Below are 57,671 nucleotides of genomic sequence, written 5' to 3'. Positions count from 1 at the left end.
ATAGAAAGTCAACGAACTGGCTTTGGCATTCAAAACAGGAATTGTATCGGTTCTGGAAGCGTATTTCAATTGTTGCGCCGATTCATATAATTTAGAATAAAAATAATCTTCACCGTAGATTTCCTTTTCAGCCAATAAAGCATAATACGTTGCAAAACCTTCCTGAAGCCAATGATGTTTGCTAGTTTCAGCAGTAACTAAATTGCCAAACCATTGGTGCGCCAATTCATGTGCATTGACATTCGTATAACTTCTATCTTCATACCCTGTAAAATCAACTACATAACGAGTTGAGAATAAAGTTGCCGAAGTATTTTCCATTCCAGCATACAAAAAATCACGAACGGGAGCTTGTTTATAAATTTCCCAGGGATACTTCACTCCTATTGCCTTTTCTAAAAAATCAAATAGTTGCTTCGAATAACGATAGGTTGGTTCAAATTTAGCTGCGTCTTTGGATTCATAGTACATTTCTAAAGGAATTCCCGAATTTGATTTTTGTGTTTGTTTTTCAAATTTTCCAATGGAAAGCATCAATAAATACGAACTCATTGGTTTATGCATGTTGAATCTCCAGTACGTCATCGAATTGTTATTCACTTTACTTTTTAAAATTCCATTAGAAATTACTTGGTATTTAGAATCAACAACAACTTCTAAATTAAAAATGACTTTCTCTTTCACATCATCAAAACTTGGGAACCAATTGCTGGTATTTTTCCCTTGTCCCTGCGTCCAAATTTGTACATTATCTTTCTCTTCAGAACCCACAAAATAAAGCGTTTGCTTGGGTTTGGCAACATAATTAAAACTAATGTTATTTGTCCCTTTTTTGAAAGCAGAAATCAATAGAATTTGCTTTCCATTAGTAGTAAATTGAATTTCTTTCTGATTCAATTCTGCATCAGTAAAATCCATGTTTTGCGCATCGATTTTAATGGTATCTGTGGGTTTTAAAACATCAAACCAATAACTAACTGCTCCTCTAACAGATTTATCTTTAGGATTAATTGTTATTTGCCCATGAACCGATCTAAAATCGACAGATTGGGTTTGTTGGGCGAATGTTATTGTGGATAGTAAGAGGAAGAGGTATTTCATATTTATTTTTTAGCATTAATGGGATTAAAAGTGTCTTCCACCCAATTCTTAGGATTGTTTTCAATGTAATAATAAATAGTCTTAAATTCTTCGTAACTCCTTACTATGTGGTCGTGATAATTAGATTGCCAAATCGAACCTTCGAATTGATTGTTCAATTCATTTATTTTTAGCGTAACAATACCTTTAATTCCTCCAACAAATGAGGAAATTGACCTTGGTCTTCGTGATAATTTATTTGTTGTAATATGATTATCGTTAGTTCTTAAATTCAGGTTTTTTGTTATATCCGGTGTTTTATGTAGAGACGCATTGCTATGCGTCTCTGCGTTGTGGGTTTCCAATTTGGCATCGTATATTTCTGAATTGCTATTTGTCTCTAATTGTTGAGACGCATAGCAATGCGTCTCTGCGTTACCATCAAACATATCAACATGAGAAACATATAAATTCATTAATTCAATATCTGTATCATCAGAATGAATTGTCTTATCAGAATAACTAAATTGTGGGATTACATGTTTTTTTATTTCAACTAACAGATGAATATGATTTGGCATCACAATCCAATTATGAAAAATCCAATCTTGCCTGATTTTAATTGAATCTAAAATTTCTTCTTCAACAATAACACCATTTTGATTCAAAATCATCTTTCCATTTTCTATCATTCCAAAAACACAGGCTCTTTGACAAGTACAGATGGTCAAAAAATAAATAGCATTACTGGAATAATCCCAATTTTTCAATCGATTGGATTCTATTCTATATTTATTTTTGAATAATGTCATTTAAAATCAAAGTGTTTTATTAATTTGTAAGAAGATTAGAGCAATAAAAATAAGCATTTTATTGCAATAAATTCTAAAACAAAGAATTCAAAATTACTCTGATTTTTTTTACCGATTCTATTTGTAAGGACGTATGATGTAGAGACGCATAGCAATGCGTCTTTAACACAATAAAATATTTAGCACAAACAAATTATTAGTTTAAATTTACCCCCAGAAAAACCTCAAGAAAACCACATTGAAAAAGAAAGCCCTATTTAATTGGAGCAGCGGAAAAGATTCTGCGCTTGCCTTATACAAAACATTACAAAATTCTGAATTTGAAATTGCCTGTTTACTTACGAGTGTAAACCAACAGTTTCAGCGCATTTCGATGCACGGTGTTCGGGTAGAATTATTGGAACAACAAGCGAAAAGTATTGAATTACCGCTTGAAATCATGCAAATTCCCGAAATGCCTACGATGGAAGTCTATGAAAAAGTCATGCAGGAAACATTGGCAAAACTAAAAGATCAAGGCGTTACGCATTCTATTTTTGGAGATATATTTCTTGAAGATTTACGTAAATACCGGGAAGATAAATTAGCCGAAATAGGTTTCGAAGGCGTTTTCCCGCTTTGGAAAATTCCAACACAAGATTTGATTCAAGAATTTATAAGTCTGGGTTTCAAAACCATTGTGGTTTGTGTCAACGAACGATTTTTGGATAAAAGCTTCGTTGGTCGTGTGATTGATCAGGATTTCATCAACGATTTACCAGAAAATGTAGATGTTTGTGGCGAAAACGGTGAATTCCATACGTTCACTTTTGATGGTCCTATTTTCTCTAAACCGATTGATTTTGAAATTGGCGAAGTCGTTTATAGAAAATACGAAAAACCAAAAGATGAAGATTCCTCGAATACCGCTTGCGACACGAGTGCTTCCGATGCGTTTGATTTTGGGTTTTGGTATTGTGATTTATTAGCTAAATAGTTTTCAATAAAAAGCTCCGAAGTCATGAGACAACGGAGTTTTGTTTTTTTTGATAATCCTAAAGAACGTTCTAATCCAATACCGGTAAATTAAAATTATCGAAGACACTTTTTTCTTTCATAAGTAACTCAATGTCATTTGATTTTCTTGGTGCTTCTCCAGATAAATTAACAGGACCATTAGCCGTAATTAAAATATCGTCTTCGATTCGCACGGCAATTCCCCACCATTTTTTATCACAATCACTTCCATTAGGAATATAGATTCCGGGTTCTACTGTCAGCACCATATTTTCTTCAAAATTATTATACAAACCTGGATCATGAACATCTAATCCAATGTGATGTGAAGTCCCATGCGGAAAATACTTTCTAGATTCATCTGCCGTTTTAGTAATTCCTAATTTAATTAAACCATCACTGATTACCTTTCGTGCAGCAGTATCCGGAGCACCAAAGCCATTTCCTATTTTTGCAGTGGCAATACCTGCTTCCTGGGCATCATAGACTAAATCATAAATTAGCTTTTGTTCTGTAGAGAATTTTCCATTCGCTGGAATAGTTCGGGTTACATCGGCGCTGTAGCCATGATATTCAGCACCTAAATCCATCAGCACCAAATCATTTTCCACTTTCATTTTGCTATTTTCAATATAGTGCAAAACACAACCGTTATTACCGGCTCCCACGATTGACGGATAACCTTCATATTCACTGCCGTACTTTTTATAAACGAATTCATGTACGCCTTGTATTTCGGTTTCAGACATTCCGGGATGCATGGCTTTCATGATTTCACGTTGCCCCATTGCTGAAATTCGAACCGCTTTTGTCAATAAAACCATTTCCTCTTTGGATTTAATCTCGCGTAAACTGGCCATATAGGTTAAAATCGATTGGGTATCGATAGTCGCCTTTTTTGAAGTGATGCTTTTTTTAGGATTAATTTCATTTTGTACATTCGAATCCGTTTGTGACTTCACTTTTTCGTTGTAGCCAATTTGGGATTTAAAAGCTCCAATTAATTTATATAAATCGGCTTTGTCACGTTTTGAATTTCTGGTATCCTCTTCAAATTCCTTAAAAAGCACATTGTTAAAACTCATGTAGTCGATCCCGGAGTTCAGAAATTCTTTTCCATTTAGTGCCACCTCAAAACCTAAATCCTTTTTAGCCCCTTCCGTTCCCAAACGTATTCCGGTCCATTGCTCCACTTTTGGATTTTTTTCCTGAACGTAAATCATTTCATTATAGGTTTTTCCGTCTTTATCCGTTTGATTATTCGAAAAAATAACCAAAACACAATTGGGTTCTTTGTATCCAGTTAAGTAATAAAAATCAGGATCTTGATGGTACACATAATCCACATCATTGGCGCGGTTTCGAATGGGATTACCAAAAAATACCGCCACACTATTCTTAGGCATTTTAGCCCGTAACGCTTCTCTTCGTTCTTTATGAAATTGAGCCGACAAGTAATCGTTTGGATTTCCATTTTGAGCAAACGAAAAACAAACAAAAAATACTGTGAGGATAAAAGAAAGTCTAAAAGTCATCTATTTATAGATTAAGGATTTAAATGCTGTATGCAACGATTCTGCATCATTAATTAGGAGTAAATATAAATAATTTTGTGTTTATAATCCAATTTTTTCATTGTAGGATTGTTTAGGATTTTAGTATCAAAAATAGAAAAAGAACACACAAAAGTTTTTCAACTTCGGAGTACTCTATTTCAAAAGTGCCACATAATTCTAGAATTAACCCTAACCAAATCTTATGAAAAATGTTGTAAAATGCACTTATAATTTACTTTTTGTATTCTAATCCGGGACCATCACAGTTTTTCCAAGTACTTGACAAGGTATTGTTCTCGGCAATATAAAGCACCTCTTTTAGATTTCCATAACAGTTTCCTATAATCTCGCTGGCATTGGGATATGTCAATTCTAAATACATTCCGTCCGAATGAGTTGTAGCAGTGTAAGTTCCAGAAATAGTTGTTTTAATCGCATTTCTTTCTCTGGATTTTGTAAATGTTCCATTAGTGTTGAACAAATAAAATTCTTGCCATTCCATTGCTGCGCCTGTCGTTTCAGAATTAGAAAGAGTCCCCGACATTTTAACCAAAGTCCATTTTCCGTAATAACCAGTATTATCCGATGTTAAAGCGTCTTTTGAACAGGAATTAAAAATAGAAAGGAAAGCAACAAGAATAGTAAAATGTTTCATATATCAGTTTTTACAGCTACTATATAGATGATGCCAATTATAAAAGGTTGCGTAAAATTATAATTATTTGCTTTTTTTTAATGCTAAAATAAATTAGTCCGAATTAAGTAACAGGAACGATATATTGTCGTATTTTATAGGGTCAAACCCTCAATGACTATGTAGTTTGCCTCTAAAAACATATACGACATTATTTTAATCAAATTACTTAGTATCATTCACAGCTAACTTTTTTAGTATCTTTTTATCTTTCTTCATACATTTTTAACAACTGCGTCACCGTATTCCAATTTCTGATAGTTGCCGTAACATTCAGTTTTTTCTCGATATATTTTTGATCAAATCTTGTCTTTCCTGCACCAACAGCGTATTTAATAAAAATTCTGCTGCCATCAATACTGGCTTCATCCGGTTTAAATTGGCTAATTTTCAAATCATTGATACTATCGCTTCGCAAAGCGGTAGAAATAAAAGCCACATATAGTTTTTTAATGTCTATATCTTTTTCTTTCAAAAAAGGATTGTTCCTGAAACATGCTTCCAAGTCTTCTTTGGCAATAACCACAATGGGAACTTCATGTCCAAAAACTTTGAAAATTTCCTGTTTGATTAGAAATCCTACTTTTGCAGGATTTTCTTCATCTGTATCCACAAAAACATTTCCAGATTGAATGTAGGTTTGCACATTTTTGAAACCTATAGATTCCAAAGTCGTTTTCAGCGCCTCCATTTTTATCATGTTGTGACCGGAAACATTGATGCCACGAAGCAATGCGAGTTGAGTTGTCATTATTTATGCTTTTTGTTTTTGCGAAGATATTGTATTAAAGGGAAGCAGTTTTATTTTTTTATTCTGCTGGTGGTAATTCAAACATTACTATGTTAGAATCAATTTTGTTAACAGTAATTTTACTTGGAGGATCAGAACCTATTATAACATAGAAATCAGTTTCAATATTATTATAACCATTTGATTTAAGCAATTTAATAATTTGCTTTTTCACATTATATATTTCAGCATCTGCAATTCCATATACTCTAAATTTTATTTGAGTATTTCTATCAGGAAAATTTAATAAAAAAACATCAAAATCTTCTTTGGTCAAAATTCTTGGTTGTATTCCATTTATTATTGATTGTTCCATTATTACCTATAATTCCATTGTTTATACCGCTATTTATGTTTTTTTGCCCTATTACACCAGTATTTACTCCTGAATTTTTATTTACATGAAATGTATCCATTTTTACTGGTTTTACCTTCTCACGAATTATTTTTTCAATCAATTTAGGTTCTTCAATTTTTTTTATGTCAACTTGTTTTATGGTATCAGATACAGTTATTTCTTTAGGGTTTACTTCTAAACTTCCTATTTTAAAAGGAATTTTAAAATAGATTAAACCAATTGCAATAGATAAAAATTAATAGAAATATAATAAAAGTCATTTTTGGATGTTCTGAAATGACATCAAAAAAATTCCGCCCGACATTTTTTTCCTTATTATCCATGTATTTTACCCTATTTTCTAATTTAACTACAAATAACATTATATCAATACACTTTAAAAAAATAATTGAAAATCTAATATTTCGTTCCTCAAATAAGTAATCGGAATGATTTGTTGTCGCATGATAAAATTGATTAATTCGCAGTATCAATACTAGTTGTAACCAACTTTGAAAAAACAAAATACGGCATTATATAATGCTTATTACTTATATAAATTTTCCTACTCTATTTCCAAACAATGCCATTTCCAAATTTCCAAACAAAAAACTATCTTCGCTTTTTCATAATGGAAAGATTAAATAATTGAAGAATTTAAAGATTTACTTATATTGTAAATCCTTAACCTAAAAATCCAACAGTCTAAAAATCTAAATGTCAAACCTCCTTCAAACTCCCATAGAATACCTCAAAGGCGTTGGTCCCAATCGGGGCGAATTACTTCGCAAGGAATTGGGAATTCATAAGTATGTGGATTTGGTTAATTTTTTTCCAAATAGATACATTGACAGAACGCGGTATTACAAGATTAACGAACTGCAAAACAACATTGCCGAGGTTCAGATTATTGGTAAAATCATCAACATCAAAACCGTAGAATTTGGCAGAAACCAAAAACGATTAGTCGCTACTTTTGTTGATGATACGGGGCAAATGGAACTCGTTTGGTTTCAAGGTCACAAATGGATTCGGGAGAGTTTAAAGCTAAATGAAATCTGTGTGATTTTCGGGAAATGCACGTCTTTTGGAAATGCGTTCAATATGGCGCATCCAGAAATTGAACTCATGAGCGAGCACGAACAAAGTTTACGTTCTGCGATGCAACCCGTTTATCCTTCGACAGAAACCTTGACGAATCGCGGGATTTCGAACCGGGTGATTAATAAACTGATGCAGCAATTATTTCTGGAGACTCAGGCTTTATTCACGGAAACCTTACCGGATTATTTGATCAACGAATTGAAACTAATTCCTAAAAAAGCGGCTTTATTCAACATTCATTTTCCAAAAAGCGCCGAAGTTTTGGCGAAAGCCAAATTCCGATTAATCTTCGAAGAATTGTTCTTTATCCAATTGCAATTAATCACAAAAAATCTGATTCGGAAACATAAAATAAAAGGGCATCCGTTTACCACAGTGGGCGACTATTTTAATGATTTTTATCAAAATCACCTGCCTTTTGAACTCACCAACGCCCAAAAAAGAGTAATCAAAGAAATAAGAACGGATATGGGCAGCAACGCCCAAATGAACCGATTGTTACAAGGCGACGTAGGTTCCGGAAAAACAATTGTGGCTTTTATGAGTATGCTTTTGGCACTCGATAATGGCTTCCAAGCGTGTTTGATGGCACCCACGGAAATTCTGGCGAATCAGCATTATATTGGTTTATCCGAATTAGCAGAAACTCTAAATATAAATATCAGAATCCTAACGGGTTCCACCAAAATAGCGCAACGAAGAATTATTCATGAAGAACTGGAAAACGGAACGTTACATATTCTTATCGGAACGCATGCTTTACTGGAAGATAAAGTGAAATTTAAGAATTTAGGATTGGCTGTGATTGATGAGCAACACCGTTTTGGCGTAGAACAACGCTCTAAATTGTGGAAGAAATCCACCCCTGACCCCTCCAAGGGAGGGGAAATAATTCCGCCACATGTTTTGGTGATGACCGCCACGCCTATTCCCAGAACTTTGGCGATGAGTTTATATGGCGATTTAGACATTTCAGTAATTGATGAACTGCCTCCGGGACGAAAACCGATTCAGACCGTACATCGATTTGACAGCAACCGTTTGAAGGTTTGGAAATTCCTACGGGATGAAATCGCTTTGGGTCGCCAAATCTATATTGTGTATCCGTTGATTCAGGAATCGGAGAAAATGGATTTCAAGGATTTAATGGACGGTTACGAGAGTATTTCCCGTGATTTTCCGTTACCTCAGTATTCTATTTCCATTCTTCACGGAAAAATGAAACCTGCCGATAAAGATGCCGAAATGAAACGCTTTTCGGAAGGAAAAACGAATATTATGGTCGCCACAACCGTAATTGAAGTGGGTGTCAATGTTCCTAACGCCAGTGTAATGATTATTGAAAGTGCGGAACGTTTTGGATTATCGCAACTGCATCAATTGCGGGGTCGCGTGGGTCGTGGTGCAGAACAAAGTTATTGCATCCTGATGACAAGCCATAAATTGAGTTCCGACAGTAAAACCCGAATGGAAACGATGGTTCAAACAAACGATGGTTTCGAAATTGCCGAAGTCGATTTGAAGCTTCGGGGTCCGGGCGATTTAATGGGGACACGACAAAGTGGCGTCCTCAACCTTCAAATTGCTGATTTAGTAAGAGACAGAGATACTTTGGCATTAGCCAGAAATTATGCTTTAAAATTACTTAAGGAAGATTCGGGAATGCAAAAACCGGAACATGCTACCTTGAGAGCCGTTTTTATCGAAATGGCCAAAAAGAAAAACATCTGGAATTACATTAGTTAAATACTTAAAAATCAATTTATTGTGTTGTTTTTATTTTGTAAATTTGCTAATACTAACTGTAAAAATGTATTCCGATGTCTAGAAAGCCAAGTTTTACAAAATCTACAGAAGAGGACCAGCATTTTATTCTACTAAAAGAGGCGGTTAAGGAGCGCTTGGATTTAGAAGAAAAAAATTATCAAAACCAATTTAAAGTCCTTTTGTTACCTTCTCTTTATTTTCTATTTTGGTTTGTAGCCATGCAATACCAGTCCTATTCTTTCTTATACTATCTTTTTTATGGACTAATGGGAGTTCTTGTAACTTTAATTTTTGTAAATCTTATCCATGAAGCTTGTCATTACTCCTTATTCAAAAAGAAATGGAAAAATAAAGTTATCATGTATCTTTTTGATTGTATTGGAGCAAATAGCTTTATTTGGATTAACCGACACATTAGAATGCACCATAACTATCCCAACACTATTGGTTGGGATACGGATATTGAACAAGGAGGACCACTTAAACTTTTTCCTTCAGAAAATAATTTATTTATTCAAAAATACCAACATTATTGGGTGTTTTTTCTGTATCCATTATTTCTTTTAAATTGGTTACTCGTACGGGATTTTAGAGATTTCTATTCGGCTAAGCGATACATCAGAAAGTTTGTCAAAATTCCTCTTGTGGAGTATTTTAAATTGTGGTTTTTTAAATTATTATTTATCTCTTACGCCATTATAATTCCTATTTTAGTTTTTAATGTTAGTATCGGTCAAGCCTTATTAGGCTTTTTAATACAAATGATTTGCGGCAGTTTAGTAGGACTGGTCATATTACTCCCGTCACATGCTAATGTTGGCAATGAATTTCCTATACCAAATGCAAATTACCAACTTCCTACTACTTGGCTGAGACATCAATTTATAACTACAAATGATGTTCATTGTGAAAATTTTGTATCAAAACACGTAATGAATAATTTTAATTATCATTTGGCACATCATTTATTTCCAAATGTCAGTTCTACACAAATTATTAAAGTAACTGAAATCATCAAAGAATTTGCCATGGAATATAACTTCCCCTATAAAAGCTATTCCTTATTAAAAGCTTTCCAACTTCATTATCAACTGGTAAAAAAGAATGCGATTAAACCCGAAAGTTTTTTTGAAGAAACAATGTAATTAAACATGAAAAACGAATTCAAATTTGCCGACTTGCATTGCCACCCAACATTAAAAACCTATGGACATTCGTTTGAAGACAGCAGTTATGGCTTGAAAAGAAGAAATATTTGGTATCAGCAAGAAAATAGTTTTGTTCGAAAACTAATCAGTAACTATCTTGGTTTGACTAAATTTTCACAAGCTGATTTTACCACGTTGAAAAATGGAAATGTCAAAATTGTCACTGCTTCACTTTATCCTTTTGAAAAAGGCTTTTTTATAAATTCATTGGGCGGTGGTTTTGTTTCTGCTTTTTTGGCAAATATCATAACCGGAATCAGTTATTACAGAATCAGAAACATTCAGCAACATATCAATTATTTTGAAGACCTCGAAAAAGAGTATTACTTTTTACTGGAATCCATTCATCAGAATAATAAAATGGGACTGTTTTTTCCTAAAAAATCAGAAGATTTTAAATTAATTAGCCATGCAAACAAAACGGCTGTAATCCTCGCAATTGAAGGAGCTCACGTATTTAATTCAGGATTAAAAAAATATGGGAGAGAAACCGTGGAAAAAGAAGTTCTTGAGAATATATATAAAGTTAAAAATTGGAAAATTGCTCCTATCACTATCACTTTTGCCCATAATTTCAGTAATGATTTTTGCGGTCATGCCAGAAGTTTAGATGCTTTAGGTCCATTAGTCAATCAAAATGAAATGCTAAACGATGGTTTTACGGACTTGGGATTGAAGGCCGTAAAGGCATTATTAGACAACAAAAACGGTAAAGTTATTTATCCCGATTTAAAACACATGTGTTTACAGTCCCGTAGAGAATATTATCACTATTTAGACACCAACTTTAAAGGAAAAAACATTCCCATTATTGTAAGTCATGGAGCTGTGACCGGAACCTCATGGAATAATCCAGAATCAATTTCTGATGAATCCATTTTCTGTAATACAGAAATTAATTTCTATAATGAAGAACTAATTGCAATATCAAAAAGTAATGGCCTTTTTGCGATTCAACTTGATGGCAGGAGATTGGCTAAAAAAAGTGTTTTGAAAAAATTAAATTCCAAAAAAAACAAGGCATTTGCCTCAGCAAAAATTATATGGAAACATTTAGAACATATTGCAATCCTTTTAGATAAAAATGATTTGAATTCATGGAATAGTACCTGTATCGGAAGTGATTTTGATGGTACCATAAATCCTTTACCTGGTATTTACAATGCTTCCGACTTACCTCTATTGGCAAATAATTTATTGGAATTATCTACCCACTTTTTATCGCATTATGATTTCAAAAATGACTTTAATAAATTGACAAGTCCTGAAACAATAGTGAATCAATTTTGTTATGACAACTTGCATCATTTTTATTTAAATAAGTTCTAAAAAAATCAAAAATACTTTTGCTTGATCTGTTTTTTTAACACAATGCAGACATTTTTTTTGGACTACTAATAATTTCTAATAGCACTTTCTATAATTCATCCCGTATAATCAATGTTTTTTCGATTAACATTAGCTAATTTTTAACCTAATATTAATATTTGTATGTACAAACGTTAAATAAAAATTAACGTGCCTTTTTTTTAAAATTGAATACCCTAACTTTGTTGATTGCGTTAAAACGACACTTTAATAATGCTTTTACCCAATAAAACATGAAAATAAAATACCTTGTTTACACCTTATTGCTTGTCGGAATTGGTGGTTTTATAGCCTATCGAATTTCATCAAACAGTGCCAAAAATGAAGATTCAAAAGATAAAGGAATGAATAAAGTCATGACATTGAGTGGTATTGTCGTGGAGCCCCAAACTTTTGACAATAATTTATCTCTTTCCGGCTCTATCGAAGCAAACGAGCAAGTAGAAATTAGAAGCGAAGTTTCGGGTATTGTTGAAGGCATTTATTTCAATGAAGGAAGTAACGTAGCAAAAGGGCAAGTACTTTTTAAAGTAAATGATTTAGAATTAAGAGCACAATTGACTCAGGCCAAAACCAGAGAAGGTTTAGCCTCGGAAAACGAAAGAAGAGCGAAACTTTTGCTGCAAAAAGAAGCCATTAGCCAAGAAGAATATGATGTGGCAAGAGCTGATTTCAAATCGGCACAAGCACAAAGCCAATTGATAAAAGCACAAATCGCAAAAACATCGGTTAGAGCACCATTTTCAGGAAAAATTGGATTGCGTTCCATTTCTCCCGGAACCTATATCACTCCTACTGTTTTGGTAGCGAAACTGGTTAATATTGGCAAACTGAAAATCACTTTTTCGATTCCTGAAAAATATGCCAATCAAATTAAAATAAATTCTAATTTAAGTTTTAAAGTTGCCGGTTCCACCGAAAATTATACCGCAAAAATATATGCTATAGAACCTGAAGTGGAAATTGCCACAAGAACATTAAAAGTTCGTGCGATTGCCGAAAATAGAGACGGAAAATTATTACCGGGTACGTTTGCCAATGTTGAATTGCCTTTAGACATTATTAAAGATGCCATCGTAGTTCCCACTGAAGCCATAGTTCCTGTACAAAACGGCAAGAAGGTTTTTATTTCGAATAACGGAATGGCCAAAGAAATTATGGTAGAAACTGCTACCCGAACCGATGCTTCCATCTTGGTACTTTCCGGTTTGAAAGCGGGCGATACCGTTATAACAAGTGGTGTAATGTCATTGAAAAATGAAACTCCTGTGAAGGTGAAAGTAAAGTTATGAGTTATAAATGATGAGTTATAAATTTTTGTCCCTAAAATCAAAATTATAATTCAGAACCAACAATTTCATAATTCATAACTACTAATTTATAATTCAAAAAAATGAGTTTATCAACCACAAGTATAAGAAGACCCGTATTTACCATAGTCATCAATTTAGCCATTGTGTTATTTGGAATCATTGGTTATAGTTTTCTTGGCGTTCGTGAATTCCCGTCGATTGATCCTGCACAAGTTTCCATTCGAACCAATTATACGGGAGCCAATGCTGATATTATTGAATCCCAAATTACCGAACCACTTGAAAAAGCAATCAATTCCATTGATGGAATTCGAAATGTAACTTCTTCGAGTGCGCAAGGAAGCAGCAACATAACTATCGAGTTTAATTTAGATAAAGATCTGGAAGAAGCCGCTAATGATGTTCGTGACAAAGTTTCTCAAGCCGTAAGGAACTTGCCACAAGATATTGATGCGCCTCCCGTTGTTTCTAAGGCTGATGCCAATGGTGATGCCATTATTTCGATGACGGTTCAAAGTGATACCAGAAGCGCATTAGAGCTGAGTGATTATGCCGAAAATGTAATTTCCCAGCGATTGGAAACTATTCCGGGCGTAAGTGGTGTTCAAATTTGGGGCCAAAAAAGATACGCGATGCGTTTGTGGATTGATCCCGTGAAATTAGCTTCTTATGGGTGTACGGTTTCGGAAGTTAGAGAGGCGCTGAACAAACAAAATGTGGAATTGCCTTCGGGAAAACTGACAGGAAAAAACACAGAATTAACGGTTAAAACCGTTGGTAATCTTTCTACAGCAGAAGAATTCAATAATATCATTATTCGTTCAGACGGTGAAAAAGTTGTTCGCTTGAGTGATATTGGAACAGCAAGTTTGGGCCCTGAAAATACAGAAACTCAAATGACACAATCCGGAACTCCATTAGTTGGTGTGGCTATTGTACCGCTTCCTGGGGCCAATTATTTAGATATTTCGACAGCATTTTATAAAGAATTTGAAAAATTAAAAAAGGATTTACCCAAAGATATTCAATTAAATATAGCTATTGACACTACTGTTTTTGTAAAAAAATCAGTTATTGAAGTAGCCGAAACCCTAGGGATTTCAATTATTCTGGTAATTTTAATTATCTATTTGTTCTTTAGGGATTGGGCAATTGCCTTTAGACCGCTAATTGACATTCCAGTTTCGTTAATTGCTACTTTCTTTATCATGTGGCTTTTTGGATTTTCGATAAATGTATTGACTTTGTTGGCGATTGTTCTTGCCACAGGTCTTGTAGTCGATGATGGAATTGTAGTGACTGAGAATATTTTCAAAAAAGTAGAAGAAGGCATGTCGCCCATCGAAGCAGCAATAAAAGGTTCAAATGAAATCTTTTTTGCGGTAATTTCGATTTCGATAACTTTAGCAGCGGTATTTCTTCCTGTGATTTTCCTCGAAGGATTTGTCGGGCGATTGTTTAGGGAATTTGGCGTCGTCATTGGTGCTGCGGTATTGGTTTCTGCTTTTGTATCCTTGACATTAACACCTATGTTGAATGCCTATTTAATGAAAGGTGGCGAACAAAAAAAATCAAAATTCTACATTCGAACAGAACCTTATTTTCAAAAACTGAACAGCGGTTATGCCGATGCATTGAATAGTTTTATGAAAAGAAAATGGTTGAGTTTTCCTATTCTGATAGCTTGTTTTGGATTAATTTATTTGTTTTTCAATCTTTTGCAAAAAGAAACAGCACCTTACGATGATCGAAGTGGATTTGTAATGCGTATGTCTACACCCGAGGGTTCTTCTTATGAATATACCGATCGATTTATGCAGGAAGTTTCAAAACTGGTAGATGATTCTATTGCTGGAAAAAAAGTAAGTTTGGTTATCACTTCACCAGGTTTTGGGTCCTCTTCAGTGAATAGTGGTTTCATTCGTGTTTCCTTAGTTGAACCTAACGAAAGAAAGGATTCGCAAAAAGAAATTGCTCAGAAACTAACGAAATGGACCAAGCAATATCCTGATGCAAAAACTTCGGTTATTGAACAACCCACAATTGCTGTAAACAGACGCGGTGGTTTACCAATTCAATATATTATACAGGCCACAAATTTCAAAAAATTAGAAGAGAAGATTCCATTATTTATGGATGAAGTGGGTAAAAATCCAACTTTTGCCATAAGTGATGTGAATTTAAAATTCAATAAACCGGAAGTCAATGTAACTATCAACAGAGAGAAAGCAGAGAGTTTAGGAATATCAGTAATTGACATTGCGCAAACCTTACAACTTTCGTTAAGCGGTCAACGTTTTGGCTATTTTATGAGAAACGGAAAACAATATCAGGTGATTGGTCAATTTGATCAAAAAGACCGTTCAAAACCACTGGATTTGACCTCTATGTATGTGAAAAATAACAAAGGGGAATTGATTCAAATGGATAATGTGGTAACTATTGAAGAGAAAAGTAATCCTCCTCAATTGTATCATAATAACAGATATATGTCGGCAACAGTTTCTGCAGGTCTCGCTCCAGGCAAAAGTTTAAGTGATGGAATTGACGCGATGAATGAAATAAAAGCCAAAGTGCTTGATGATACTTTTACCACCGATTTAGGAGGAGAATCACGAGATTTTGTCGAAAGTAGTTCGAATACTTCATTCGCATTTGGACTGGCTTTGCTATTGATATTTTTAATTTTAGCTGCGCAATTTGAAAGCTTCATTGATCCGTTTATTATCATTTTAACGGTACCAATGGCAGTTGCCGGAGCATTATTCTCCTTATGGTTGTTTGACCAAACCTGGAATATCTTTAGCCAAATTGGTACGGTAATGCTTATTGGTTTAGTGACCAAGAACGGAATTCTGATAGTCGAATTTGCGAATCAACTGCGAGAACAGGGTAAATCGAGAATTGATGCCATATTAGAAGCTTCCGAAGCGCGGCTTCGACCTATTTTAATGACCAGTTTAGCCATTTCATTGGGTGCATTGCCTATCGCAATGTCGCTTGGAGCAGCTTCAACGAGTAGAATCGGGATGGGAGTTGTGATTGTAGGAGGAACTATTTTCTCTTTGGTTTTAACCTTATTCGTTATTCCAGCGATGTATTTAATGTGGTCGAAAGCCCGAAAACATTATCCTGAATTTGATCATATTGATGAATATGAAACCAGCATTAAAAAAGGCTTTTCTTCCAATGAAATAAAAAAGCTGGTTCCTGACGACCTTGGGCAAATAATAATTTCACCGGAAGAAAAAGAAAGTAAATAATTATGACACATTCTAAAATACTATTTCAAAGTCTAATACTACTATTATTTTGTATTGCAAAAACCAATGCACAAGAAGTTTTGACATTGGAAAGTGCTATAAAAATAGCATTGGAAAACAATTACGAAATAAAAATTGCGACAAATAATTTAGACATCGAAAAAACAAATGTGGCAATTGGAAATGCCGGTATGTTGCCAAAAGTCACTGCAACAATTGTGGACAATAATAGCGTTCAAAACAGTTCGCAAACGCGTCAAGACGGAACGGAAACAGAGCTAGACAATGCCAAGAACAACAGTTTGAGTTATGGTGTTGGCTTGGATTGGACTATTTTTGACGGACTGCGTATGTTTGCCAGACTAGACCAGCTAAAAGAATTACAAAAATTAGGAGAAGCACAATTAAAACTGACGGTAATCACTAAAATAAGTGATGTACATGCAGCCTATTACGATTTGGTACAACAACAACAGCAATTAGCTGCTTTAGATACCACGATTGTTATTTCGAATCAGCGATTGGCTTTGGCACAAAACAGGTTTACCATTGGAAAAGCGTCCAAATTAGAGGTTTTGAATGCCCAAGTAGATTTGAATACCGATCAGGTTGCGGTGCTGAGACAAAAAGAATTGTATGCCAATAGTAAGATTTTATTGAATCAAATATTGGCCAGAGATCTTAAATCTGATTTCAAAGTGATTGATTTTATTGCGGTTGACAACCAATTATTGCTTCCGGAACTTACCGCTTTAGCCGAAAAACAAAATCCGCAATTAGAAACGCAAATTATCAATAAAAAAGTAGCAGAATTAGAATTAAAACAAATCAAAGCGGGACGCTATCCTACCATAAGAGTAAATACAGGCTACAATTTTTCTGAAAGTCAATCCAGTCTTGGATTTGTATCACAATCCGCATCCAAAGGATTGAATTATGGTTTTAGTGCTTCTTTGAATGTATTTGATGGTTTTGCACAAAACCGAAACGAGAAAATCGCCAAAATTCAGATTGAGAATTCTAAAATGACAATCGAGCAGCAAAATTTGACATTGCATTCCCAGTTAGCGACTTCGTATCAAACGTATTTGACCAATTTGGAATTAATTGCTTTAGAAGAAAAAAACGAATCTATCGCCAAACAAAATCTAAATATTACGCTGGATAAATTTCGTATTGGAACCATAACGACCTTAGAATTCAGAACCGCACAATTGAATTATGTCAATGCAAAAGTGCGTTACAGCAACGCCCAGTTTCTTGGTAAATTATCCGAAATTGCACTTAGGGAATTAGCTGGCAATCTAAATTTTTAATATATTTTTGCTGAAAAATTTAGCCTAAAATGATTTCATACAATACAAAAGACTGGTTTACTTTTATCTTTCGTTTTCATAAAGCGGATACATTCAGAACATTGTTTCCAATCATGCTTGCCATAGGCGCCTATTCCGGAATTATAGGCTATTTAGAAGTCGAATATTGGAAATTAGCGGATAACAGTTATGTAAAAAACATTACTATTATGCATGGAATGTTAGGTTTCGTAATTTCGTTATTGCTCGTTTTTAGAACCAATACTGCCTATGATCGTTGGTGGGAAGGTCGAAAAATGTGGGGTGCTTTAGTCAATAACAGCCGTAATTTTGCTATTAAATTATCGGCAATATTACATGATGAAAAAGATCGTAATTACTTTCGTAAAATGATTCCGGGTTATGCTTCTATTTTGCACAAACATTTAAACGACAGTGATACCAGCAAGCAATTGTTTGATGATGTAGATTTGGAAATTGACCATCACAAGCACAAACCCAATCAAGTAGCCAAAATGTTGTTTCATAAAATCAATGATTTATATGATTCAAAGAAAATAACCGGAGATCAATTAATCATTTTAAATTCCGAAGTGCTGTCGTTTACCGAAATTTGTGGTGCTTGTGAGAGAATCAAAAATACGCCTATTCCCTACTCTTATAGCGCTTTCCTGAAAAAATTTATTTTCTTTTATGTAATGACTTTGCCTTTCGGATATTCCTTTAGCTTGGGTTATTATGTAGCTCCTGTTGTAGTATTCATTTTTTATGTTTTGGCAAGTTTAGAATTAATTGCCGAGGAAATCGAGGATCCTTTTGGAACCGATGAAAATGATTTACCTACCCATAAAATTGCTGAAAACATAAAAAAACATGTGGAGGAATTGATTTAAAATGGCGCCGAAAAATAGAATAAGGTTTTAAAACTTTGTTCCCTACTAACTTTGAACCTCGAGAAACATTGATTATATTTGCAATCTTATTAAAATTGACAGATGAAAATATCTTACAACTGGTTAAAACAATTCATTAAAATAGATTGGAAATCCGAAGAAACAGCAGCATTGCTAACAGATTTAGGTCTGGAAGTGGAAATTGTTGAAAAATACCAATCGGTAAAAGGCGGATTAGAAGGCATTGTTGTGGGACATGTTCTTACCTGTATTCCACATCCGGATGCTGACAGGCTAAAAATAACTACCGTAGATTTAGGCGATGGTGTTCCCGTACAAATTGTTTGTGGCGCCAGCAATGTCGCTGCGGGACAAAAAGTTCCAGTTGCCACAATCGGTACTACATTATATGATAAAGAAGGTATAGCATTTTCGATAAAAAAAGGAAAAATACGCGGACAGGAAAGTCACGGAATGATTTGTGCTGAAGATGAGTTAGGTCTTGGCGAAAGCCACGATGGGATTATGATACTGGACGATGCTTTAGTAGCGGGAACTTCTGCTGCAACAGTTTTCAAGATTGAGAACGACGAAGTTTTCGAAATTGGTTTAACACCTAATCGTGCCGATGCCATGAGCCATTTGGGAACTGCACGTGATTTGAGAGCGGGAATGTTACAAAGCGGGGTTAATGTTGAATTGATTACACCTTCCGTAAGTAATTTTAGAGTGGATAAAAGAATACTGAAGATTGATATCGATGTCAAAGAGGCAAAACTTGCTCCTAGATATTGTGGAGTTACTATTTCTGGAATTACAGTAAAACCTTCACCAGCTTGGTTGCAAAACCGATTGAAAGCCATTGGAATAAATCCAAAAAACAATATTATCGATGTTACCAATTATGTTTTACATGAATTAGGTCAACCGCTTCATGCTTTTGATGCTTCAAAAATCAATGGTAAAATAATTGTAAAAACACTTGCTGCAGGAACCAAATTCACAACTCTTGATGACGTTGAAAGAACCTTACACGAAGAAGATTTAATGATTTGTGATGAAAAAGGACCATTATGTATTGCAGGAGTTTTTGGCGGGAAAAAATCTGGAGTTTCAGAAAATACGAATTCAATTTTCTTAGAAAGTGCTTACTTTAATCCTGTAAGTATTCGTAAAACTGCTAAAAGACATCAATTGAATACCGATGCTTCTTTTCGATTTGAAAGAGGAATTGACCCAACGATTACTGAATATGCCTTAAAACGTGCTGCTTTATTGATTCAAGAAGTGTCAGGTGGAGAAATAACGTCGGATGTGATTGATGTGTATCCAAAGAAAATGGAAGACTTTTCAGTGTTTTTAAATTTCAGTAAAGTGGCTAAAATTATTGGTCAGGAATTATCAAAAGATACGATTAAGAAAATATTAGTTTCATTGGATATCAAAGTAAACAGCGTTTCGGATGCCGGATTGGGATTAACAATTCCAGCTTACCGCGTTGATGTACAAAGGGAAATAGATGTTATTGAGGAAATTTTGAGAGTTTATGGTTATAATAACATTAATTTCTCGAAAAAACTGAATGCTACGGTTTCTAATTCACCAAGAAACGAAGATTATAAAATACAAAATACGATTGCCACACAATTGAATTCACAAGGATTTCATGAAATGATGGCTAATTCATTGACTACGGCATCTTATGTACAACTTTCTGATGTATTGAATTCAGAACATAATGTCACAATGCTTAATCCATTAAGTGCTGATTTAGCAACGATGCGTCAGTCTTTATTGTTTTCTGGACTGGAAGCGGTGTCTTATAATATCAATCGTAAAAACGCCGATTTAAAATTATTCGAATTTGGAAAAACGTACCATAACTATCTTTCTGGTTACGAAGAAAAAAAGCATTTAAGCTTATTTCTTTCCGGGAACAGAAATCAGGAAAGCTGGACCAGCGCACAAAAACCTTCGGATTTCTTTTTATTCAAAGGATATGTAACTGGAATACTTTCAAGATTAGGTATACAAAAAACACAAAATTTACCGGTAACTTCGGATGTGTTTTCTGAAGGAATTGCAATTGGTTTTGGTCAAGATATATTGGTTGAATTAGGAGTGGTTAAAAAATCAATATTGAAACATTTTGGAATAAAACAAGAAGTGTTTTTTGCTGACTTTAACTGGGCTTTGATTCTAAAATTGATTGCTACCAAAATAAAATATACTGAAATTCCTAAATATCCTGAAGTTCGCAGGGATTTGGCTTTGCTAATCGATCAAAATGTTACGTATGACAGTATTTATACTATTGCACGCCAAACCGAGAAAGCGCTATTAAAAGATGTAAATCTATTTGATGTTTATGAGGGACAAAATCTTCCTGAAGGTAAAAAATCATACGCATTGAGCTTTACGATTCAAGACAATTCTAAAACGCTCACTGATGCTCAAATTGATAAAATCATGAGTAAACTGCAAAAGAATTTCGAAACCGAGCTTGGAGCCAGTTTAAGATAATCTCTTTTTATAAAATTAAAAATCCCAATTCTAGAATTCAGAATTGGGATTTTTTTACAAAAAAAGTCCTGCAATTAATTATGCAAGACTTTCTCAATTAACAAAATCAAACCTCTAATCAAAAAAATTATTGTTTTGGCAATACAACAGCATCAATCACATGAATCACACCATTTGATTGATTCACATCTGCAATTGTAACTTTAGCTTTGTTCCTATTTTCATCTGAAATATACAAATCTTTACTTTTCATCCACACCGTTAGTGTTCCGCCACTTACTGTTTTCATTGTTGCTTTTCCCTTTCCCATTTTGATAGCTTTTGCGATATCAGAGGCATTCATTTTTTCTGCTACTACATGATACGTAAGGATTATTTGTAACATTTTTAAATTTTCAGGTTTCAATAATGTTTCGACAGTTCCTTTAGGCAATTTATCAAACGCTGCATTTGTTGGGGCAAAAACGGTGAATGGACCTTTACTTTGTAAAGTTTCTACTAATTCTGCCGCTTTAACAGCTGCAACTAGCGTAGTGTGATCTTTAGAATTTACTGCATTCTCAACAAATCTATTTTTTTAAGTTATATAAAAGCATTTACGCACTAAGATTACTTTTGGTTTAAAAAAGACGAAATTATTTTATAAACAACTAGTTTTCAAATGGATAAATTTAATTTTAAATAGAAGTTGATACCGCAGAAATTTTAATTAGCCCCGATGGCAGCAAGTATCCTTTTTATTGCGAGTATTAAAGATGTGTTTTTACAAGATAGCTCTCGCAATAAAAAGATACTGCGTACAGCGGGAGGATTGTGTATTGGAAACTAAATGTTGTGCTCCAAAAAAACTAAAGCAAATCCGTTCTGTTTTAAGCAAAAAAAGCCCCGAAAATTGCGGGGCTTTCTATATTCAAAAAATTAAAGAAATTATTTTTTCTCTGATTTTTCCATTTTAGCTTTCAATGCAGCTAACATATCATTGTTATCACCTAAAGTTGCAGCTGGTGCATTTGTAGATGTTGAAGCTGATGAAGTATTTTCAGTAGCTGTTTTTACATTTTTCTCTTCTTCTTCACGGAAGATCGCAGTGTGAGATGCAACTACTCTTTTGAATTCTTTGTTGAATTCGATTACTTTGAAATCAGCTGAATCACCTTTTTTCAATTTCTTTCCGTCTTCTTTTTCAAGGTGACGTGTAGGAATGAAAGCAACGATATCATCTCCGAATTCTACAGTAGCTCCTTTGTCAACGATTTCAGAAATTTCACCTGTGTGGATAGTTCCAACTGCGAAAGAATCTTCGTATTGATCCCAAGGATTAGCAGTAGTTTGTTTGTGACCTAAAGATAATTTACGTCCTTCAACATCTAATTCTAATACTACTACGTCAAGTTTTTCACCAACGTTTACAAATTCAGATGGGTGTTTGATTTTCTTAGTCCAAGATAAGTCAGAGATGTAAATTAATCCATCAATTCCTTCTTCTAATTCTACGAAAATTCCAAAGTTTGTAAAGTTTCTAACGATACCTGTATGTTTAGAACCTACTGGGTATTTAGCAGTGATATCAGTCCAAGGATCTTGAGACAATTGTTTGATACCTAATGACATTTTACGGTCATCTCTATCTAAAGTTAAGATAACAGCTTCAACAACATCTCCTACTTTTACGAAATCTTGAGCAGAACGTAAATGAGTAGACCAAGACATTTCAGAAACGTGGATTAAACCTTCGACACCTTCAGCAACTTCGATGAAAGCACCGTAATCAGCGATTACAACTACTTTACCTTTTACTTTGTCTCCAATTGCTAATTTAGCATCTAGAGCATCCCAAGGGTGAGCGTTTAATTGTTTCAATCCTAATTGAATTCTTGTTTTCTCATCATCGAAATCAAGGATTACAACATTTAATTTTTGGTCTAATTCCAGCACTTCACTTGGGTGGTTAATTCTACTCCAAGAAAGGTCAGTAATGTGAATTAATCCATCAACACCACCTAAGTCAATAAACACACCATAAGAAGTAATGTTTTTAACAACACCTTCTAATACTTGTCCTTTTTGTAATTGACCGATGATTTCTTTTTTCTGGATTTCAATATCCGCTTCAATAAGCGCTTTATGAGAAACAACAACATTTTTGAATTCGTGGTTAATTTTTACCACTTTGAATTCCATCATTTTGTTTACATATACATCGTAGTCTCTAATTGGTTTAACATCAATTTGAGATCCTGGTAAGAAAGCTTCAATTCCGAAAACGTCAACGATCATACCACCTTTAGTTCTGCATTTTACAAAACCATTAACGATTTCTCCTGTTTCGTTAGCCGAAATAACTCTATCCCATGATTTGATAGTACGTGCTTTTCTGTGAGATAATACTAATTGACCTGTTTTATCCTCACGGATGTCAATTAATACTTCAACAGTATCACCTACTTTTAAGCTTGGGTTGTAACGGAATTCGTTCAATGAAATAACACCTTCCGATTTTGCGTTGATATCAACGATAACGTCTCTATCTGTAATTCTAACAACTACACCATCTACAACTTCTTCTTGATCAGTAGCGATAAATGTTTTTGAAACTAGTTCTTCGAATTCTAATAAGTTTTTCTCATCAACAGCATCAATACCTTCTTCGAAATTGTGCCAGTTAAAATTTGCTAAAAACTCTTCTTGTGATTTTACTTGTTCAGACATGCTGATTAAAAATTTGTATTCTGTATTCTCTCGAGTTTCTTAATGTGATAGAAAACAACAGAAGTTGTTTGTATAATTAGTTGAACCCTAAAGGAAACTCTTATTCACCAAAAGGATTGCAAAAATAACACATTTATCTTAAACTGCAAAATTTTACAAGCAAGATAATAGAGAACAGACAAAAAGATAATAAATTGAGAATCAGGAGCGAATTATTTGGCATTTCTGGAGACAAAGTTCCCGCTCTCACCTTTATCTCTCCGCTACGCTGCGAGGATATCGGCTCCATCGGGGCCTAAAGAGTATTAATTGTTTTTTTAACATAAAAAAAGTGACACATTTCTAAAAACGGATCGCGTCTAACTACAAAACATCTTTGTCAAAGTTTTGAACTTTGACAAAGAGTACTATCGTTTAATGACTGAATTTTTCTAATGCTTTTGCATCGTTTTTATATTTGAAAACAAAAGGAAAAATAATAGCCAGCACCAAAGCATAACTGGCAAAAGTTATCCAAATATTCTGCCATTCCTTACTTCCGTCTGCCAAAGTGAAATATTTTTGAATAATATAGCCACTGGTAAAACTTCCTATTAATGCTCCAAAACCATTCACCATCATCATAAATAATCCTTGAGCACTTCCTCTAATTTTTGAATTTGTTTGTGTTTCAACAAACAAAGAGCCTGAAATATTAAAGAAATCAAACGCCATTCCGTATACAATACAAGACATAATTATCATCCACAATCCATCAGATGGATTTCCAAAGGCAAACAATCCGAAACGTAAAACCCAAGCCAGCATACTGAATAACATCACATATTTAATTCCAAATTTTCTAAGAAAAAATGGAATAGCTAATATAAACAGTGTTTCTGAAACTTGTGAAATCGACATGATTATAGCAGGATATTTCACTGCAATCGTATTTTTATAAGCGTCAACATTGGCAAAATCATGAATATAGGTATCGCCATACGCATTGGTTAATTGCAAAGCAGCACCCAATAACATCGAGAAAATAAAGAAAACGGCAAATTTTCGTTTCTTAAACAATTCAAATGCATTCAATCCCAAAGCTTGCGTAAAAGAAGTGCTTTTTTCGCCCTTACACATCGGAGGACATTTTGGAAGTGTGAATGCGTAAATCCCTAATAAAAACGAAACAATTCCTGCTATATAAAATTGATTGGCTGAAGTCTCATTATGTGTTAAACTTACCACCCAAAGTGCAGCGATAAAGCCTATAGTTCCCCAGATTCTAATAGGAGGATAATCCTTTACGACATCCATTTCTTTTGCAATTAAAGCATTATAAGCAACCGTTATAGATAAGGAAATGGTTGGCATATAGAAAAACATATTCACTAGCATCACCCAAAAAAATGTAGTTGGATTATCTACTTGAGGCAAGTAAAATAAAGCAGCGGCTCCTAAAAAATGAAGCAATCCGTATAATTTTTCGGCATTGATAAATCGATCCGAAATAATTCCTGTTAAAGCCGGCATAAAAACAGAAGAAATACCCATTGTAGAAAATATGATTCCAAACTCGGTTCCAGACCAATGTTTGTTATTAAACCAATACGCTCCGATAGTAAGTAACCAAGAACCCCAAATAAAAAATTGAAGGAAGTTCATTAATACCAACCTGTTTTTAATTCCCATACAATGAATTGTTTTTTATTTTTAAAAATTAACAAGGCGTAAATCTAATATTAAAAAAGAGATCTACAAAAGATTAAAGTGTTTTAACAACTTCATCAACTAAATCTAAAACAACCTTAAATTGTTCTTCACGAGTAAGGTGAGAATTATCTATTTCAATAGCATCTTCAGCCATCACCAAAGGCGAATCTTTTCGGTGCGTATCAATATAATCGCGTTCTTCTACATTTTTTAATACTTCTTCATACGTAACTGAATCTCCTTTTTCCTGTAATTCATCAAAACGTCTTTGCGCTCGGGTGTCTGCACCTGCCGTCATAAAAATTTTAAGTTCTGCATCCGGAAAAACTACGGTTCCGATATCTCTACCATCCATAACAATTCCTTTGTCCTTACCCATTTCTTTTTGCTGCTCCACTAATTTGGCGCGAACTTCAGATACTTCAGCCACCTTGCTTACAAAATTCGAAACTTCAATAGTTCTTATTTCGGTTTCAACATTAATATCATTCAAATACATTTCAGCAAAACCAAAATCAGCATTAAATTTGAATTGTAATTTTATATTTGGTAAACTGTTAATTAATGTTTGTTTATCAAAAAAATCAGCATTTATGTATCCGTTTTGCATCGCAAAAAATGTAACAGCGCGATACATTGCTCCTGTATCCACATAAACATATCCCAAATGATTAGCGAGTTGCTTCGCTAAAGTACTTTTTCCAGTAGACGAGAAACCGTCTATTGCTATGGTAATTTTTTTATCCAAAATGATGTTATTGTAAGTTAATAGTTAAACCAAATAAACTCGTATTGCCTGCTAACGTATATCTGGAATACGAATAATTAAATTTTAATTTGTTGAATTTTAGTCCAAAACCAAGTGAAACTCCCGAAAAATTGCGTTGTTCCAAAAGTCGTAATTCTTCTGCTCTTCGAAAATTATATCCTAATCGAACATTAAACGATTTTTTAGGAAAAAGCTCCACTCCCATAATTACATGGCGCAAAGCATTATTTATAACCGATACTTTTTCCTCAGTGGAACTTCCATCTATTGAAGATTCAGCTCTTTCAGGATTAGAAAAAGCAATATTCCATTGTTGCAAATTTTCAAGTGTAAGATGCCAACGAATAGGTACATTTTCTAATTCTTGTGAAACACCTGCTATAATTTCTAACGGTAATTTTTCGTTTGTACCATTGTAAGTGGTAAATTGAGTTCCAATATTTCGTATTGCCAAGCCCCAATTGACATCATTTTTCTCATCAATAAAAAGAGCACCTATATCAATCGCACCACCAAAAGAACTATAACTTTCTAAGTTTGAAGAAATCAATTTTGCATTAACACCTATATGAATCGTTGTATTAGGAATAGTGTAGGCATAACCAAACGAAAGAGCTATTTCACTTCCTGTAAATGAGGCTGTAGGCTGACCATTTTCGTCATAGCCATCAAAATTACCATAATTTACATAATTGATACCAGCCTGAAAAGTTTGTAAATGCCTATCATAAGTGTATGCATAAGAAGCTGTTCCATAGGTTACTTCCTTGTAATAACTTCCATAATTCAAAGCCAAGTGGTTGTCCATTTCAGGATTCAATGTTGCTGGATTAAAATTGACCTGATTCACATCATCGTCATAAATTGTAACCGTTTTTCCTCCTAAAGCGGCTTGTCTTGGCGAAGTAACCAAGTTCAAAAACTGATAGGTATACTTTCCTCCTATTTGACTGTAAGACACAGAGCAAACTGAAAATAAAGAGAATAATAAAAGTTTTTTTAACATGCTTTAAATCGCTGTTTATCCATGGTAAAACGCAAATGCGAAGATAAAATTATAATATAATATATTACTGGTTTCGCCTCGAAGTTTCGAGAAAAATACTAAATAAAATAAAAAAATCCATCCCGAAATTTCATAACGAAACTTAAACTAATAAGTATCATCTTGAAATTTCCAGATGGATGTTTTTTGAATAAAAAAAATGATTCCCTACAGTACCTTTGCGTTCTTCACTTTCTGATCGGTCAAAGCAAATTTAAGCACTTCGCTCATTTCTTTAACATAATGAAAGGTCAGACCTTCAAGATATTCCGGTTTTATTTCATCAATATCACTTTTGTTTTCGTGACACAGGATTATTTCTTTTATATTAGCTCTCTTCGCAGCCAAAATCTTCTCTTTTATTCCGCCGACAGGTAAAACTTTTCCACGCAAAGTAATTTCTCCTGTCATCGCCAAGTTTTTCTTAACTCTCTTTTGGGTAAAGAGAGAAACCAGTGACGTCAACATTGCAATTCCGGCACTAGGACCATCTTTTGGAGTTGCCCCTTCCGGAACGTGTAAGTGGATATTGTATTTAGAAAGTATTTCAGAATCCAATCCTACAAGCTTCGCATTTGCCTTAATGTATTCTAAAGCAATTGTTGCAGATTCTTTCATTACTGTACCTAAGTTTCCAGTAATTGTCATCGTTCCTTTTCCTGGAGAAAGTAAAGATTCAATAAAAAGAATATCACCACCAACAGAAGTCCAAGCCAAACCAGTTACCACTCCGGCAACATCATTGTTCTCGTATTTATCTCTTTCTAATCTTGGAACACCAAGTGTTTTTATAATATCTTCGTCAGTGACTTTTTTGTTATACGCTTCTTCCATCGCAACAGATTTTGCTGCATGACGGATTACTTGAGCAATTTTAGCTTCTAAACCACGAACTCCAGATTCACGTGTATATCCTTCTACAATTTTTTCTAATTGTTTTTTTCCAATCGTTAAATCCTTGGTTGTTAGGCCATGTTCTTTCAATTGTCTTGGAAATAAATGCTGACGTGCAATTTCTACCTTTTCTTCAATCGTGTAACCAGACATTTTGATGATTTCCATTCTGTCTTTCAACGCAGGTTGAATCGCAGCCATATTATTAGACGTAGCGATAAACATTACTTTCGACAAATCATATCCCATTTCCAGGAAATTGTCATAAAATGAATTGTTTTGTTCCGGATCTAAAACTTCCAATAATGCCGAAGAGGGATCGCCTTGATTACTATTCGATAATTTATCGATTTCATCCAAAACAAATACAGGATTTGAAGTTCCTGCTTTTTTCAAACTTTGGATAATTCTTCCTGGCATTGCCCCAATATAAGTTTTTCTATGTCCACGAATCTCCGCTTCATCACGTAAACCACCTAATGAAATTCTAACATATTTTCTACCCAATGCTTCTGCGATAGATCTTCCAATGGAGGTTTTTCCAACTCCCGGAGGTCCTGTCAAACAAATTATGGGTGATTTCATATCATTTCGCAATTTTAAAACTGCCAAATGTTCTATCATTCTTTTCTTAACATCTTCAAGACCAAAGTGGTCTCTATCAAGGATTTTTTGTGCTCTTTTTAAATCAAAATTATCTTTAGAATATTCATTCCAAGGCAATTCTAAAAATAATTCCAGATAATTTCTTTGAATTCCAAAATCAGGCGCTTGTGGATTTATTCGGCGCATTTTGGATAATTCTTTTTCGAAGTGTTTCTTCGTTTTTTCGTCCCATTTTTTGGTCAAAGACTTCTGTAACATTTCGTCCATTTCCTCTTCCTGAGAAACACCACCCAATTCTTCTTGGATCGTTTTCATCTGTTGGTGAAGGAAATATTCTCGTTGTTGCTGGTCTAAATCGAAACGAACTTTTGATTGAATATCATTTTTTAATTCCAATTTTTGCAACTCAACATTCATATAACGCAAAGTCTCTAAAGCTCTTACTTTTAACTCATTAATAGCTAACAGGTCTTGCTTTTCTTTAACCGTTAAATTCATGTTAGACGTAACAAAATTGATTAAAAACGATTGGCTTTCAATATTTTTAATCGCAAAAGTAGCTTCACTGGGAATGTTTGGGCTTTCTTTGATAATTTGAATCGCTAATTCCTTGATAGAATCAAGAATTGCAATAAATTCCGTATCATGTTTTCCCGGTCTTTTTTCAGGAACTTCTTTAATTTTTGCAGTTATGTATGGAGTTTCAGCAATTACAGAATCAATTTCAAATCGCTTTTTTCCTTGAAGTATCACTGTAACATTACCATCAGGCATTTTTAAAACCCGTAAAATTCTGGCTACAGTTCCTATTTTATGAATATCATCAGTGGTTGGATCTTCATCTTGCTCATTTTTTTGAGCTACAACACCAATAATTTTGCCCGCAGCATTGGCATCATTAATTAATTTTATTGATTTATCACGTCCGGCAGTAATTGGTATTACAACACCTGGAAATAAAACCATGTTACGCAATGGCAAAATAGCCAATGAATCAGGCAATGCTTCATTATTCATTTCCTCCTCGTCTTCAGGAGTCAATAGTGGTATTAAATCTGCTTCCGAATCAAATTCCTGAAGTGACAGATTGTCAATAGTAAGTATTTTATGATTTGACATATATTATTTAAGTCTTTTTGTCATTAAAAATTTTTATTCGTCTAGCAAATGTAAGGTATCATAGTATTAAATTTAAATAAAATCGATGTATGACATAGATAAGATGCTTAACGTTAAAATAGTCAATCATTATGCCAAAGTGAAAGTAAAATCGATTATGTCTTCTTACAAATAAAGAAAAAATTCATAAATTATAATTAAGAAAATATCTGTTTTTCAAAGTGCAAAAAATAAAAAATTAGGAAGTACTATTTTGCATTCTATTAATTTAAGACACCTCTTTTTGGAACTCTCCTAAGTAATAGAACACCAGCAATAAAAAACACTCCAAGAAATACGATTGCTAATCGCGGACTTCCAGTAATTTGGTCAATAATACCATAGATTAACATCCCAAAGACTATCCCAATTTTTTCGGAAACATCATAAAAACTAAAAAAGGAAGCGGTATCCTCCGTTTCGGGTAATAATTTAGAATACGTTGAACGTGATAAGGCCTGAATTCCGCCCATCACCAATCCTACTAAACCAGCCATGATATAAAAATGTATAGGCAAAGTTATAAAAAATGCAAGGGCACAAAATACTACCCAAATACAGTTAATCACAATTAAAGTTGGAATATTTCCGAACTTCTCTGACGCTTTTGAGGTGAATATCGCACCAATAATGGCTACTATCTGAATTAATAAAATACAAATAATCAAACCTGTTGTACCTTCACTTTTAGATTCCCAAGCAATTTCTTGCGCCCCAAAATAAGTGGCTACAAGCATCACCGTTTGTACGGCCATACTCGAAACAAAAAAACTTCCTAAATATCGTCTTAGTGCAATGTTTTCTTTCAACAAAACCCAAACTTTTTTTAACTCTTTAAAACCATTAAAGACTACATGGTGTGTCACTTTACGATTGGCATTTTTATTGCCTTTTGGCAAAAAATAATAAGTGTACTGACTGAATAATATCCACCAAACTCCAACCATAACAAATGAATATCGCATGGCTTTCATGGCTGCTTCTCCATCTGTTCCTGTAATTCCAAAAAGTTTTGGTTTCATGATCATCGCTAAATTGATAATCAATAAAATAACACTTCCGATATATCCAAATGAATATCCTTTGGCGCTAATTTTATCTTGTTGCTCTACATAAGCTATGTCCGGTAAATAGGAATTATAAAAAACTAAACTTCCCCAATATCCAATCAAGCCAAGAAAATAAAATGCCAATCCAATGTATATATTATCAAGATTAAACCAATATAATCCCATACAGGACAGCGCTCCCAAGTAACAAAAGAATTTCATAAATGATTTTTTATTTCCCACATAATCTGCAATACCAGATAATAAAGGCGAAATAAAAGCTATCAATAAAAATGCTAAAGCGGTAACAAAGCTTATTAAAGCTGAATTTTTGAGATGCAAACCAAAAACATCAATGTAATGATCTCGCTCAGAAAATAAAGCTTCATAAAAAATTGGAAATACTGCAGATGCAATGGTAAGCGTATAAACTGAATTTGCCCAATCATAAAAAGCCCAAGCGTTTAATAATTTTTCACTCCCTTTTTGTAAATCTGCCATGGTTCTTTTTTTTATGCTACGAATTTATTTATTTTTTGTTTAGAATTAGCCAAAAATTAATAATTTGACTTTAATAAATCGTTAATGATTAACAATCAACTCTATATTAATACAGAAAAAAACAAAAATAGGCTACTCTCTTTTGAGAATAGCCTATTAAAATCTTCCTTAAATGTTCCAATTAATAAACATTAAAAATTTAAAGTATTATCTGTAAATAATCCCAACTTTAGCAGCTAATGCTTTTGCTTCCGGGATTAATGCTTTTAAATTTGCAATTCTGGTAGCATCAGATGGATGCGTACTTAAAAATTCCGGTGGCGATTGTCCTGCAGATTGCGCAGCCATTCTTTGCCAAAAGATTACGGAATCATCCGCATTATATCCTGCAATTGCCATAAGTGTAAGTCCTATTTTATCTGCTTCAGTTTCGTGACTTCTGCTAAATGGAAGCATAACTCCCACTTGTGAACCTAATCCGTAATATTGTTGCCACATTTGTTGTTTTTCGGTACTTTGACTTCCAGTTGCGACTGCAACTCCTACAGCTCCCAATTGTTGCAATTGAGCAGCACTCATTCGTTGTGCTCCGTGATTTGCTAATGCATGAGAAACTTCATGTCCCAATACGGTAGCTAAACCCGCATCATCTTTAGTTATTGGTAATATCCCCGAGTAAACAACAATTTTTCCACCAGGCATACACCAAGCATTAACTTCTTTGCTGTCAATTAATTTATATTCCCAACGGTAATCATTTAAATATTGTGATTGTCCCAAATAGGTTAAATATTTTTCTGCCGCTGCTTTAATTCTCATCCCAACTGCTTCTACTCTTCTTGCATCAGCTGTTCCTACAATAACTTTATTTTCCTTTAAAAAAGTTCCGTATTGTTGAAAAGATGATGGGAACAACTCACTGTTAGAAACAAAATTCAAGCTTTTTTTTCCTGTCAAAGGATTGGTTGCACAAGAGTATAATAATCCTATCGCAAAAATCCCTAGTAATAAGTTCTTTTTCATCATTTTAAGTTTAATTTTTATACAAAAATACAACTATTATGAATTTTTTATTTACATAATTAAATTTAAATGTATCAACTTTATTGTTATTCACCAGTTATGTGCAATGCTGTAAACTCCTTATCAATGATTAAATAATTATCATTTTCAAAAATTTTTTTATCAAATGAAACTTTCTCATTGTCAATTTCAATTATTTTAACTTTAAATGGCAAGCCAACTAGATTTATTTTATACTTGGAATAATTAGTGTCATATTTTCCTTCTTTATGCAACTGAATGATTAATTCTTTCTCTTTACCGGTTGTTTGAAATGACAAGAAGCTGTATCTTCCTTTTTTATAATCATAACCATCCTGAGCATCCTCATAAACTACTGATTTCTCTTTACCTTCTTTGTAATAGATGTCCAAGATTAACTCATCAAATTCAAGTTCGCCAACATATTGTTGAACAGGATATTTTGGAATTATGGCACCGGCTTTAACAAAAAGTGGAATTTGGTCAAATTTAGTATCAACCCAAATTTCTTTTCCTCCTTTAACTTCTTCATTGGTCCAATAGTTATACCACTGTCCACGAGGAACATACATTCTTCTTCCTAAAGAATTAGGTTCTAAAATAGGACAAACTAATATTTGGTTTCCAAAAACAAACTCATCATTTCTGTAATGCGTTTGAATATCTTCTTGGTCATAATAAACCAGTGGTTTCAACATAGGAATCCCTTCTTCAATGTATTGCCAAAACATAGTATACAAATAAGGCAATAATTGATAACGCAAGTTGACGAATTTTCTGGTGATATCAATCACTTCTCCATCAAACGCCCATGGTTCCTGATCGCCGTGATCACCAGAAGAGTGGGTTCTGCAAAAAGGATGAAAAACACCTAATTGAATCCAACGTGCATACAATTCCCCAGAAGGTTGTTCAGCAAATCCTCCAATATCTGATCCCGTGAAACCCATTCCGGAAATGGACATTCGTTGCACCTGAATGTTTGCAATCCACAAATGTTCCCATGTAGCAACATTATCACCTGTCCAAGAAGAGGTGTATCGTTGTGCTCCTGCATACGCTGATCTTGTAATAACAAAAGGCCTTTTTGGATAAGCAAACCTTTTTACACCATGATATGTAGCTCTTGCCATTTGTGTTCCATAGATGTTATGTGCTTTTCTATGACTGCATGGATTTCCATCATAATCATGTCTTACATCCATCGGGAATGTTTTATTAGGAACCTCCATAACAGCAGGTTCGTTCATATCATTCCAAACTCCTTTTACACCAATCTCCGAAACTAATTCTTTAAACAATCCAGCCCACCATTCTCTTACCGCAGGATTCGTATAATCAGGAAAGTTACATTCTCCCGGCCATACTTTTCCTTTCATGTAAGGGCCATCAGCTCTTTTACAGAAATAATCATTTTTTAGTGCTTCTTTATATATGGAGTACTCTTTGTCAATTTTTATTCCCGGATCAATGATTACAACGGTTTTGAAGCCATCTTCGGCTAATTCTGCCACCATTCTTTTTGGATCAGGAAAATATTCTTTGTTCCAGGTGAAACATCGAAAACCTTCCATATAATCAATATCCAAATAAAGGGCATCACATGGAATTCTCAATTCCCTGAATTTGGCTGCAACTTCTTTTAAATTACTTTCAGGATAATAACTCCATTTGCATTGGTGGTATCCTAATGCCCAAAGTGGCGGCAATTCGGGTTTACCGGTCAAATCAGTATAAGTGGTAACAACATCCTGCATTTGTGGCCCATAAATGAAATAGTAATTCATTTCTCCACCTTCGGCCCAATAACTGGTTACATTTCTTCTTTCGTGACAAAAATCAAAATAGGTTCTAAAAGTATTGTCAAAGAAAATTCCGTAAGATTGTTTGTTTTGCAATCCAATATAAAACGGAACAACTTTGTATAATGGCTCCTGGTCTTTTTGAAATGCGTATTGATCCGTAGCAAAATTCTCTAATCTTTTTCCTTTCAAATTTAATTGGGTTGCTTTATCTCCAAGTCCGTAAAAGCATTCCCCATCTTTTGAAGCCTTACTCATTTTCACGATATTGCCCCCGTATTCATAGCTTTCTTCCCAATGAAAACCTAATTCATCTTCTAAAATAACATTTTCATCCAAATCAAAAATAGACAATCTCATATCTATTTTTTGAATTCTACATTGTACTTTACTAGTTTTTATCTGATAATAATCTTCTACTTCAGAAACCTCAAGAAAGTTATATCCATGAGAATGATTTTTATCAATAGCATAGGAAAAATCGTTGCTAAAATATCCTTTTGTAGTAAATCTAAAACGTATTAAACTATCTCTTAATACTGTTACTTTTAATATTACACTATTATCTGTATGAAAACATACGGAATCTACTTCATGTTCAAAAGCAACTATTTTTGTAGGATATAAATCTCCTTTGTATTCTAATTCTGTATTTGTGATCATTTTCTATGGTATTAATTTTAATCTCTTTTGGAACTCAAACATACAAAAAATACTTTCTTTACTTTCTAAAATAATGATTTAAATGATGCGTTTTTTAACGAAAACGTTATTAATTTATTAAAAAAAGAGATTCTAACTACTTTTAAACATTGATAGTTTACGAACTATCCAAATTAACTTAACAACAAGTATGTTTGAATTTAAAAAAAATTAAATTATCATGAAATTTTAAAAACAGTTACACTCAATGGAGGCAAAAGCAATTCAGTTGAATAATCTCTTCCGTCATAAGGTAAGGCTTCAATTGTTAATTTTTTAGGGTTGGAAACCCCGCTTCCCCCATAATTTGCAGCATCACTATTAAAAATCTCTGTCAATTTACCTTTCCTTGGTAAACCAATACGATAATTCGGACGAACAACTTGAGTGAAATTGCAAACTACAATAACATCATCTTTTTGATTGTTTCCTTTTCGAATGAAAGACATCACCGCATTTTGATGATCCGAATAATTAATCCATTCAAATCCTTCTGGACTAAATTGTTTTTCATGCAAAGCAGGTTGCGTTTTGTACAATGCATTCAAATCAGTAATCAGTTTTTTCACCCCTTCATGGTATGGATATTGCAATAAATGCCAATCTAAACTTCCTTCAAAATTCCACTCACTACTTTGTCCAAATTCACTCCCCATAAACAACAATTTGGTTCCGGGATGTGTAAACATATAGCCGTACAACAATCTTAAATTTGCAAATTTTTGCCATTCATCGCCAGGCATCCTTCCTGCAATTGATTTTTTCCCATACACCACTTCATCATGGGAAAGCGGCAACATGAAATTTTCGGAAAAGGTATAGGTCATTGAAAAAGTCAAATCATTTTGATGGTATTTTCTATATACCGTATCTTTTTGAAAATATTCTAAAGTATCGTGCATCCAGCCCATCATCCATTTCATCCCAAACCCTAAACCACCAACAGATGTTGGTCTTGAAACCATAGGAAAAGAAGTACTTTCCTCCGCAATGGTTTGCACTCCTTCATAATTCAAATAGACCGCTTCATTAAATTCCTTTAAGAAACTTATGGTATCAAGATTTTCTCTGCCTCCGTAAATATTTGGCTCCCATTCCCCTTCATTTCTGGAATAATCCAAATACAACATGGAAGCAACGGCATCAACACGCAAAGCGTCAGCATGATAATGATGCAACCAAAATAAAGCATTACTTATTAAAAAGGAACGAACTTCATTTCGCCCATAATTAAAAACTAAACTTTTCCAATCCGGATGATATCCTTTTCTGCGATCAGGATGCTCAAAAAGGTTTGAACCATCAAAAAATCCTAAACCATGTGCGTCATCTGGAAAATGAGATGGAACCCAGTCCAGAATTACTCCAATTCCCGCTTCATGCAATTTATCGACCAAAATCATAAAATCTTGCGGTTTTCCAAAACGGGAAGTCGGTGCAAAATAGCCTACTAATTGATACCCCCAGGATGGATCGTAAGGATACTCCATTATGGGCATAAACTCAACGTGGGTAAAGCCCGTTTCTTTCACATAATTCACTAAATCTTCGGCAAATTCTAGATAAGTCAAAAATCGATTTTCTTCGGCATGACGCTTCCATGAACCTAAATGCACTTCATAAACGGAATAGGGCTTGTCTAAACCATTATGATTTTGACGGGTTTCCATCCAGTTATTGTCTTTCCATTTATAATCTAAATCCCAGACTACTGAAGCAGTATGTGGTGGTTTTTCACAGTAAAAAGCAAAAGGATCTGCTTTTTCAGTGATAATTCCACCGTTATTAGATTGTATTTTATATTTATAGGTAGCCCCTTTTTTAATGTTTGGAATAAATCCTTCCCAAATACCTGATGAATCCCAACGAACTTGCAACAGATGTTCTCCCTGCTTCCAAAAATTAAAATCCCCAACCACAGATACCGAATGTGCGGTGGGAGCCCAAACGGCAAAATAAACACCATCTACTCCATCAACTGCTATAAGATGTGCACCTAATTTTTCGTACAGTCGGAAATGTTTCCCAGCTTTAAATAAATCGATATCAAAATCGGTAAAAAGGGAATGCGAGATAACTTTACTCATATAACAGTTGTATAATTCTATTTTTATAAAAAGAACAGAATATTAGTTTAAGAAAAAACAGTTTTTAAATTTACTTAATGATATAATTGTCAGGTATAACTGCTCCTTTTTTGATAACAACAATTCCGTCTTTAATGGCATATAATTCATTAGAAAAATCTTCTAAATGATTGCCCCCATCAATATAAACATCATTACCAATTCTGCAATTTTTATCAACAATAGCATTCTTTATAAAGCATCTTTCCCCGATACCTATCAATTGTTTGTTGTTTTTAATGTCTTCATTCATGTCATCAATATTCTGATAGAAATCATTCCCCATTATATAACAATTTTGAATGATGGTTCCTTCACCAATTCTAGATCGAATACCAATCACGGAATGGTTTATTTCTTTGGCATTCAAAATACAACCTTCGGAAATTAACGATTTATCAACAATAGTTTTTTGAAATTTTGAAGGTGGCAACAATCTTGGTCTAGTATAAATTTTATTGTCGTTATCGAATAAATTAAATTTAGGCAAGTCTTCCGTTAATCCAATATTAGCTTCAAAAAATGAATCTATATTACCAATGTCAGTCCAATATCCTTCATATTGGTAACTTAATATCTTTTTATTCCCAACTGCCTGAGGAATAATTTCTTTCCCAAAATCTTTAGTATCAGGATTTGACATGATCTCTACCAACAATTTTTTGTTGAATATGTAGATTCCCATCGAAGCCAAATAATGCTTTCCTTCGCTCTTCATTTGCTCGCTCACATCCGATTCCCAATCTGGCAACAATTCTTTTGCAGGTTTCTCAATGAAAGATTCAATACAACTTTCGGAGTTTGTTTTTAATATTCCAAATTCAGGAGCATCTTTTGCATTTACCGGTAAGGTAGCAATCGTAATATCAGCTTCTTTTCTAATATGCTCCTCCAGCATATCGTTAAAATCCATTTGATACAACTGATCCCCGGAAAGAATCAAAGCATAATCAAAATCATGGTTTAAGAAATGGGGCATACATTGTCTTACAGCATCTGCAGTTCCTTGAAACCAAGTTGGATTATCAGGAGTTTGTTCTGCAGCAAGAATATCAACAAAGGCATGACTAAAAATACTAAAGTTATAAGTATTTTTAATGTGTGCATTTAAAGAAGCCGAGTTGAATTGCGTCAAAACAAACATTCTGTAAATATCCGAATTCATACAATTAGAAATAGGAATATCGACCAATCTATATTTACCTCCTATCGGCACAGCTGGTTTAGATCTTGTTTCTGTCAATGGGTATAATCTGGATCCTTGTCCACCACCTAAAATAATTGCAATAACATTTTTCTTTTTAGCTTTCATTTCTTCTTAATTATTAAATTGTACATTTCTATATATTCCTGACAGACTCTTTCCCAGGAATGATCCGTGCTCATTCCTATTTTTCTGATTTTATTTAAATGTTTTTTATCGTCATATAAATCGACTGCTCTTTGAATCGAATAACAAACATCTCCTACTGTTGCCTGATCATGACAAATTCCATTTCCATCATCTCCAAAATCAATAACCGTATCTTTTAATCCTCCTGTCCTTCTTACAATAGGAATTGTTCCATATCGCAACGAATACATTTGATTTAAGCCACATGGTTCCACTCTAGAAGGCATTAATAGAAAATCAGAGCCCGCGTAAATTAAATGAGCTAATTCTTCATTATACCCTATAAAAGTATTGTAATTACCTTTATAATCCGCCAATAAACTATTCAGTTGATTTTCAATAATTGGATTTCCCGATCCTAGAATTAAAATATTAATTTGGTTATAATTTTCAGATAATGCCAGTGCTGCAGCATGCGGTAATAAATCGCCTCCTTTTTCTTCTAATAATCTTCCAATAAAACTAAAAAGTGGTTTTCTTGGATCTAAATTGAACAGATTACATAATTTTTCTTTGTTTTCCTGTTTTCCTTTTTCGAAATTTTTAATCGAATAGTTCTTTTCCAACATATTATCTTTGGCCGGATCCCAAACTTCGATATCAATTCCATTCAAAATTCCTCTGGATTTATATCGTACCAGATTAAACAAGGATTCTAATCCATTAGCCGAATAATTGATTTCATTCAAATAATTAGGAGAAACTGTCGTCACTGCCCAAGCGCACTTAATTCCTACAGCGAGCGAATTGATACTATTATCCCATTCTAAAACATTCACATGAGCCAAATCAAACTCCGGTAAATAATGTAATTTATCAAATCCAAACTGCCCTTGATACAAACCATTATGAATGGTAATCATAGAAGGTGTATTTTGCAATTTTTTGTATTTATGACAATACAACATCATAAAAGGGATCAAACCTGTATGATGATCATGACAATTGATAACATCTGGCACTTCATTCCTTCCTATTATCCAATCTAAAGAAGCAATTTGGAAAGATAAAAATCGTTCAATATCATCCTGATAACCATAAACTTCTTTTCGATCAAATAATTCTGGAATTTCAATTAAATACAATTCAAATCCTAACTTATCCGTTTTTTCTTTGAGAACGTTAAAAGGGAAATGAAAACTTCCTAACTTTACATGACCCCAATGTACACATTCAAACTCATTTTCGTTTTTGAACTTTGAATCATAACAAGGAATCACAACTCTTACATGATGTCCTGCATTATTTTGATATTTTGGTAACGCCCCTACAACATCGGCTAAACCTCCTACTTTTGCTACGGGGTAACATTCTGCACTGATATGAAATATTTCCATTTATGAAATTTTGTTGTTTTTCCGTTAATTCTAATACTATTCAATTAATTTTTTAACAATTCTAAATATTTATTATTCCAGTATTTATGTTAATCCCAATAAAAACTTTGTAAAAAATATTACTTTTATGTTTTTCTAAATTTAGTAAAAAAACTATAACATAATAACTCGCTTGAAAATTTATTGAAATGACAAAAAAAACTTCTATTCATACACAATCATTGAAAATTCCTAAGATTATCTTATTAACAAGTAAATTAATCTCGTTTATTTCGCCAAAATTAATAACATTATTTATTGCTAAGCTCTTTACTACGCCCATAAAACATAAAATTCCAAAAAGAGAATTAGAAATGGACCGTAATAGTGTCCAAAAATTAATCAAAATTCCGGCAATTGACAAAGAGGTCGTTTTATATAAATATGGTAAAAGTGAAAAGAAAATTTTATTAGTTCATGGTTGGTCAGGAAGAGGAACACAATTATTTAAAATAGCTGATGAATTGCTAAAAGCAGGCTATTCCACCATTAGTTTTGATGCACCTGCACATGGAAAATCACCTGGAAAAACGACCATTATGGTAGACTTTATTGCTACAATTTTAGAAATTGACAAACAATTTGGTCCATTTGAAGCCGCAGTTGGCCACTCATTAGGTGGAATGTCGGTTTTGAATGCAATAAAAAAAGGGTTTAAAGTAAATCAGGCGGTAGTTATTGGCAGTGGTGATATCGTTCAAGATATTATGGATGATTTTGTGGCAAAATTAGAATTGAAACCAAGTATAAGCACTCGTTTACGTTTGCATTTCGAAAAAAAATATAAGGAAGATATGAATAGTTATTCTGCTTATTTAGCCGCAAAAGAGACTACTATTCCTGTCTTAGTTATCCATGATAATAATGATCCCGAAGTTTCGGTAACAGCAGCAATGCACATTCATAAATACCTGAAAAACGGAGCGCTGCTTCTAACCGATGGATTAGGGCATAGAAAAATTCTTGGTAACCATAAAGTAATTGAAAAAACAGTTCAATTCATTCAAAACAAATAACTGTTTTACAACGTTATACAAAAAACTTAAAAACATGAAATATCCTATCGAAAAAACAGAACAAGAATGGAAAGAACAATTGGGTGAAGAACGCTACCGAATTCTTCGTCAAAAAGGAACCGAATATCCTCATACCGGAACCTATAACCTACATTACGAAAAAGGAACGTATTGCTGTGGTGCCTGCGGAGAACCTTTATTTGAAAGCAACTCCAAATTTGATGCGCATTGCGGTTGGCCTTCCTTTGACGAATCAATTCCTGGCAAAGTACAATACATTTCGGATGTGACACACGGCATGAAACGCACTGAAATCCTTTGTGCCAATTGTGGAAGCCATCTCGGCCATGTATTTGATGACGGACCTACTAAAACGGGACAACGGTATTGCGTGAATTCCTTATCAGTGGACTTTAAAGAATAATGCTATGGATTTATTTGGAAACTCAACTGATTGGGCTAAAAAATTAGAGCCAATTCTAACAAAATACAAAGGACGGAAACATCCGTTAGACCATCACAATTTATACCAGCTTTTGGTTACGGTTGTTTTATCTGCACAAGATTCTGATGCTCATATCAATAAAATTGCTCCAGCTTTATTTGAAGCATACCCAAATATGGAAAGTTTGGCCGTATCAAATTTCGATGCCTTAATTCCTTATATCTCCAATGTCAGGAATTTTGGAAATAAAGCCAAATGGTTACTCGAAATCGCTCAAACCATAAAAAAAGGCGAGAATATTCCGCTTACTATGGAGGATTTAGTTGCCCTAAAAGGCATCGGACGAAAATCAGCCAATGTGATCATGCGTGAAGCAAAAGTTCCTGCAGAAGGAATCATAGCTGATTTACATGTTATTCGAGTAGCTCCCAGAATTGGACTAATCACAGAAACCAAAGACGGGATTAAAGCCGAAAAACAACTCATGCTAGTGCTCCCAAGAGAAATTTGGGGCGAAATTGGAATGGCGATTTCATTTTTGGGAAGAGAAATTTGCCGTCCACAACCCAAATGCCCGGTCTGTCCCATTAATGCGGTTTGTGAGTATTATAAAAAGTTATTGAAGGAAGGTTTGGATTTATAAAAAATGGTTTGACTTTAGAATTGAAAAGTCAAACCATTTTATATTTATATACTTTTAAGAAACAATAGCTGTTTGTTTTTACATATTAGGTTTTGACCCTTTTGACCCTAATTTATCCCTCCACATAAAACCGAAACACGGATCAATATACATCCACAAGTTTACTTCAACGAAGCAATAATCGCCCTAAAACTATCCAAACTTGCTTCTATATTCTCCACAATTTCCAAAGCTAAAACATCTGGATCGGGTAAGTTGTCCAAATCAGCTAGGGATTTATCTTTAAGCCAAGTGATGTCCAGACTCGTTTTGTCTCTGGCAATGATTTCCTCATAAGAAAACTTTCTCCAACGACCTTCGGGATTAGTCTCAGCGTTGTAAGTGGCTGCACGCTTGTTTCTGTTTTCCGGATTGTATAGCGTAATGAAATCTTTTAGATCTTTTAATTTTAAAGGATTTTTCTTTAATGTATGGTGAATGTTTGTTCTATAATCATACACCCAGGTTTCTTTAGTCCAAACATCTTTGCTGGATGGTTTTCCATCAAAAAATAACACGTTCGCTTTTACACCATTGGCATAGAAAATACCTGTTGGCAATCGCAATATGGTGTGTAAATCGGTGGTTTCCAATAGTTTTTTACGCACGGTTTCACCCACTCCGCCTTCAAATAAAACATTATCAGGCAACACCACTGCTGCCATTCCTGTTGTTTTGAGCATCGCGCGAATGCAATGTCATTAAGTTAAGGAGTTTTCATACCGCATCTCTTTGATTTTTAAGGACAAAAGGTCTTATTCGATTTCGATATTTGCCTACATTTCTAGGATTACTTCTACCTGGTCGAATGGGTACTGTGTTTTTGAGAAACAATGTTTGTAATTCTAAAAATACATCTTCCAAAGCACCTTCTTTAAAAAGTAATTCTAAAACTCTATTTTTCAAAAAACCATACGTCAGATTTGCATTTATTTTGTAATCTAATTTTGTCTTTTGATTTTTCAGTTCTAATTCATCTTGCAAATCATTTACGATAGTCGATTGCAAATTACTGATAAAAACGGCACAGAAAAAATCTTGCAGCACACTCATTTTTGAATAACCTGTGAAATATTCTAGTTTAATTTTATTCTTCAATTCATCATAATAGGTTTCTATTCCCCATCTCAAAAAGTACAATTCTTTGAACATTTTTGACGGATATTTTTGGCTATCCAATAACGAAGTCATCAAGACTTCTATCTCTCCATTTGGCAAATCAACTCGAACTAATCGTATCTTTATTGAAGTGTTTTTGTTGTATTCCTTGTCTTTAAAACAATGTCTTTCCTGTGGAAATATTTCTACAACCAAAGACTTTTTACCACTAGAAACAAACGAAACTACCGCCTTGCTGTGTGTTGTAGTTGCTCTTATTACGAAATTCACATCTTTTTTAATATGCTCATATTTAAAGTCATACGATGGATATCCTCGGTCGTAAATAATTAAATCACCCTTTTTCCATCTAAAATTATGTTTTAGAGCCAGTTCTCTTTCGCCAATTCCTGAATTCTCTAAAACCGAATCTAAAGCAATATGATTTAACACATCGTACAAAATCGAAGTTCTGCCTTGAACAACACTTGTATTGGTATTATTCTTTGATTCTCCAAACTCTTTTTTTAACTCTTCAGTATAAGGAAGAGTAACTTTTGATCCATCTACAGCAAGTAGTCTAAATCCTGCAAAAAATTCAATTATTGTGTTACTTTCAACATAAGTATTTTCCACAATTACTTCCGATAAATATTTAAAAACTTCGGGATTAATTTTCATGCGTTTTTGCACAAAAGCACTTTTTGTAAAATCCTTTATCTCTTCGGAATCAGTTTTGGAATTTAAAAACTGAACAAAGGTATCAATCTCTATAACTAAACTTTTTTTGACCAAATTGAACATAAAAAGCAACATTTGACCAAATGGTTGTTTCCGATTTCTGGTAAATTCTGTTTTATTGTTTCTGTATTTCAAAATTATTTCTTTACTAAAAATTACTTCTTTTAATTTCTCTAATATTAAATAAGAGTTTTTTCCTACTGTTTTCATATACTAAATTAGTATATAAATATACGAAAAATACTACTATAGAACAAATTTACACAAAATTAAATAGCTGATTTTAAATACATTACCCCTTAACTTAATGACATTGCGCGCGAATGTGTTGCACAAAGTTCAACTGTTTGTTGCTCGTAGTCACCCAAAAATCCTGACGGTTATAAGTCAAATCTTCTTTCTCTTGTTCGCCGTCTTGATTGGTAAAGGTCATACTGCTTTTTTTGCCGAAAGGCGGATTGGCCAAAATGTAATCATAGCGCGTTCCTGAATCCGTAATCAAGGAATCGTTTGGGGAAATAAAATTGTCCGAATCAATATCTCCAATGTTGTGTAAAAACAAATTCATTAATGCCAAGCGGCGTGTTCCTGCCACAATCTCGTTTCCGAAAAAGGTTTCGTATTTCAGGAATTGTTTGGCTTCTTTGTCTAAATCTCGATTGTCCACAATCCAGTCATAGGCAGCCAAGAAAAACCCTCCTGTACCGCATGCAGGATCCGCAATGGTTTTCAACGGTTCCGGGCGCAAACATTCGACCATCGCTTTGATTAATGGGCGAGGCGTGAAGTACTGACCCGCACCACTTTTGGTGTCTTCGGCATTTTTCTCCAATAATCCTTCATAGATATCGCCTTTGTCTTTCACACCCATCAAGATCCAGTTCTCAGCATTAATGAGCGCAACCAATTTATATAACTTGGCTGGGTCTTGTATCTTGTTTTGGCTCTTGACAAAGATTTGCCCCAAGATGCCTTTTTCTTTGGCCAACTCACGCAACATGATGTTGTAATGTGACTCTAACTCAGTACCACTTTTGGTAGTCAAGGTTTCCCAAGCATACTCCGCAGGTATAGGCATTTCTCTATTGTGGGGAGGCTTGCTGTATTCGTCTGCCATTTTCAGGAACAACAAATAGGTCAATTGCTCCAAGTAGTCGCCATAGCCCACGCCATCGTCTCTAAGGGTTTGACAAAATGCCCATACTTTGGAAACTATACTTGAAGTGTTTGCTGAATTATCTTTGCTCATTTTTACTTTTTTCTTTCTTTATACACACCGTCTCTTTCTTTATCAAAACTGCCTCCTTCATAACCACATTCTCCCATTCGAGGGGAATTCACCACATCCATACTGGCATAATCGTCAAAATCGTCGCAGGTTTTAGCATGCTTTTTGGCACAGGTATTACAAAAATAGGAATCGCCCTCCCACAAGCATACCGAACATAATACAGTCGCTGCTTTTTTATTGCAGACAGAACACATAATCTTTAAGGGTTCATTTCTTGACAGCAAAACAATGTCATCATCATCAAAGTCTAAATCATATACTTTTACGCTTTTTATAAATGTTCTGGTAGTTGTACCGTAATCATAGTCGTGGGAGACTTTGGTTTTAGGTGTTAATACATTACCAACAATATCATCCATCTCGATTTCTTCTCCTCTTTTGATATGAAAACCACTGTCATGACCACAACACTCTAACCAAATATCTCTTAGGAAATTGTCGATTTCTTCCATCTCACAAGTACTTCTCACCAGTAGCTGCAAAAACATAACATCTGCTTCAACCACTATGTGATTGAAGCCATTTGTTTTTTTTCCTTTATCTTCCTTTTCCTTTATTTTCAAATGAATCGCCAAATGCTTGCCGATGTCTTTTTGAGAAAAGTATTCATTGCAAAAAATACAATGTCCTTCTGATTGTAATTCCATATTATAATCTGTTATTTTAAAATTCAATAATACGTGTCCTTCCTACGGAACTTTTTGCTCGTTTTGTTTTTAATATCAACGGATTAAAATCCGTTGCAACAAGATTGGTCATCCCTACGGGATTTATTCATTACGTATAAGAGCCATCGGCTCGACTCATTCTGTAAGGCTGGACTTTAGTCCAGTTGACACGACGAAACTCCACGGTCATAGAGAGCCGTAGGCTCGGATCATTTCAAATCCTCAAAAATATATCTTTCATCAAAAGGGACTTCGAACTTGTCTAAAAACGCCAAATATTCCTCTTTGAATGTTTGTTTTTTATGATGTTCTTCCTGATTAGCAATGTACTTATAAACATTATCAATATGAGAATGACTATAAGAAAAAACTCCATATCCTTCCTGCCATTCAAATCGATGTTTTGTCAATTGATGGTCATTAATATACTTTGATGATTTTGCTTTTACTGTTTTCATCAATTCTGAAATAGAAACCACTGGTTTCAATCCCAAGAAACAATGCACGTGATCCTCAGCACCATTTACTATGATGGTTTTGCACCCCGTTTCATTAATCAAATTGCCAATTACGCCCATTAGTGTTGATTTCCATTCCTTGCTAATTACGGCTTCTCGGTACTTTACTGCAAAAACTGCTTGAATGTAAACTTGATGATAGATGATAGATAGTAAACTTGATGATAGGTATTTGCCATATCTATTTTTTTATGAATCATTTCTATGTTTCAAAGTTTCAAAGAAACAAAATTTGTTGCTACAACATGTGCTGTTTTACATTAACGAATTAAAATCCGTTCCTACAATATGTTCCGTTCCTACGGAACTTTTTGTTCGTTTTGTTTTTAACATCAACGGATTAAAATCCGTTGCTACAACATTGGTCATCCCTACGGGATTTATTCATTACGCATAAGAGCCATCGGCTCGATCCATTCTGTAAGGCTGGACTTTAGTCCAGTTGGCACAACAAAACGCCACCGTCATAGAGAGCGTACATATCATTACACCAACTCCCACTAAACGCCTTTTTCAATTCAACGAATTAAAATCCGTTGCTATAACATGTGCCGTTCCTACGGAACTTTTTGTCCGTTTTGTTTAATATCAACGGATTAAAATCCGTTGCTACAACATTTGTCATCCCAACGGGATTTATTCATTACGTCTCAGAGCCATCGGCTCGACCCATTTTGTAAGGCTGGACTTTAGTCCAGTTGACACAACAAAACGCTACCGTCATAGAGAGCTGTAGGCTCGGTACATATTATACAAGTTTGCCCTCAAACGCCTTTTTCAATATACTTTGTCTCAATGCCTCGGCTTGTTGTAAACTGTGACTGATACTTTCCTCCATTTTATCGGATACGCTCAAACGACTCTCGATTTCTTGAACGATTTGGTGTTGTTCTTGGATTGGTGGAAGTGGGATCAATACATTAGAAACATCAGTTTGGTTTATGCTTGCCTGGTTAACGGCTTGTTTGGCATTCTTTCTTAACTCACTTAAACCTTTTTTTGAAGTAAGATATATAGAAATATATTCCGAAAATGAAATTTCTTTTTTAACTCGAATTTTCATTATATTACTTTCAAAAACAGTTTTTTCATTTAGATGTTTTACTATTCCGCATTTTCCTAAATATGGCATACTATTTACCCTGTTAACTAAAATGTCTCCAACAGAAATCAAGTATCTGTTAATTTCATCATTAGTTAATCTAAGTCTTTTACATTGATAATCGTTTAAAATTACACCATCATAAAACCCATCTATTCTAATTATAGGTGTTCCAGTTCCATATTCAGTAGATGGTTTGTACAACCCATTTTGTGGACTTTCAGAAAACAATTCTCCAAATCTCAACCATTCCCATCCTTCGGCAATTCTCCTTCCTTAACTTTTTCATTCGTCAACTTCCCATCAAAAGCCCATTTCAAAACACTTTGTCTATAGATTTTTAATTGCTGCTGTGCAGTTTTTAAATCTTCAATACCTTTGTCTAACTCGCTGAAAAGTTCTTCTATTTTGGAGACGATGGATTGTTGAATATTTGGTGGAGCTAAAGGAATACTAATAGTTTCAAAATTTCCTTTATTTACTATAGAAACGGTTGTTCCAGTAGCTAATTTTTCTAATTGATTTCTAAAAGTTGGTGATTGTGCTTGGTAAAAGATATATTTTCCGTCAATCTTTTCATTTTCAAGTATTGCATTTATTTGCTGATTGAATGCAGCTTCTTTCCTTACAAAACCTGTTCTTCCAAGATTACCAATACAAGTAACTAATACAGTATTTGGAGGTACTATTCTAGCTTTAGTAGCTCCTTTTGAAGAAAGCATTTCTTCTGTTTCACCAATTAAGCCATCCCATAAATGTGGTGGTTTAAAAAAGGGTATATCCTTTCCATAATTAGTCATATCAGATTTTGGGGGTGTTGTACCTGTAACAACTTCACAAACTTCTTTGAGTTTAACCCATTTCCAATCTTTTGGTAATTTATTCTTTTGTGTCATTAAAGGCAAATTGTTAATAATTTTGAGTTGTAGTCAAATTAGATATTGCTGTAAAATAGCGTGTTTTTATATGATTTATTCTTATCAAATAAAAACTAATCCATTTTCTCAAATTTTGTTCTTGACGTTCCTCTATAAGCAAAAGGCGTTTTGTTCTTTTTGATTATTTTCTTAATATCTTCCCATTCCGAAATTAATTTTTTAACTAAATCCCAATAGGAAAATCCCCCATTTGAAGGGGGATTAAGAAATAAAATACCAACGCCACTTTCTATATATAACTCGCGTTGGTGTTTTTGGGATTGTATTCTAAAATCTTGGGTAATTACAATACCGTTTTCGGCTCCTACTTTTGGTATCCAATCTTCATCTTGAGCACCTTGTCCAAAAACTTCTTTGATAGAAAGTACTTCTATTTCGAAACCATCTTTTGCGTTTTGAGGTTGTTGCAAAGTATGTAAACCACGAGCCAATTGGCTGGGCATATTTTCATCAATATAGATTTTGTATTTTTTTACCATTAAGCTGCATTTTTATGAAAAGCTATGGCATCTTTAACCGATTTTAATGGAATTTCATAAATAGAAGCAATAAAATTAAGGGGTTCTTTGGCAAGATACATTCTGTAAATAGCTTCGGATTGAATACTTGTGCCATCTAATACAGGTTGTCCAAACTTTCTATGCGGATCACAAACTACTTTATGGCTTTTGCCCATTGGCCAAAAACGAGAAGCTAACATATCATTATCAAAATCTAAATTCTTAAAAAACATTTTGATAATGTCTAAATTGAATTGCTTGCTTCCATCAAGAGTTATATTTACATCATTTATTTTAAAATATACTTTTAAACCATCAGTTGAGATATGGTCTAATACTTCTTTTTTTGCAAAAGGGAAATTGGTCTTAAAATGCTCTCCTAGTTCTTTGTGTGCTTTTAAAACTGCTTTAGTTTTTACTCCGGCTAATGTAAATTGCATCATTACATAAAACTCAATGAGTGTATGAAAACCAACAGCACGAGTATTTCCAACAGACCAAGAATATTGTTGTTCATAACATTTTCCCAGTTCACCATCCCAATATTGAGTAATCCAGTTTCTAACTTTAGGGTATGGCACACGAAGAATCTGCGCAATTTCTTGCGTAGTAAAAACTCCATTGCCAAGTTGTAAATGATTTTCGAACATTTCTAAATTTAAAGTTGATACAAAATTATGCTTTTTTATGCAGCTAATACTTCATTTAATTCATTAATAATCGCATCTGTTTCTTCGCCAAACAATTGCCACATTTTACTCAATCCGCCTTCGGCATTAAAAGGGCTTAAATCAAAATCGTCTCGATCTATATGAAAACTATTGGCTACATAATCTTTCATCATGCGTAACCATTGCATTTGGGGCTCTGTAAACTTTAAAGTACCTGCTTGTTTCTTGAATACCCAATCTTGGAAATTTTTATCTACCGTTTTATCATAGGCTGTGAGCGTAGCATCAATACCGCTTACGCGTCGAATCAACGATACCAAGGCAATCAGTTCGTTTTTGGTAGAACCATTGGTTTTTTCCAATTGTTCGTAGGCGCGCCAAACGGCTAAAGGAGCTAACAAAGGTTTTTCGGTTTTTAATTTTTCGCACAAATCTTTAATCATCTTATAGGAAAACTCCCTATGGCGATAATCCTGAGCATAGAAAATCTGCAAAGCAGTAATTTCGTCTTTATGGCTTTCTATCCAAGTTTTGAAATCCGTTATTGTTGTATTTGCTGCTGCATCTTGGTCTTTTACCCAGCCGATGTTGGTAATCGTATCAATATTCACGACATCGATAATCTGGTCGTATTTCTTGCGAATATCCACAATAAAATCGCGCAAATCCGGATTGTGAAAAACGGCAACAGCATCTTCAATTAACTGTTGTTTTCCTTTTTCGATTGCAGCTTCAATTTCAATAGGCGCTTGTCCTCTTAAATTTAATTTTACTCCTAATTCTATTTTTTCAATGGAATCCGGGTCGTGTGCATTCAACAATTGTTTCACTATATGATTGATGGTAAAACCATTGGCTTGTTCAGCAAATTTGAGTTTATCTTTTTCGGAAAGTTGGCATTCCAAACGAATCAAACGATTGGCAAGCGTAGTTAACATATCCTCCGAAGTGTTTCCCATTGCCACATTAGCCAAAACATCTTTCAAAGAAACGCCGGGTGCTTTTTCTAACGGTCGGCTATCGGTTTTTTGAGAATTCTCGACACCAATAGCATCAATAATCACAAAATGGTCTTTACTGTATTTAGCCGAAGGGGTTCCTTTGGCTTTCAATTCCTCGACGGAACAGGTTCTGGTGCCACGACCTTTCATTTGTTCATAATAAGAACGGCTTTTTACATCACGCATAAATAACAATACTTCCAGCGGACGGATGTCAGTTCCTGTGGCTATCATATCTACCGTTACTGCAATACGAGGGTAATAATCGTTACGGAATTGTTGTAAGACCGATTTGGGATCTTCTAAACTTCTATAGGTTATCTTTTTACAGAATTTATTTTCTTCTCCAAATTCCTCCCGGACAATTTCTATAATGTCTTCGGATGGGAATCGGTTTTAGCAAATATGAGCATTTTCGGCACTTCAAATCCATCAGCATAAGCATCAACCAAAATTTCACTACTCCCAATTTCGGTTTCGTCTCCCTCTCCTTTGGAGAGGGTCGGGGTGAGGAACCTATCTGGAAACATAGCTGGTAAATTATCTTTCACCGCTTTGATAATCGTTCGTATGGTACTTGGGTTTACAATGTCTTTGTCTAATTGTTTGCCGCTGTATATTTCATCTTCATCAATGGCTTCCCAAAATCTTTTTCGGGTGAGTCGTTCCCGTTTGTCTACTTTTTCGCCTATGTTGATGACACTTCCTTCTTTGGTGATTTTAGTTTCTACCGTAAATACATTATACGGAACCAAAACACCATCAATGACGGCTTTTTCATACCCATAATCGCAAACCAGATTTTGGTTGAAATAACCAAAGGTTCTATTGTCTGGAGTAGCCGTCAACCCAATTTGGAACACGTCAAAATAATCCAAGACTTGTTTCCATAAATTATATATACTGCGATGGCATTCGTCAATAACCACAAAATCAAAGAACTCAATCGGTACTTTTTCATTATAGCCGACTGGAACTGCTTCTTTGGGTTCAAAGCGCAATTCGTTTGGGTTTTCTTCTTCGGCACTTTCGTCCAATTCCGTTTCCTTCAAAATAGAATACATCCGCTGAATCGTACTGATGTATACTTGACTATCATTAGGAATAAACGAACTGCTCAAACGGGTTACGCCGTACAATTCAGTAAATAGTCGATTGTCTTCACTGGCAGTATAAGAACGGAATTCGCCTTCGGCTTGTTCTCCCAAATTTTTAGTATCTACCAAAAATAGAATTCGTTTGGCTTTCGAGTATTTCAAGAGACGATAAATAAAAGAAATCGCCGTAAAGGTTTTACCTGAGCCTGTTGCCATTTGAATCAAGGCTTTCGGTCGTTGGTCTTTGAATGATTTTTCTAAATTGGCAATGGCTGTAATTTGACAATCACGTAAGCCATCAACAGCTAGGGCAGGAATATCATGTAAACGGGCGCGCAAGGTTTTAGAATCTTTCGACCATTGCAAAAAAGTTTGCGGACGATGGAAAGTAAAAACATTTCGGGAACGCGGTTTTGGATCTCTGTAGTCTGTAAAACGAGTGATTTCTCCTGTACTTTCATACACAAAAGGCAATGGGTCGTTGTTTAATAAACGGAGTTTGGCATTGGCATATTGAGAAGATTGTTCTTCAACAGAAGTCAAATGAATCCCTTCTTCTTCCCGTTTGGCTTCAATGATACCAACGGCTTTTTTATCTACAAACAAAACGTAATCCGCTGGACCAATATCAGTTTGGTATTCCCGAATGGCAACTCCCAAACCAGCCGCAAGATTTGTTTTTTTCTTATCCTGAATAATCCACCCACAATCAACTAATTGTTTGTCAATGTTATCTCGCGAAATTTGTTCTGGGTTTTGGTTGAGCATGAACTAAGTCAGAATGTAATTATGTTAAAGGTATAAAAATTAGTGGATACACTATTACAAATTTTGAGAGCTAAAATACAATTAAAAAGTAATTCCTACAATTTATAAAACCTATTATAAAACAAAAAAACCTGATTCGCTAGAAACAGGGTTTTTCAAAAGAAAGGCGACGACCTACTCTCCCCATAACTGCAGTACCATCTGCAGGGGCAATTACTTACAATTCTAAATTCGTAATTGCAATACTTTAATTGGTAGCTACATATTATTCAAACTTTTTCATAAAAGAAAATAAAATCTTTAAATTCTTTCTAAATTTTATAGATTTGTTATGAAAGTAATCTGAATTTCTAAAATCAGGTCTTTCTAAATTTCAGAAAAGGACTTGATTGATTTAAAAATATAACGAAAACTAAAAACTATATTTATATAAAGATTTTATCAATTCCAAAATAAATATCCAGATGAATAAACTTGAAATTATTGATTATATAAAACAGCATCCATCCGGCAAGGTAAAACTGGCAATCGTCGATATTGACGGTGTTTTGAGAGGAAAATACATTTCTGCCGAAAAATTCAGTACCATTTTCGAAAGTGATTTTGGTTACTGTGATGTCGTTTTTGGTTGGGATATGACCGATGTTTCTTATGACAACGGCACTTATACAGGCTGGCACACCGGTTATCCTGATGCTAAAGTAAGACTTGATTTCAACACTTTTAGGAAAATTCCCTGGGAAAACAATGTTCCTTTTTTTTTGGGTGAGTTTATCAAAAATGATGGAAGTCCACTTGAAATTTGCCCAAGACAATTATTAAAAAAAATTGAATCACAAGCTAATCAAGCGGGATTCACGCCTTTTGTTTCCCAAGAATTCGAATGGTTCAATTTTGCTGAAACACCTGAATCAGCTGCAGCCAAAAATTTCCAAAACCTTACTCCACTCACACCGGGAATGTTTGGTTATTCGATTTTGAGAACTTCTTTAAAGAATGATTATTTCACGGATTTGTTCGATTTACTGACGAAATTTGATATTCCTGTAGAAGGACTTCATACCGAAACCGGACCAGGAACTTATGAAGTTGCCATTCAATACGGAACAACGATTTTGTCAGGCGACAGAGCAACCTTGTTTAAAACTGCTGTAAAAGAAATTGCCTATAAACACGGGGTTATGGCAACTTTTATGGCAAAAATTTCAGAAAATTTGCCTGGTTGCGGAGGTCATATTCATCAAAGTATTTGGAATGCCGATGCCAGCAAAAATCTGTTTTTCGACGAAAAAGACCCAAACAAGATGAGTGATCTGATGCGCAGTTACATAGCAGGACAATTGCTTTGTTTACCAGAAATATTGCCAATGATTGCCCCAACAATAAACTCATACAAAAGATTAGTTGAAGGAGCTTGGGCACCAACAACCCTTACTTGGGGAATTGATAATCGCACCGTGGCGTTGAGATCATTGCCTGCAGGTTCAAAATCCTGCCGACTGGAAACCAGAATCGTTGGTGCCGACACCAATCCTCACTTGGCAATAGCCGCTTGTATGGCTGCCGGTTTGTATGGTATAAAAAACAACTTGGAATTGAAACAACCCCGAACTCTCGCAAACGGATACACCGACGAAAGCAACGGACGACTTTCAAAAAATTTGATTGACAGCACCTTCAAAATGCGTGATTCAAAAATTGCCAATGAACTTTTTGGCGATACCTTTGTAAAACATTTTACGGAAACAAGAGAATGGGAATGGCGCCAATTTGCTAAAGTTGTTACTGACTGGGAAATGAAAAGATATTTCGAGATAATATAATGTCTTCTTAAAACTGGAGTAATGAAAATACAAAAATCTTAAATTATAAAAGCATAACAATGATTTCACAATTTAATTTTCCAACAACGATACGTTTTGGAGCTGGAGTAATAAAAGAACTACCCGAATATTTGAAGAAAAATGGTTTCAAAAAACCATTATTGGTAACAGATCCAAATGTCTTTGCCTTGCCTTTCTTCAAGACAATAGTTGCCGATTTGCAAAATGCAGGTTTTGAACCGGAAGTGTTTTATGACATTCATAAAAACCCTGTAAAATCAGACGTTTACAAAGGTGGCGATGCTTATGATAATGCCGAATGCGATTGCATTATTGGCATTGGTGGCGGTGCCGGCTTAGACGTGGCAAGAGCCATTGCCTTGCGAATCAATCACCGGGAAGACCTATTTAAATACGACGATTTAATAGGCGGTGATGTGTATATTACCAATGACGTGCCAACGCTTATCACCATTCCTACCACAGCCGGAACCGGAAGCGAAGTGGGTCGAAGCGCTATTATTTCGGACGATGAAACACACCAAAAAAAGATATTGTTTTCGCCAAAACTGTTGGCGGCAATCGTTTTTGCCGATCCAATGCTCACGATGGAATTGCCGGCATTTATCACGGCAGCCACCGGAATGGACGCTTTGACGCATAATATGGAAGCATTTTTGGCAAAAAATTACCATCCTATTTGTGATGGAATTGCACTTGAAGGAATGCGATTAATCAGCGAATCCTTGGAAAAAGCCACCAACAATCCCGATATGGAATCGCGTTCTAAAATGTTGTTGGGCTCGATGATGGGAGCCATCGCTTTCCAGAAAGGGCTTGGTGTGGTGCACTCTTTGGCACACCCACTTTCTACTTTGTTAGATACACACCACGGATTGGCAAATGCCGTGAATATTCCTTATGGAATGCGTTTCAATATTGCAGGAAACGAGGATAAGTTCAAAAGAATTGCCCAAACCTTGGAACTAAAAGAACATACCGGCGAAGCTGTTGTACAATATCTTTTTGACTTGAATACCAAAATAAATATTCCGCATAAATTAAGTGCTATCGGAGTGAAATTAGAACATATTGAAACTCTTGCTGATTTAGCAATTGAAGATTTTGCACACCCAAATAATCCAAAACCGGTAAGCAGGGAAGATTTCAAAAAACTGTATTTAGAAGCCCTTTAAAAATGAAAATTGGAGTAACATTTTCCGAAACAAATTATCACAATTATCCTCGCTGGATAAAAGGAAATGATGAAAACATCGACATCGTTGAACTGTCGTATGAAAAAAATAATTTGCAAGATGTCGCCAATTGCGATGCGGTCGTGTTTACTGGCGGTATCGATATGGAACCCAACGAAAAGGTAGATTATGCAAATGCACCTGAAACATTCAATACAAAACGGGATACATTTGAAATGGAGGTTTTGGCAAAAGCCTTGAAATCACATAAACCAATCTTGGGAATTTGTAGGGGTTTGCAATTAATCAATGTTTACAAAGGTGGAACTTTGCATTTAGATAATGGCGAAAGCAAAAACGAAATTCATAAAAAAGGAACAGAAGACAAAAAACACCAAGTTCAAGTAGAGAAAAACTCCTTCTTTTATTCGATTGTGAAAGAGGAATCTGGGGAAGTTAACAGTTCACATCATCAATCCATTGAAAAATTGGGAACTGATTTAAAAGCAGTCGCGCATTCCGAAGATGGAGTTATAGAAGTTATAGAATCTACAAATCCAGAGGAACAATTTCTTTTGGCGGTGCAATGGCATCCAGAAAGAATGGGAGATTTAGAAAGTCCTTTCAGCAAAAACATACGAAAAGCTTTAATAGAAAAAATATGCAATTAGAAATAATAAATCCTGCAAACGGAAAGGAAATAGCAAAAATAAACCAAGATAATAAAGCAAGTTTGTCTAAAAAATTTACTGATTTAAAGAAAGGACAACTCGATTGGCAAGCCAAAACAGTAGAACAAAGACGGAAAATCATAATGATATTCCACGATTTGTTGGAAAAAAATATAGAAACCCTAGCTGAAATTTTAACGTCTGAAGTTGGCAAACCCACACAACAATCCAGAAACGAAATCAATGGCGCAAGAGCCAGAATTTCCTGGCTTTGCAGCAATGCGGACAAATATTTGGCGGACGAATATATGGTGGAACAAGACGGAATGGGAGAGAAAATTGTCTATGAACCTCTTGGAGTTATTTGCAATATATCGGCTTGGAATTATCCTTATTTAGTGGGAATCAACGTGATTGTACCTGCGCTACTTGCTGGAAATGCAGTATTGTACAAACCATCGGAATTTTCCAGTTTAACGGGATTAGAAATCCAAAAACTGCTTTTGGAAGCTGGCGTTCCCGCTAATGTTTTCCAAATTGCCATTGGAAAAGGAAACATAGGAGCAGCATTATTGGAAATGGATTTTGACGGCTATTTCTTTACCGGTTCTTATAAAACGGGACAATATATTTATAAAAAAGTGGCTCCGAAAATGGTTCCTTGCCAAATAGAACTTGGCGGAAAAGATCCTCTTTACATAACCAACGATGTCGAAGATGTGAAAAATATTGCAATTGGCACTGCTGATGGAGCCTTTTACAACAACGGGCAAAGTTGTTGCTCGGTAGAACGCATTTATGTCCAAGAAAAAAAATATGATGCGTATGTACAGGCTTTTGTTGAAGAAGTAAAATCTTGGAAAGCGGGTTTACCAACAGAAGAAGGGGTATATTTAGGAGCATTAACAAGACCCGAACAAATTGAAATCTTGGAAAACCAAGTGAAAGATGCCTTGGAGAAAGGAGCAAAATTGGAATGTGGCGGAAAACGAATCAACAAACCCGGCAACTATTTTGAACCAACGGTTTTGTCTAATGTCACTAACGATATGCTCGTGATGCAGGAAGAATCTTTTGGACCAATTATCGGGATTATGAAAGTCCAAGATGATGAGCAAGCCATTCATTTGATGAATGACACTGATTATGGATTGACAGCTTCGGTGTATTCTGTATCACAAAAACGCGCCGAAGCAATTCTTACAAAAGTAAATTCAGGAACGGGTTATTGGAATTGTTGTGATAGGGTTTCTCCAGCGTTGCCTTGGTCTGGACGAAAACATTCCGGTTTTGGCGCTACACTTTCACATGCGGGAATTCGGGCTTTTACCAAACCCAAAGCCTATCATTTAAGAGGAGATTGGAAGAAATAAAATAGGATTAATCCTAAAAAATAATACTTGATCCTTCCCTCTTTCACTGTATTAAAAAAAGTTAGGAGCAAAAAAAATCCTCATCAAATTCATGATGAGGATTTATAGAATCTGAAACGGGTTCAGATTAAAGAAAGGCGACGACATACTCTCCCACATAACTGCAGTACCATCTGCGCAGGCGGG

General features: G+C 34.5%; 45 protein-coding genes and 1 pseudogene (1 of these 46 running past the window's edge). 16 read left to right on the top strand and 30 right to left on the bottom strand.

What is annotated here, in order from left to right:
• Both ACNO7W_RS08755 and ACNO7W_RS08750 read right to left on the bottom strand, forming a co-directional pair.
• Positions 1-1,101, bottom strand: partial view of a M1 family metallopeptidase gene (locus ACNO7W_RS08755; RefSeq protein ID WP_417937842.1) — the 5' portion only. 963 nt of this gene lie to the left of the window's left edge; the window shows 1,101 of its 2,064 coding nt (coding positions 1-1,101); it begins with the start codon at positions 1,099-1,101; the stop codon falls past the left edge of the window.
• A gap of 2 nt (positions 1,102-1,103) precedes the next feature.
• Entirely contained in the window at positions 1,104-1,892 is a 789-nt protein-coding gene (locus ACNO7W_RS08750; protein ID WP_417937841.1) for a transposase, read from the bottom strand.
• A 238-nt stretch (positions 1,893-2,130) separates the two neighbouring features.
• On the opposite strand from ACNO7W_RS08750, the gene ACNO7W_RS08745 reads away from it, so the two are divergent.
• Complete coding sequence (locus ACNO7W_RS08745) at positions 2,131-2,868, top strand: diphthine--ammonia ligase (RefSeq protein WP_417937840.1); 738 nt, start codon at positions 2,131-2,133, stop codon at positions 2,866-2,868.
• 70 nt (positions 2,869-2,938) lie between these two features.
• On the opposite strand, the gene ACNO7W_RS08740 is transcribed toward ACNO7W_RS08745, so the two are convergent.
• The 5 genes from ACNO7W_RS08740 to ACNO7W_RS08720 all read right to left on the bottom strand — a co-directional run bounded on the left by ACNO7W_RS08740 (position 2,939) and on the right by ACNO7W_RS08720 (position 6,344).
• On the bottom strand, positions 2,939-4,423 hold the full coding sequence (locus ACNO7W_RS08740) for an aminopeptidase P N-terminal domain-containing protein (RefSeq protein WP_417937839.1): 1,485 nt from the start codon (positions 4,421-4,423) through the stop codon (positions 2,939-2,941).
• 253 nt (positions 4,424-4,676) lie between these two features.
• Positions 4,677-5,099, bottom strand: coding sequence for a hypothetical protein (locus ACNO7W_RS08735; protein WP_417937838.1), 423 nt, complete (start codon positions 5,097-5,099; stop codon positions 4,677-4,679).
• A gap of 244 nt (positions 5,100-5,343) precedes the next feature.
• Positions 5,344-5,889: a DUF1697 domain-containing protein gene (locus ACNO7W_RS08730; protein WP_417937837.1), complete on the bottom strand. Its 546-nt coding sequence runs from the start codon at positions 5,887-5,889 to the stop codon at positions 5,344-5,346.
• 58 nt (positions 5,890-5,947) lie between these two features.
• Complete coding sequence (locus tag ACNO7W_RS08725) at positions 5,948-6,205, bottom strand: hypothetical protein (RefSeq protein ID WP_417937835.1); 258 nt, start codon at positions 6,203-6,205, stop codon at positions 5,948-5,950.
• Positions 6,186-6,344, bottom strand: coding sequence for a hypothetical protein (locus ACNO7W_RS08720; protein ID WP_417937834.1), 159 nt, complete (start codon positions 6,342-6,344; stop codon positions 6,186-6,188). Before ACNO7W_RS08720 ends, ACNO7W_RS08725 begins: the two co-directional genes overlap by 20 nt.
• A 638-nt stretch (positions 6,345-6,982) precedes the next feature.
• Here ACNO7W_RS08720 and recG point away from each other — a divergent pair.
• The 8 genes from recG (at position 6,983) to pheT (ending at position 21,020) form a co-directional block, all read left to right on the top strand.
• The gene (gene recG / locus ACNO7W_RS08715) at positions 6,983-9,115 is read left to right on the top strand and encodes an ATP-dependent DNA helicase RecG (RefSeq protein ID WP_417937832.1); all 2,133 of its coding nucleotides are present in this window, start codon (positions 6,983-6,985) and stop codon (positions 9,113-9,115) included.
• 74 nt (positions 9,116-9,189) lie between these two features.
• On the top strand, positions 9,190-10,281 hold the full coding sequence (locus ACNO7W_RS08710; RefSeq protein WP_417937831.1) for a fatty acid desaturase family protein: 1,092 nt from the start codon (positions 9,190-9,192) through the stop codon (positions 10,279-10,281).
• Between the two features lie 6 nt (positions 10,282-10,287).
• The gene (locus tag ACNO7W_RS08705; RefSeq protein WP_417937830.1) at positions 10,288-11,673 is read left to right on the top strand and encodes a membrane dipeptidase; all 1,386 of its coding nucleotides are present in this window, start codon (positions 10,288-10,290) and stop codon (positions 11,671-11,673) included.
• Between the two features lie 272 nt (positions 11,674-11,945).
• Positions 11,946-13,004: an efflux RND transporter periplasmic adaptor subunit gene (locus tag ACNO7W_RS08700; RefSeq protein ID WP_417937828.1), complete on the top strand. Its 1,059-nt coding sequence runs from the start codon at positions 11,946-11,948 to the stop codon at positions 13,002-13,004.
• 101 nt (positions 13,005-13,105) lie between these two features.
• Complete coding sequence (locus tag ACNO7W_RS08695) at positions 13,106-16,288, top strand: efflux RND transporter permease subunit (RefSeq protein ID WP_417937826.1); 3,183 nt, start codon at positions 13,106-13,108, stop codon at positions 16,286-16,288.
• A 2-nt stretch (positions 16,289-16,290) separates the two neighbouring features.
• Positions 16,291-17,604: a TolC family protein gene (locus tag ACNO7W_RS08690; RefSeq protein ID WP_417937825.1), complete on the top strand. Its 1,314-nt coding sequence runs from the start codon at positions 16,291-16,293 to the stop codon at positions 17,602-17,604.
• Positions 17,605-17,633: 29 nt separating this feature from the next.
• Positions 17,634-18,497 carry a bestrophin family protein gene (locus ACNO7W_RS08685; protein WP_417937823.1) on the top strand — a complete coding sequence of 288 codons (864 nt, stop codon included), beginning with the start codon at positions 17,634-17,636 and terminating at the stop codon, positions 18,495-18,497.
• 102 nt (positions 18,498-18,599) lie between these two features.
• The gene (pheT, locus tag ACNO7W_RS08680) at positions 18,600-21,020 is read left to right on the top strand and encodes a phenylalanine--tRNA ligase subunit beta (RefSeq protein ID WP_417937822.1); all 2,421 of its coding nucleotides are present in this window, start codon (positions 18,600-18,602) and stop codon (positions 21,018-21,020) included.
• 127 nt (positions 21,021-21,147) lie between these two features.
• On the opposite strand, the pseudogene ACNO7W_RS08675 reads toward pheT, so the two are convergent.
• The 12 genes and pseudogenes from ACNO7W_RS08675 to ACNO7W_RS08620 form a co-directional block, all read right to left on the bottom strand.
• A pseudogene (locus ACNO7W_RS08675) lies at positions 21,148-21,585 on the bottom strand (fasciclin domain-containing protein); the annotation flags it as partial.
• 362 nt (positions 21,586-21,947) lie between these two features.
• Complete coding sequence (rpsA, locus tag ACNO7W_RS08670) at positions 21,948-23,729, bottom strand: 30S ribosomal protein S1 (RefSeq protein ID WP_417937820.1); 1,782 nt, start codon at positions 23,727-23,729, stop codon at positions 21,948-21,950.
• 414 nt (positions 23,730-24,143) lie between these two features.
• Positions 24,144-25,400, bottom strand: coding sequence for a nucleoside permease (locus tag ACNO7W_RS08665; protein ID WP_417937819.1), 1,257 nt, complete (start codon positions 25,398-25,400; stop codon positions 24,144-24,146).
• 73 nt (positions 25,401-25,473) lie between these two features.
• On the bottom strand, positions 25,474-26,169 hold the full coding sequence (gene cmk, locus ACNO7W_RS08660) for a (d)CMP kinase (protein WP_417937817.1): 696 nt from the start codon (positions 26,167-26,169) through the stop codon (positions 25,474-25,476).
• 7 nt (positions 26,170-26,176) lie between these two features.
• Positions 26,177-27,196, bottom strand: a complete 1,020-nt coding sequence (gene porQ / locus ACNO7W_RS08655; RefSeq protein ID WP_417937816.1) for a type IX secretion system protein PorQ — start codon at positions 27,194-27,196, stop codon at positions 26,177-26,179.
• Between the two features lie 207 nt (positions 27,197-27,403).
• On the bottom strand, positions 27,404-29,854 hold the full coding sequence (gene lon, locus ACNO7W_RS08650; RefSeq protein ID WP_417937815.1) for an endopeptidase La: 2,451 nt from the start codon (positions 29,852-29,854) through the stop codon (positions 27,404-27,406).
• 263 nt (positions 29,855-30,117) lie between these two features.
• Positions 30,118-31,443: an MFS transporter gene (locus tag ACNO7W_RS08645; protein ID WP_417937814.1), complete on the bottom strand. Its 1,326-nt coding sequence runs from the start codon at positions 31,441-31,443 to the stop codon at positions 30,118-30,120.
• A gap of 207 nt (positions 31,444-31,650) precedes the next feature.
• On the bottom strand, positions 31,651-32,466 hold the full coding sequence (locus ACNO7W_RS08640) for a M48 family metallopeptidase (RefSeq protein WP_143388408.1): 816 nt from the start codon (positions 32,464-32,466) through the stop codon (positions 31,651-31,653).
• 86 nt (positions 32,467-32,552) lie between these two features.
• A complete protein-coding gene (locus ACNO7W_RS08635) occupies positions 32,553-34,952 on the bottom strand; it encodes a glycoside hydrolase family 31 protein (RefSeq protein ID WP_417937813.1) in 2,400 nt (799 codons plus the stop codon).
• A gap of 218 nt (positions 34,953-35,170) precedes the next feature.
• Entirely contained in the window at positions 35,171-37,078 is a 1,908-nt protein-coding gene (glgB, locus tag ACNO7W_RS08630; RefSeq protein ID WP_417937812.1) for a 1,4-alpha-glucan branching protein GlgB, read from the bottom strand.
• Positions 37,079-37,148: 70 nt separating this feature from the next.
• Complete coding sequence (locus tag ACNO7W_RS08625; RefSeq protein WP_417937811.1) at positions 37,149-38,429, bottom strand: glucose-1-phosphate adenylyltransferase; 1,281 nt, start codon at positions 38,427-38,429, stop codon at positions 37,149-37,151.
• A complete protein-coding gene (locus tag ACNO7W_RS08620; RefSeq protein WP_143388404.1) occupies positions 38,426-39,847 on the bottom strand; it encodes a glycogen synthase in 1,422 nt (473 codons plus the stop codon). Before ACNO7W_RS08620 ends, ACNO7W_RS08625 begins: the two co-directional genes overlap by 4 nt.
• 188 nt (positions 39,848-40,035) lie before the next feature.
• Between ACNO7W_RS08620 and ACNO7W_RS08615 the strand changes: the two genes are divergently transcribed.
• From ACNO7W_RS08615 to ACNO7W_RS08605, 3 genes are read left to right on the top strand one after another with little or no spacing between them, the layout of a single operon-like run.
• A complete protein-coding gene (locus ACNO7W_RS08615) occupies positions 40,036-40,902 on the top strand; it encodes an alpha/beta fold hydrolase (protein ID WP_417937809.1) in 867 nt (288 codons plus the stop codon).
• 34 nt (positions 40,903-40,936) lie between these two features.
• Positions 40,937-41,326: a peptide-methionine (R)-S-oxide reductase MsrB gene (msrB, locus tag ACNO7W_RS08610; RefSeq protein ID WP_417937808.1), complete on the top strand. Its 390-nt coding sequence runs from the start codon at positions 40,937-40,939 to the stop codon at positions 41,324-41,326.
• A 4-nt stretch (positions 41,327-41,330) separates the two neighbouring features.
• Positions 41,331-41,990: an endonuclease III domain-containing protein gene (locus ACNO7W_RS08605; protein WP_417937807.1), complete on the top strand. Its 660-nt coding sequence runs from the start codon at positions 41,331-41,333 to the stop codon at positions 41,988-41,990.
• A 161-nt stretch (positions 41,991-42,151) separates the two neighbouring features.
• Here ACNO7W_RS08605 and ACNO7W_RS08600 read toward each other — a convergent pair whose 3' ends face one another.
• From ACNO7W_RS08600 to ACNO7W_RS08550, 11 genes are all read right to left on the bottom strand, one after another.
• Complete coding sequence (locus ACNO7W_RS08600; protein ID WP_417937806.1) at positions 42,152-42,712, bottom strand: HsdM family class I SAM-dependent methyltransferase; 561 nt, start codon at positions 42,710-42,712, stop codon at positions 42,152-42,154.
• A 34-nt stretch (positions 42,713-42,746) separates the two neighbouring features.
• Positions 42,747-44,078 carry an IS4 family transposase gene (locus ACNO7W_RS08595; protein ID WP_417937805.1) on the bottom strand — a complete coding sequence of 444 codons (1,332 nt, stop codon included), beginning with the start codon at positions 44,076-44,078 and terminating at the stop codon, positions 42,747-42,749.
• Positions 44,079-44,172: 94 nt separating this feature from the next.
• Positions 44,173-45,117 carry an N-6 DNA methylase gene (locus tag ACNO7W_RS08590; protein WP_417937804.1) on the bottom strand — a complete coding sequence of 315 codons (945 nt, stop codon included), beginning with the start codon at positions 45,115-45,117 and terminating at the stop codon, positions 44,173-44,175.
• Between the two features lie 2 nt (positions 45,118-45,119).
• Positions 45,120-45,806, bottom strand: a complete 687-nt coding sequence (locus ACNO7W_RS08585; RefSeq protein WP_417937803.1) for a hypothetical protein — start codon at positions 45,804-45,806, stop codon at positions 45,120-45,122.
• A gap of 230 nt (positions 45,807-46,036) precedes the next feature.
• Positions 46,037-46,492 (bottom strand): IS200/IS605 family transposase, encoded by a 456-nt coding sequence (gene tnpA, locus ACNO7W_RS08580; RefSeq protein ID WP_417937922.1) that lies wholly within the window; start codon positions 46,490-46,492, stop codon positions 46,037-46,039.
• A 601-nt stretch (positions 46,493-47,093) separates the two neighbouring features.
• Positions 47,094-47,693, bottom strand: a complete 600-nt coding sequence (locus ACNO7W_RS08575) for a restriction endonuclease subunit S (protein WP_417937802.1) — start codon at positions 47,691-47,693, stop codon at positions 47,094-47,096.
• Positions 47,690-48,343: a restriction endonuclease subunit S gene (locus ACNO7W_RS08570; RefSeq protein WP_417937801.1), complete on the bottom strand. Its 654-nt coding sequence runs from the start codon at positions 48,341-48,343 to the stop codon at positions 47,690-47,692. The genes ACNO7W_RS08575 and ACNO7W_RS08570 overlap by 4 nt, the downstream gene beginning before the upstream one ends.
• Before the next feature lie 95 nt (positions 48,344-48,438).
• Positions 48,439-48,864 (bottom strand): hypothetical protein, encoded by a 426-nt coding sequence (locus ACNO7W_RS08565; RefSeq protein WP_417937800.1) that lies wholly within the window; start codon positions 48,862-48,864, stop codon positions 48,439-48,441.
• The gene (locus tag ACNO7W_RS08560) at positions 48,864-49,535 is read right to left on the bottom strand and encodes a DUF433 domain-containing protein (protein ID WP_417937799.1); all 672 of its coding nucleotides are present in this window, start codon (positions 49,533-49,535) and stop codon (positions 48,864-48,866) included. The genes ACNO7W_RS08565 and ACNO7W_RS08560 overlap by 1 nt, the downstream gene beginning before the upstream one ends.
• 35 nt (positions 49,536-49,570) lie before the next feature.
• Positions 49,571-50,791 (bottom strand): type I restriction-modification enzyme R subunit C-terminal domain-containing protein, encoded by a 1,221-nt coding sequence (locus tag ACNO7W_RS08555; protein WP_417937798.1) that lies wholly within the window; start codon positions 50,789-50,791, stop codon positions 49,571-49,573.
• Positions 50,792-50,925: 134 nt separating this feature from the next.
• On the bottom strand, positions 50,926-52,422 hold the full coding sequence (locus ACNO7W_RS08550) for a DEAD/DEAH box helicase family protein (RefSeq protein ID WP_417937797.1): 1,497 nt from the start codon (positions 52,420-52,422) through the stop codon (positions 50,926-50,928).
• A 464-nt stretch (positions 52,423-52,886) separates the two neighbouring features.
• Between ACNO7W_RS08550 and ACNO7W_RS08545 the strand changes: the two genes are divergently transcribed.
• The 4 genes from ACNO7W_RS08545 to ACNO7W_RS08530 are packed head-to-tail and all read left to right on the top strand — an operon-like array spanning position 52,887 to position 57,485.
• Positions 52,887-54,245, top strand: a complete 1,359-nt coding sequence (locus tag ACNO7W_RS08545) for a glutamine synthetase family protein (RefSeq protein ID WP_417937796.1) — start codon at positions 52,887-52,889, stop codon at positions 54,243-54,245.
• Positions 54,246-54,304: 59 nt separating this feature from the next.
• Complete coding sequence (locus ACNO7W_RS08540) at positions 54,305-55,441, top strand: iron-containing alcohol dehydrogenase (protein ID WP_417937795.1); 1,137 nt, start codon at positions 54,305-54,307, stop codon at positions 55,439-55,441.
• A 2-nt stretch (positions 55,442-55,443) separates the two neighbouring features.
• Positions 55,444-56,112 (top strand): gamma-glutamyl-gamma-aminobutyrate hydrolase family protein, encoded by a 669-nt coding sequence (locus ACNO7W_RS08535; protein ID WP_417937794.1) that lies wholly within the window; start codon positions 55,444-55,446, stop codon positions 56,110-56,112.
• Entirely contained in the window at positions 56,103-57,485 is a 1,383-nt protein-coding gene (locus tag ACNO7W_RS08530) for an aldehyde dehydrogenase family protein (protein ID WP_417937793.1), read from the top strand. The genes ACNO7W_RS08535 and ACNO7W_RS08530 overlap by 10 nt, the downstream gene beginning before the upstream one ends.
• Positions 57,486-57,671: the final 186 nt, after the last annotated feature.

It is taken from the genome of Flavobacterium sp. ZB4R12 (assembly GCF_048276375.1).
Taxonomy (GTDB): domain Bacteria; phylum Bacteroidota; class Bacteroidia; order Flavobacteriales; family Flavobacteriaceae; genus Flavobacterium; species Flavobacterium gawalongense.
This window is presented reverse-complemented; position numbering and strand designations above follow the sequence as displayed.

What these genes read in the sequence shown, in the direction of transcription:
- ACNO7W_RS08750 (WP_417937841.1), bottom strand. Translation starts at nt 1,892, where the DNA reads ATGACATTATTCAAAAATAAATATAGAATAGAATCCAATCGATTGAAA.
- ACNO7W_RS08740 (WP_417937839.1), bottom strand. Translation starts at nt 4,423, where the DNA reads ATGACTTTTAGACTTTCTTTTATCCTCACAGTATTTTTTGTTTGTTTT.
- ACNO7W_RS08735 (WP_417937838.1), bottom strand. Translation starts at nt 5,099, where the DNA reads ATGAAACATTTTACTATTCTTGTTGCTTTCCTTTCTATTTTTAATTCC.
- ACNO7W_RS08730 (WP_417937837.1), bottom strand. Translation starts at nt 5,889, where the DNA reads ATGACAACTCAACTCGCATTGCTTCGTGGCATCAATGTTTCCGGTCAC.
- ACNO7W_RS08720 (WP_417937834.1), bottom strand. Translation starts at nt 6,344, where the DNA reads ATGGATACATTTCATGTAAATAAAAATTCAGGAGTAAATACTGGTGTA.
- recG (WP_417937832.1), top strand. Translation starts at nt 6,983, where the DNA reads ATGTCAAACCTCCTTCAAACTCCCATAGAATACCTCAAAGGCGTTGGT.
- ACNO7W_RS08710 (WP_417937831.1), top strand. Translation starts at nt 9,190, where the DNA reads ATGTCTAGAAAGCCAAGTTTTACAAAATCTACAGAAGAGGACCAGCAT.
- ACNO7W_RS08705 (WP_417937830.1), top strand. Translation starts at nt 10,288, where the DNA reads ATGAAAAACGAATTCAAATTTGCCGACTTGCATTGCCACCCAACATTA.
- ACNO7W_RS08700 (WP_417937828.1), top strand. Translation starts at nt 11,946, where the DNA reads ATGAAAATAAAATACCTTGTTTACACCTTATTGCTTGTCGGAATTGGT.
- ACNO7W_RS08695 (WP_417937826.1), top strand. Translation starts at nt 13,106, where the DNA reads ATGAGTTTATCAACCACAAGTATAAGAAGACCCGTATTTACCATAGTC.
- ACNO7W_RS08690 (WP_417937825.1), top strand. Translation starts at nt 16,291, where the DNA reads ATGACACATTCTAAAATACTATTTCAAAGTCTAATACTACTATTATTT.
- ACNO7W_RS08685 (WP_417937823.1), top strand. Translation starts at nt 17,634, where the DNA reads ATGATTTCATACAATACAAAAGACTGGTTTACTTTTATCTTTCGTTTT.
- pheT (WP_417937822.1), top strand. Translation starts at nt 18,600, where the DNA reads ATGAAAATATCTTACAACTGGTTAAAACAATTCATTAAAATAGATTGG.
- rpsA (WP_417937820.1), bottom strand. Translation starts at nt 23,729, where the DNA reads ATGTCTGAACAAGTAAAATCACAAGAAGAGTTTTTAGCAAATTTTAAC.
- ACNO7W_RS08665 (WP_417937819.1), bottom strand. Translation starts at nt 25,400, where the DNA reads ATGGGAATTAAAAACAGGTTGGTATTAATGAACTTCCTTCAATTTTTT.
- porQ (WP_417937816.1), bottom strand. Translation starts at nt 27,196, where the DNA reads ATGTTAAAAAAACTTTTATTATTCTCTTTATTTTCAGTTTGCTCTGTG.
- lon (WP_417937815.1), bottom strand. Translation starts at nt 29,854, where the DNA reads ATGTCAAATCATAAAATACTTACTATTGACAATCTGTCACTTCAGGAA.
- ACNO7W_RS08645 (WP_417937814.1), bottom strand. Translation starts at nt 31,443, where the DNA reads ATGGCAGATTTACAAAAAGGGAGTGAAAAATTATTAAACGCTTGGGCT.
- ACNO7W_RS08640 (WP_143388408.1), bottom strand. Translation starts at nt 32,466, where the DNA reads ATGAAAAAGAACTTATTACTAGGGATTTTTGCGATAGGATTATTATAC.
- ACNO7W_RS08635 (WP_417937813.1), bottom strand. Translation starts at nt 34,952, where the DNA reads ATGATCACAAATACAGAATTAGAATACAAAGGAGATTTATATCCTACA.
- glgB (WP_417937812.1), bottom strand. Translation starts at nt 37,078, where the DNA reads ATGAGTAAAGTTATCTCGCATTCCCTTTTTACCGATTTTGATATCGAT.
- ACNO7W_RS08625 (WP_417937811.1), bottom strand. Translation starts at nt 38,429, where the DNA reads ATGAAAGCTAAAAAGAAAAATGTTATTGCAATTATTTTAGGTGGTGGA.
- ACNO7W_RS08620 (WP_143388404.1), bottom strand. Translation starts at nt 39,847, where the DNA reads ATGGAAATATTTCATATCAGTGCAGAATGTTACCCCGTAGCAAAAGTA.
- ACNO7W_RS08615 (WP_417937809.1), top strand. Translation starts at nt 40,036, where the DNA reads ATGACAAAAAAAACTTCTATTCATACACAATCATTGAAAATTCCTAAG.
- msrB (WP_417937808.1), top strand. Translation starts at nt 40,937, where the DNA reads ATGAAATATCCTATCGAAAAAACAGAACAAGAATGGAAAGAACAATTG.
- ACNO7W_RS08605 (WP_417937807.1), top strand. Translation starts at nt 41,331, where the DNA reads ATGGATTTATTTGGAAACTCAACTGATTGGGCTAAAAAATTAGAGCCA.
- ACNO7W_RS08600 (WP_417937806.1), bottom strand. Translation starts at nt 42,712, where the DNA reads ATGCTCAAAACAACAGGAATGGCAGCAGTGGTGTTGCCTGATAATGTT.
- ACNO7W_RS08595 (WP_417937805.1), bottom strand. Translation starts at nt 44,078, where the DNA reads ATGAAAACAGTAGGAAAAAACTCTTATTTAATATTAGAGAAATTAAAA.
- ACNO7W_RS08590 (WP_417937804.1), bottom strand. Translation starts at nt 45,117, where the DNA reads ATGAGCAAAGATAATTCAGCAAACACTTCAAGTATAGTTTCCAAAGTA.
- ACNO7W_RS08585 (WP_417937803.1), bottom strand. Translation starts at nt 45,806, where the DNA reads ATGGAATTACAATCAGAAGGACATTGTATTTTTTGCAATGAATACTTT.
- ACNO7W_RS08570 (WP_417937801.1), bottom strand. Translation starts at nt 48,343, where the DNA reads ATGACACAAAAGAATAAATTACCAAAAGATTGGAAATGGGTTAAACTC.
- ACNO7W_RS08565 (WP_417937800.1), bottom strand. Translation starts at nt 48,864, where the DNA reads ATGGTAAAAAAATACAAAATCTATATTGATGAAAATATGCCCAGCCAA.
- ACNO7W_RS08560 (WP_417937799.1), bottom strand. Translation starts at nt 49,535, where the DNA reads ATGTTCGAAAATCATTTACAACTTGGCAATGGAGTTTTTACTACGCAA.
- ACNO7W_RS08555 (WP_417937798.1), bottom strand. Translation starts at nt 50,791, where the DNA reads ATGATAGCCACAGGAACTGACATCCGTCCGCTGGAAGTATTGTTATTT.
- ACNO7W_RS08550 (WP_417937797.1), bottom strand. Translation starts at nt 52,422, where the DNA reads ATGCTCAACCAAAACCCAGAACAAATTTCGCGAGATAACATTGACAAA.
- ACNO7W_RS08545 (WP_417937796.1), top strand. Translation starts at nt 52,887, where the DNA reads ATGAATAAACTTGAAATTATTGATTATATAAAACAGCATCCATCCGGC.
- ACNO7W_RS08540 (WP_417937795.1), top strand. Translation starts at nt 54,305, where the DNA reads ATGATTTCACAATTTAATTTTCCAACAACGATACGTTTTGGAGCTGGA.
- ACNO7W_RS08535 (WP_417937794.1), top strand. Translation starts at nt 55,444, where the DNA reads ATGAAAATTGGAGTAACATTTTCCGAAACAAATTATCACAATTATCCT.
- ACNO7W_RS08530 (WP_417937793.1), top strand. Translation starts at nt 56,103, where the DNA reads ATGCAATTAGAAATAATAAATCCTGCAAACGGAAAGGAAATAGCAAAA.